The organism is Streptomyces sp. NPDC042259, from assembly GCF_055582085.1.
Map to the genome: position 1 here is coordinate 280,085 of NZ_JBVJDW010000006.1, position 57,671 is coordinate 337,755.

A 57,671-nucleotide genomic window follows, 5' to 3' on the forward strand; every position below is an offset into this window, starting at 1 on the left:
GGTCTTCGACGCCACGAAGATCGACCCGTGGTTCGTCGACCAGCTCTTCCTGATCCACGAGATCGCCGAGGACCTCGCCGCGGCCGAGAAGCTGGAGCCGGGCATCCTCGCCCACGCCAAGCGGCACGGCTTCTCCGACGCCCAGATCGCCGCGATCCGGGGCCTGCGCGAGGACGTCGTCCGCGAGGTCCGGCACGCGCTCGGCGTCCGCCCGGTCTACAAGACGGTCGACACCTGCGCCGCCGAGTTCGCCGCGAAGACCCCGTACTTCTACTCCTCCTACGACGAGGAGTCCGAGGTCGCGCCGCGCGAGAAGCCCGCCGTGATCATCCTCGGCTCGGGTCCGAACCGCATCGGCCAGGGCATCGAGTTCGACTACTCCTGTGTCCACGCCTCCTTCGCGCTCAGCGACGCCGGCTACGAGACCGTGATGGTCAACTGCAACCCCGAGACCGTCTCCACCGACTACGACACCTCCGACCGGCTCTACTTCGAGCCGCTCACCCTGGAGGACGTCCTGGAGATCGTCCACGCCGAGACCCTCGCCGGTCCCGTCGCGGGCGTCATCGTCCAGCTCGGCGGCCAGACCCCGCTCGGCCTCGCCCAGGCCCTCAAGGACAACGGCGTGCCCATCGTCGGCACCTCGCCCGAGGCCATCGACCTCGCCGAGGAGCGCGGTGCCTTCGGCCGGGTGCTGACCGAGGCCGGGCTGCCCGCGCCGAAGTACGGCACCGCCTTCTCCTTCGAGGAGGCCAAGGGCATCGCCGCCGAGATCGGCTACCCCGTGATGGTCCGCCCGTCCTACGTGCTCGGCGGCCGCGGCATGGAGATCGTCTACGACGAGCCCTCGCTGGGCGAGTACCTCACCCGCCACGCCGGGCTGATCTCCGAGCACCCGGTCCTCATCGACCGCTTCCTCGACGACGCCATCGAGATCGACGTCGACGCGCTCTACGACGGCCACGAGCTCTACCTCGGCGGCGTCATGGAGCACATCGAGGAGGCCGGCATCCACTCCGGCGACTCCGCCTGCGCGCTGCCCCCGATCACCCTCGGCGGCCACGACATCAAGCGGCTGCGGGCCTCCACCGAGGCCATCGCCAAGGGCGTCGGCGTGCGCGGTCTGATCAACATCCAGTTCGCCATGGCCGGTGACATCCTCTACGTGCTGGAGGCCAACCCGCGCGCCTCCCGCACCGTGCCCTTCACCTCCAAGGCGACCGCCGTGCCGCTCGCCAAAGCCGCCGCCCGCATCTCGCTCGGCGCGACCGTCGCCGAGCTGCGCGCGGAGGGCATGCTGCCCAAGGAGGGTGACGGCGGCACCCTGCCGCTCGACGCGCCGATCTCCGTCAAGGAGGCCGTGCTGCCGTGGAGCCGCTTCCGCGACGCCTCCGGCCGCGGCGTGGACACCGTCCTCGGCCCGGAGATGCGCTCCACCGGTGAGGTCATGGGCATCGACACGGTCTTCGGCACGGCGTACGCCAAGTCGCAGGCCGGCGCCTACGGGGCGCTGCCCACCAAGGGCCGCGCGTTCGTCTCCGTCGCCAACCGCGACAAGCGCTCGATGATCTTCCCGGCCCGGGAGCTGGTCGCCCACGGCTTCGAGCTGCTCGCCACCTCCGGCACCGCCGAGGTGCTCAAGCGCAACGGCATCAACGCCACCGTCGTGCGCAAGCAGAGCGAGGGCGAGGGGCCCAACGGCGAGAAGACGATCGTCCAGCTCATCCACGACGGCCAGGTCGACCTGATCGTCAACACCCCGTACGGCACCGGCGGCCGTCTCGACGGCTACGAGATCCGCACCGCCGCGGTCGCCCGCGCGGTGCCGTGCCTGACGACGGTCCAGGCCCTCGCGGCCGCCGTCCAGGGCATCGAGGCGCTGACCCGCGGTGACGTGGGAGTGCGCTCGCTGCAGGAGCACGCGGAGACCCTGACCGCGGCCCGGCAGTAGCCCTCCCCCCGCCCACCCGCCCCGCGAAGGGGCGGGTGGGCGGCCCCGACGGATGTCCCGCTCGCCCAACGAAGGTCTGGCCCTCCATGTACTCCCTCCTGTTCCGACTGCTCTTCCAGCGCATGGACCCCGAGCGAGCCCACCACCTCGCCTTCGGCTGGATCCGCCGCGTCGCGGGCATCCCCGTGCTGCGCACCTTCGTCGCGGCGGTCCTCGCGCCCCGCCACAAGGCGCTGCGCACCGAGGCGTTCGGCCTGCGCATGCACGGTCCCTTCGGCCTCGCCGCCGGCTTCGACAAGAACGCCGCCGCCATCGACGGCATGACGATGCTCGGCTTCGACCACGTCGAGATCGGCACCGTCACCGCGCGGCCGCAGCCCGGCAACCCCAAGAAGCGGCTCTTCCGCCTCGTCGCGGACCGCGCGCTCGTCAACCGCATGGGCTTCAACAACGACGGTTCGGCCGCCGTGGCCGAACGCCTGGCGGCCCGCGCGGCGGCCCTCGGCCACAAGCCCGGCCGCACCACCGTCGGCGTCAACATCGGTAAGACCAAGGCCGTGCCCGAGGAGGAGGCCGTCGCCGACTACGTCACCTCCACCGAGCGCCTCGCCGCCCACGCCGACTACCTGGTCGTCAACGTCTCCTCCCCGAACACCCCGGGGCTGCGGAACCTCCAGGCCACCGAGGCGCTGCGGCCGCTGCTGACCGCCGTGCGCGAGGCCGCCGACCGCACGGTCACCACCCGGCGCGTGCCGCTGCTGGTGAAGATCGCCCCCGACCTCGCCGACGAGGACGTCGACGCCGTCGCCGACCTCGCCGTCGAGCTGGGCCTGGACGGCATCATCGCCACCAACACCACCATCGCCCGCGACGGGCTCGGCCTGAAGACCCCGAAGCGCACCGTCGAGGCCATCGGGGCCGGCGGACTGTCCGGCGCCCCCCTCAAGGCCCGCTCGCTGGAGGTCCTGAGCCGCCTGTACGCCCGCGTGGGGGACCGGATCACCCTCGTGGGCGTCGGGGGCATCGAGACCGCCGACGACGCCTGGGAGCGCATCCTGGCGGGCGCCACCCTCGTCCAGGGCTACAGCGCCTTCATCTACGAGGGCCCCTTCTGGTGCCGGAAGATCCACCGGGGCCTGGCCGAGAAGCTCGCCGCCAGCCCCTACGCCACCCTCGCCGAGGCCGTCGGCGCCGAGACCCGGAAGGCAGCCGCATGACCTCCCCGACCCCGCCGGTGCCCTTCGGCGCCCGGCTGCGCCAGGCCATGGACGAGCGCGGCCCGCTGTGCGTCGGCATCGACCCGCACGCCGCCCTGCTCGCCGACTGGGGGCTGTCCGACGACATCGCCGGCCTGGAGCGCTTCACCCGCACCGTCGTCGAGGCCCTGGCCGACCGCGTCGCCGTCCTCAAGCCCCAGTCCGCCTTCTTCGAGCGCTTCGGCTCGCGCGGCATCGCCGTCCTGGAGCGGGCCGTCGCCGACTCCCGGGAGGCCGGCGCGCTGGTCCTGATGGACGCCAAGCGCGGCGACATCGGCTCGACCATGGCCGCCTACGCCGCGACCTACCTCGACCCGTCCTCGCCGCTCTTCTCGGACGCCGTCACCGTCAGCCCCTACCTGGGATACGGCTCGCTGCGCCCCGCCCTGGACCTGGCCCGCGAGAGCGGCACCGGAGTCTTCGTCCTCGCGCTCACCTCGAACCCGGAGGGCGCCGAGGTCCAGCACGCGGTGCGTGCCGGGGGCGCGAGCGTCGCGGCGACGATGCTGGAGCACGTGAAGGCCGAAAACGCCGGTGCCACGCCCATGGGCTCGTACGGTGCGGTGGTCGGCGCGACGCTGGGCGACACGCTCGGCGCGGCCGGCGTGGGCCTCGCGATCAACGGCCCGCTGCTCGCCCCGGGCATCGGCGCGCAGGGCGCCACCCCCGCCGACCTGCCCCGGGTCTTCGGCTCGGCCGTCCGCGACGTCGTCCCGAACGTCAGCCGCGGGGTGCTGCGGCACGGTCCCGACGTGACGGCGCTGCGTGCGAGTGCCGCACGGTTCGCCGGGGAGGTACGGGACGCGGTGGACACGGCAGGGGCGCGTTAACGCCAAATTTGTTGGTCCGTATGTCCGGAAAAGTCCTGGTCGAGAGAGTCTGACCAGGACTTTTCGTCTGTTCTCGCTGACTGGAGGGGGATCGGCCGCTAGTCTCCGACGAGAGCGAACGAGCAAGCGCGTTGTTCGTTGCTCCGCAGGTGTGGGCCGACTAGGTTCCTCACCGGTCCTTATCCGACAGTTCGACATCCGAGGTGACGTAGGCGTGGCTCTTCCGCCCCTTACCCCTGAACAGCGCGCAGCCGCGCTCGAGAAGGCCGCCGCGGCTCGCCGGGAGCGCGCCGAGGTCAAGAATCGACTCAAGCACTCCGGCGCCTCGCTGCATGACGTGATCCAGCAGGGTCAGGTGAACGAGGTCATCGGCAAGATGAAGGTCAGCGCTCTCCTGGAGAGCCTTCCCGGTGTGGGCAAGGTCCGCGCCAAGCAGATCATGGAGCGGCTCGGCATTTCCGAGAGCCGCCGTGTGCGGGGGCTCGGCACGAATCAGATCGCCTCTCTTGAGCGTGAGTTCGGCGGCAAAGCCGCCTGACGTTCTCAGGCACTCCCGGGAACCGGGATAATCGCTGCATGAGTACTGCAGTCTCCCGGGGGACGTCCCCCGTCCCCCCGGCCGGACAACCGCGGCTGACCGTGCTCTCCGGCCCCTCCGGGGTCGGTAAGAGCACGGTCGTCGCCCATATGCGCAAGGCCCACCCCGAGGTATGGCTCTCGGTCTCCGCCACCACCCGCAAGCCGCGGCCCGGTGAGCGGGACGGCGTCCATTACTTCTTCGTCGACGACGGGGAGTTCGACAAGCTCGTCGCCAACGGCGAACTGCTGGAGTGGGCCGAGTTCGCGGGCAACCGCTACGGCACGCCCCGGCAGGCGGTGCTCGACCGCCTGGAGGCGGGCGAGCCCGTCCTGCTGGAGATCGACCTCCAGGGCGCGCGGCTGGTCCGCACGTCGATGCCGGAGGCTCAGCTGGTCTTCCTCGCCCCGCCGAGCTGGGACGAGCTGGTCCGCCGGCTCACCGGCCGCGGCACCGAGTCGCCCGAGGTCATCGAGCGTCGGCTGGGCGCCGCGAAGGTCGAGCTGGCGGCCGAGGCCGAGTTCGATGTGACGCTGGTCAACACCTCCGTCGAGGACGTCGCGCGTGAGCTGCTAGCCTTGCTGCGTTGAGCTGGGGTTGGCTCAAGAGAATTGTGCCGACCCGAGCCCGCACGGCTTTACCTCCTTCTCCACCCCCCTTCGGAAGGCAGAGAGTGTCCTCTTCCATCACCGCGCCCGAGGGCATCATCAACCCGCCGATTGATGAGCTGCTCGAGGCAACCGACTCGAAGTACAGCCTGGTGATCTACGCCGCCAAGCGTGCGCGCCAGATCAACGCGTACTACTCGCAGCTCGGCGAGGGCCTGCTGGAGTACGTCGGCCCGCTGGTGGACACCCACGTCCACGAGAAGCCGCTCTCCATCGCGCTCCGCGAGATCAACGCGGGCCTGCTGACCTCCGAGGCCATCGAGGCCCCGGCTCAGTAAGCGTTCGGTTTTCACCACCACAGGCCCGGCAGCGCAGCTGCCGGGCCTGTGGTGTGTCATAGACCGTAACGACCACACGTACGACTGCGCGGGGAGAAGCGAAGCGATGGACAAGCCCAAGGTCGTCCTGGGGGTCAGCGGCGGGATCGCCGCCTACAAGGCGTGCGAGCTGCTGCGCCGGCTCACCGAGTCGGGCCACGACGTCCGGGTCGTACCGACCGCGTCGGCGCTGCACTTCGTGGGGGAGGCCACCTGGTCCGCCCTGTCCGGCCACCCGGCGGGCACCGAGGTGTGGGAGAGCGTCCACGAGGTGCCGCACGTGCGGATCGGGCAGGAGGCCCAGCTCGTCGTCGTGGCGCCCGCCACCGCCGACATGCTCGCCAAGGCCGCCCACGGCCTCGCCGACGACCTGCTGACCAACACCCTGCTCACCGCGCGCTGCCCGGTCGTCTTCGCCCCGGCGATGCACACCGAGATGTGGGAGAACCCGGCCACCCAGGAGAACGTCGCCACCCTGCGCCGCCGGGGCGCGGTCGTCATCGAGCCGGCCGTCGGCCGGCTGACCGGCGTCGACACCGGCAAGGGCCGGCTGCCGGAGCCGGGCGAGATCTTCGAGGTGTGCCGCCGGGTGCTGGCGCGTGGTGCCGGGCGGCCCGTGGCGGACCTGGTCGGCCGCCACGTGGTGATCAGCGCGGGCGGCACCCGCGAGCCGCTCGACCCGGTCCGCTTCCTCGGCAACCGCTCCTCGGGCAAGCAGGGGTACGCCCTGGCCCGCACGGCCGTCGCCCGGGGGGCCCGGGTGACGCTCGTCGCCGCCAACAGCGAGCTGCCGGACCCGGCCGGCGCGGACGTCGTCCGGGTCGGCACGGCGGTGCAGATGCGCGAGGCCGTCCTGGCGGCCGCGGCGGACGCCGACGCCGTGGTGATGGCGGCCGCGGTGGCCGATTTCCGGCCCGCGCGGTACGCCGAGGGCAAAATCAAGAAGCGTGACGGCCTGGAACCGGAGCCGGTCGCGCTCGTCCGCAACCCCGACATCCTCGCCGAGGTCTCGGCGGACCGGGCCCGCCCGGGACAGGTCGTCGTCGGCTTCGCGGCCGAGACCGACGAAGTGTTGGCCAACGGTCGGGCCAAGCTCGCCCGAAAGGGCTGTGACCTGCTGGTTGTCAATGAGGTGGGGGAGCGCAAGACGTTCGGTTCCGAGGAGAACGAGGCCGTGGTGCTCGGGGCGGACGGCAGCGAGACCGTGGTCCCCCACGGGCCCAAGGACGACCTCGCCGAGACGGTCTGGGACCTGGTGGCACCGCGGCTCTCCTGAGTTCCCCGGGGCCGGGTGTCGCAGGTCACGCCGGTCGTGATGCGCGACGGGATGCCCCAACCACGAGAACGCCGGATAAACTGACCTCCGGATCCGCGTCGAGCGCAGCTCTCGGCCGGGTCCATAAATGATCAGCCAGCAGCCGCTGCAACCCCAGGGAGCGATGTGTCCCGCCGCCTGTTCACCTCGGAGTCCGTGACCGAGGGTCACCCCGACAAGATCGCTGACCAGATCAGTGACACCATTCTCGACGCGCTCCTGAAGGAGGACCCGACGTCCCGGGTCGCCGTCGAGACCTTGATCACCACGGGCCTCGTGCACGTGGCCGGCGAGGTGACGACGAAGGCCTACGCGCCGATCGCCACGCTGGTGCGCAACAAGATCCTCGAGATCGGTTACGACTCGTCCAAGAAGGGCTTCGACGGCGCCTCCTGCGGCGTCTCGGTCTCCATCGGCGCGCAGTCGCCGGACATCGCACAGGGTGTCGACACCGCGTACGAGCAGCGCGTCGAGGGCGACGAGGACGAGCTCGACAAGCAGGGCGCCGGCGACCAGGGCCTGATGTTCGGCTACGCCTGCGACGAGACCCCCGAGCTGATGCCGCTGCCGATCCACCTGGCGCACCGGCTCTCCCGCCGGCTGTCGGAGGTCCGCAAGAACGGGACCATCCCCTACCTGCGCCCCGACGGCAAGACCCAGGTCACCATCGAGTACGACGGCAACAAGGCCGTGCGTCTGGACACCGTGGTCGTCTCCTCGCAGCACGCGTCCGACATCGACCTGGACTCGCTGCTCGCTCCCGACATCCGCGAGTTCGTCGTCGAGCACGTCCTCAAGGAGCTGATCGAGGACGGCATCAAGCTCGACACCGAGGGCTACCGCCTCCTGGTCAACCCGACCGGCCGCTTCGAGATCGGCGGCCCGATGGGCGACGCCGGCCTGACCGGCCGCAAGATCATCATCGACACCTACGGCGGCATGGCCCGCCACGGTGGCGGTGCCTTCTCCGGCAAGGACCCGTCCAAGGTCGACCGCTCGGCCGCCTACGCGATGCGCTGGGTCGCGAAGAACGTGGTCGCCGCCGGTCTCGCCACGCGCTGCGAGGTGCAGGTCGCGTACGCGATCGGCAAGGCCGAGCCGGTGGGTCTGTTCGTCGAGACCTTCGGGACCGCCACGGTCGAGGTCGAGAAGATCGAGACCGCGATCGCCGAGGTCTTCGATCTGCGTCCGGCCGCGATCATCCGCGACCTGGACCTGCTGCGTCCGATCTACGCGCAGACCGCCGCGTACGGTCACTTCGGCCGTGAGCTGCCCGACTTCACGTGGGAGCGCACGGACCGGGTGGACGCCCTGAAGAAGGCCGCCGGCCTGTAGTACCCCCTGGCACGGCACGGCCCCGGACCGACGCGTCGGTCCGGGGCCGTCGTGCTGCCCGGGGGCCGCACCGCCGGCGCGCCGATGCGCCGGGCGGGTACCTCGGCGGCAGGCCGCCCCTGTCAGTGGCGTCTGCTAAGACTGAGGCTGTGAGCAGCGAGAACGGGCGCCCCGGGGAGAGCGCGGGGGAGCAGGCGGAGCAGCTCGCGTTCATGCGCGAGACCGTACGCAAGGCCAAGGTGCCGCGAGCCAAGCCGCGCACCTGGCGGGGGGCCGAGCTGGCCAAGGAGCTGCCCGTCGCACGGGTGCTGGTCGACAAGGGCCCGGTCCATCTCGACCGGCTCTGGGACTACGCCGTGCCCGCCGAGCTGGACGCCGACGCCCGGCCCGGCACCCGGGTGCGGGTGCGGTTCGGGGCCGGTACGTCGAACGTACGGGAGGGGCGTCGCGAGGGCGGGGGCCTGCTCGACGGCTACATCGTCGAGCGGATAGCCGAGTCCGACTACCGCGGGCCCCTGGCGGCCATCGCCCAGGTCCTGTCACCCGAGCCGGTGCTCACCCCCGCGCTCTTCGAACTCTGCCGGTCGGTAGCCGACCGCTACGCCGGGTCCCTCGCGGACGTCCTGCAGCTGGCGGTGCCGCCGCGGCACGCCCGGATCGAGGCGGAGCCGTCGCCCGAGCCCGTCCCCCCGCCGTCGGCGCCGGAGCCCGGCTCCTGGGACCGGTATCCGACCGGACCCGCCTATCTCGACGCCGTCGCCCGTGGTGACGCCCCGCGCGCGGTGTGGACCGCGCTGCCCGGCCCGCACTGGGCACAGGAGCTGGCGCGGGCGGCGACGGCGGCGCTGTCGGCGGGCCGCGGTGCGTTGATCGTCGTGCCGGACGGCCGTGCGGCCGGCCGGGTCGACGCCGAGCTGACCGCTCTGCTCGGCGCGGGGCGCCATGTTCTGCTGACCGCCGAGGTCGGGCCGGAGGAGCGGTACCGCCGCTGGCTGGCGGTCAGCCGGGGGTCCGTACGGGCCGTGGTGGGGACCCGGGCCGCGATGTTCGCCCCGGTGCGCGACCTCGGACTCGTGGCCATCTGGGACGACGGGGACTCCAGCCACAGCGAGCAGCACGCCCCGCACCCGCACGCCCGCGAGGTGCTGGTCTCGAGAGCGGTCAACGAGAAGGCGGCGTTCCTCCTCGGCGGCTTCGGCTGCACGGTGGAGGCGGCCCAGCTGGCCGCCACCGGCTGGGCGTTGCCGCTGGCCGCGAACCGGGAGCGGGTACGGGCCACGGCCCCCCGGGTCCGTACGGTGAGCGACGGGGACATCGCGCGGGACGAGGCCGCGCGCGCGGCCCGGCTGCCTTCGCTCGCCTGGCAGGCCGCGCGCGAGGGGCTCAAGCACGGCCCGGTGCTCGTCCAGGTGCCGCGACGCGGGTACGTACCGAGGCTGGCCTGCGAGCGGTGCCGGGAGCCCGCGCGCTGCGCGCACTGCTCCGGGCCCTTGGAGGCCCGGGGTGACGACGGGCGGCTGCACTGCGGCTGGTGCGGGGAGGAGACACTCGGCTGGCACTGCGCGGAGTGCGGCGGCACGAGAATGCGTGCGCAGGTCGTGGGGGCGCGGCGGACGGCGGAGGAGCTGGGGCGGGCGTTTCCCTCCGTGCCCGTGCGCACCTCGGGGCGGGACCATGTGCTGGACGTGGTACCGGGCGAGCCTGCCCTGATCATCTCCACTCCGGGTGCCGAGCCCGTGGCCGAGGGCGGCTATGCCGCCGCGCTCCTGCTCGACGGCTGGGCCTTGCTGGGCTTTCCCGATCTGCGGGCCGGTGAGGAGGCGCTGCGGCGCTGGCTCGGCGCGGCGGCGCTGGTGCGGGGCCAGGAAGCGGGAGGCACCGTCGTCATCGTGGCGGAGCCGACGCTCCGGCCGGTCCAGGCACTGGTCCGGTGGGATCCCGCCGGGCACGCCGTGCGGGAGCTGGCCGACCGCAAGGAACTGGGCTTTCCGCCGGTGTCCCGGATGGCCGCGGTGTCCGGCCCTCCGGGGGACGTGGCGGAGCTGATCGCCGCCGCGGAACTGCCGGACGGCGCGGAGGTGCTCGGCCCCGTCCCGCTGCCGATGACCGTCCCGGGCCGCCCGCGCCGCACGGGTGCCCCGCCGCCCGGGGAGCACTGGGAGCGGGCGCTGGTGCGGGTGTCCCCGGGCCGGGGGGCGGCGCTCGCCGCCGCGCTCAAGACGGCTCAGGCCACCCGGCTGGCGCGAGCGCGCCGGAAGGACGAGCCGGTGTGGCTGCGCATCGACCCGCCGGACATCGGTTAGCCGGGCCCCGGCAAGCTCGCCAAGCTCGGCACGCTCGCCGCGCTCGGCAAGGCGGCCTCCCCGACAGGGGCGAGGGCGGCAGCGAAGGCGCGTGCCGCCCTCGGACGCGGTGCCGCGTCGGGGTGAGCCGGGGTGGTGGGCCGGCCGTCAGCCGTTGCGCGGGCCCGGGAAGGCCGGCGGGCGGGGCTCGTCGCGGTGCGGCACGGGCGGCTGGCCCGGCATGGAGCGGGCGGCGGGGACGATCGGCACGGACTGCGGCTCGGCGGTGCGCACCGCCTCGGCACCTTCGGCGGAGACCTGGCCGCTGCTGCGGCGGGCGCCGTAACGGCGGTGCACCGCCTGCTTGGTGACGCCGAGCGCCGAACCCACCGCGTCCCACGAGAAGCCCAGCGAGCGGTCGAAGTCCACCGCCGCCGTCACCAGCGTCTCGACGCTGTCGCGCAGTTCCTGCGCCAGCCGGACGGTCGGGGCGGGTGCGCGGCCGTAGACGACGAAGCCCGCGGAGGGGCCGGTGCGGCGGGGGCGGTAGACATTGCCCAGCTGGGCGGTGAGGGTACGCAGCGCGTCCACCTGTCGGCGGACCCGCTCGATGTCCCGCACCAGAAGATGCAGGCTGGCCCGTGCCTGGGCGTCGTGGGTTGCGTGGTCGGCCATGAACAAGCCTCTCGGACCGGCGGTGGAAAGGACGGAGAAAGCGGAACAAACGGAAAAGGCGTGAGCGGACCGAGAACGGGAGCGGGCCGCGACAGCGGCCCGTTTTCGGTCAATCTCTCTTGACCACAACGCGCCACAGCCCGCCGGGTCACGGTATGGGGGCGCACGTCCGATGAAATGGGGCGCGCGACGGCCCCATACGCCCCTCGGTTCCGGCCCGCCGGGAGGCACCGGACCCCGCCTCGCGCCCCCGTCCGCCGTGCCGTGGTCCGCCTGTGATCACCGCACTAGACTGGGGCGCCGTTCCGCTCGGCGCTTGAGAGGTAGTTCGCCACCCATGAGGCTCGTCTTCGCCGGTACCCCCGAGGTCGCCGTACCCGCCCTCGACGCCCTGCTCGCCTCGGACCGGCACGAGGTCGTCGCCGTGGTCACCCGGCCCGACGCCCCCGCCGGGCGCGGCCGCCGGCTCGTCGCGAGCCCCGTCGCCCAGCGCGCGGAAGAGGCCGGGATCGAGGTGCTCAAGCCCGCCAAGCCGCGCGAGCCGGAATTCCTCGCCCGGCTGCGCGAGATCGCCCCCGACTGCTGCCCGGTCGTCGCCTACGGCGCGCTGCTGCCCAAGGCCGCCCTGGAGATCCCCGCCCACGGCTGGGTCAACCTGCACTTCTCCCTGCTGCCCGCGTGGCGGGGCGCGGCCCCCGTGCAGCACGCGGTCCTCGCGGGCGACGAGGTCACCGGAGCCTCCACCTTCCTGATCGAGGAGGGGCTCGACTCCGGGCCCGTCTACGGCGTGCTCACCGAGCGGGTCCGGCCCACCGACACCAGCGGCGACCTGCTCACCCGGCTCGCGTTCGCCGGCTCCGGGCTGCTGCTCGCGACCATGGACGGCATCGAGGACGGCACGCTCAAGGCCGTCCCGCAGCCCGCCGACGGCATCTCCCTCGCCCCGAAGATCAACGTCGAGGACGCCCAGCTGGACTGGTCCGCGCCCGCCCTGCGCGTGGACCGCGTGGTGCGCGGCTGCGCCCCCGCGCCCGGTGCCTGGACGCTCTTCCGAGGCGAGCGGCTGAAGGTCATGTCGGTGGCCCCGGCCACCGACCGCACTGATCTGACGCCCGGCGAGATGGCCGCCGCGAAGAACTCCGTGCACGTCGGCACCGGTTCGCACGCCGTGGAGCTGCTGTGGGTCCAGCCGCAGGGCAAGAAGCCGATGAAGGCGCCCGACTGGGCCCGCGGCGTCCGTATCGCCGCAGGCGAGCGGCTCGGCGGGGAGTAGGCGCAGCGCGTACGCTGTACCCCTTCACCACCCCAGCTCCGGAGCACCTTTCGTGAACGATCGCGCGCCGCGTCGCCCCTCCAGCCGCACTGCGAAGCCCTACCGCCGTCCCCAGCGGGACCCGGTGCGGATCCTGGCCTTCGAGGCCCTGCGGGCCGTGGACGAGCGGGACGCGTACGCCAACCTCGTGCTGCCGCCCCTGCTGCGCAAGGCCCGGGAGGGCGGCGACTTCGACGCGCGGGACGCCGCGCTCGCCACGGAGCTGGTCTACGGCACACTCCGCCGCCAGGGCACCTACGACGCGATCATCGCGTCCTGCGTCGACCGGCCGCTGCGCGAGGTGGACCCGCCGGTGCTGGACGTGCTCAGCCTCGGCGCGCACCAATTGCTCGGTACGCGCATCCCCGCCCACGCCGCGGTGTCGGCCAGCGTCGAGCTGGCACGGGTCGTCCTCGGCGACGGGCGGGCCAAGTTCGTCAACGCGGTGCTTCGGAAGATCACCGCTCATGACCTCGACGGGTGGCTTGAACGAGTCGCTCCGCCGTACGAGGACGACCCCGAGGCGCATCTCGCCGTCGTCCACTCGCACCCCCGCTGGATCGTCTCCGCCCTCTGGGACGCCCTCGGCGGCGGCCGGGCCGGCATCGAGGACCTGCTGGAGGCCGACAACGAACGGCCCGAGGTCACCCTCGTCGCCCGCCCCGGGCGCTCGACGCCCGAGGAACTGCTCGCCGCGGTGGGCGAGGACTCCGGCCTGCCCGGCCGCTGGTCGCCCTACGCCGTGCGACTCGCCGAGGGCGGTGAGCCCGGTGCGCTGCAAGCCGTCGCGGAGGGCCGCGCGGGCGTCCAGGACGAGGGCAGCCAGCTCGTCGCGCTCGCCCTGGCGGCCGCCCCGGTGGAGGGCCCCGACGCCCGCTGGCTCGACGGCTGCGCGGGCCCCGGCGGCAAGGCCGCGATGCTCGGCGCGCTCGCCGCGCGGCGCGGCGCGAGCCTGCTGGCCTCCGAGAAGCAGCCGCACCGCGCCCGGCTCGTCGAGCGGGCCCTGGCCGGCAACCCCGGCCCGTACCAGGTCATCGCCGCGGACGGCACCCGCCCGCCGTGGCGCCCGGGATCCTTCGACCGGGTCCTCGTCGACGTGCCCTGCACCGGCCTGGGCGCGCTGCGCCGCCGCCCCGAGGCCCGCTGGCGCCGCCGCCCCGAGGACCTGGACGGCTTCGCGCCCCTCCAGCGCGGGCTGCTGCGCGAGGCGCTGGCCGCCGTCCGGGTCGGTGGCGTCGTCGGCTACGCGACCTGTTCCCCGCACCCCGCCGAGACCCGCGCGGTCGTCGAGGACGTCCTCAAGGGCCGCGGCGGCCCGGCGGCGAGCGCCGAGTGGATCGACGCCCGTCCCCTGATGCCCGGCGTCCCCGCGCTGGGCGACGGCCCCGACGTCCAGCTGTGGCCGCACATGCACGGCACGGACGCGATGTACCTGGCCCTGCTGCGCCGGACGGCCTGACGGCCGGTGGCGGTCCCCTGCGGGTGCCATGGTGTGCGCACCTCCGCTGCGCGGCGGTGTCCTCAATCGCCGGACGGGCTGAAATGCAGCCCGTCCGGCGATTGAGGACACCGCACAGCAGCCCGTCCGGCGATCGAGGACGCGCCCGCAGGGCGCCCGAACCGTTCGTTCCGCCAAGCCGGCGGAGCCGATTGCTGACTCCGGCGTCAAGACCGCGGCAAAGGCATGGCAGGCTTGGGGCATGGCCGTGCAGATCAACCCCAGCATCCTGTCCGCGGACTTCGCCCGCCTCGCCGACGAGGCGGAGGCCGTGAAGGGCGCCGACTGGCTCCATGTCGACGTGATGGACAATCACTTCGTGCCCAACCTCACGCTCGGCGTGCCGATCGTCGAGTCGCTGAGCCGGGCCACCGAGACACCGCTGGACTGCCATCTGATGATCGCGGACCCGGACCGCTGGGCGCCGCAGTACGTCGAGGCCGGGGCGGGGTCCGTCACCTTCCACGCCGAGGCCGCCGCCGCGCCGGTGCGCCTCGCGCGGGAGATCCGGGCCAAGGGGGCGCGGGCGTCGATGGCGCTCAAGCCCGCGACGCCGATCGAGCCGTACGAGGATCTGCTGCCCGAGCTGGACATGCTGCTGATCATGACGGTGGAGCCCGGTTTCGGCGGGCAGGCGTTCCTCGACATCATGCTTCCCAAGATCCGCCGGACCCGTGAGCTGATCTCGCGACACGGTCTGGAGCTGTGGCTCCAGGTCGACGGCGGGGTCTCGGCCGACACCATCGAGCGGTGCGCGGAGGCCGGTGCGGACGTCTTCGTCGCCGGATCCGCCGTCTACGGCAAGGACGACCCGGCCGCGGCCGTGCGCGCGCTGCGCGCGCAGGCGGAGGGCGCCACCGCCGCGGCGGCCTGGGCCTGCGCGCACTGAGCCCTTGGCCCCGCTCGCCCGAAATGCTGAGGGCGAAGGTCAAGGGCTGATCAAGGACCGCCGTTTCTGACAGGATGACGGTGATACGTCCACAGCTTCAACGTAGTGAGGAGACCGCGGTGTCGACGGGCCGTTCAGCCACGCCGATGGGGCCCGCCGAGCTGGTGCAGGCGGCGGCCATGGCCCGCCGCTTCTACCTCGAGGGCAAGTCGAAGATCCAGATCGCCGAGGAGTTCGGCGTGAGCCGCTTCAAGGTGGCCCGGGTGCTGGAGACCGCCCTCGAGCGCGATCTCGTGCGGATCGAGATCCGGGTGCCCGCCGAGCTGGACGCGGAGCGTTCCGACGCGCTGCGGGCCCGCTACGGCCTGCGGCACGCGGTCGTCGTCGAGTCCCCGGCCGACGCGAGCGACGACGCTCCCGATCCGGAGAACCTCGGCGAGGTGGCCGCCGACCTGCTCGGCGAACTGGTGAACGAGGGCGATGTGCTCGGCCTCGCCTGGGGCCGCTCGACCATCCACATGGCCGCGGCCCTGCACCGGCTGCCGCCGTGCACGGTCGTCCAGCTCACCGGCGTCTACGACGCGGGCACCGCCGAGCGCGGCTCGGTGGAGGCCGTGCGCCGGGCGGCGCAGGTGTCCGGCGGCGAGGCGCACCCGATCTACGCCCCGATGCTGCTGCCCGACTCCGCCACCGCCGCGGCGCTGCGCGGCCAGACGGGCATCGCCCGCGCCTTCGACTACTTCGACAAGGTCACCGTCGCGGCCGTCTCCATCGGCTCCTGGGCGCCGGGCATCTCCACCGTCTACGACATGCTCGGCGAGGAGGAGCGCGCGCACTACGCCTCGCTGGGCGCGGCCGCCGAGATGTCCGCGCACCTCTTCGACGCCGAGGGCCGTCGCATCGGCCGTGACCTGGGCGAGCGCTGCATCACCGTCGAGGCGGACCGGCTGCGTCGCATACCGGAGGTCGTCGCGATCGCCGGCGGGCTCCGCAAGGCGGCGGCGATCGGCGCGGTGCTGCGCTCCGGGCTGGTCACCAGCCTGGTCACGGACACCGCCGCCGCGGACTATCTGCTGCTGGAGACCGGCCCGGGCCCCCGCCCGGCCCTGGACCGGGCGGACCCGGACGGCGCGTAGCGCCTGGCCGGCGGCTCTTCGCGGGCCCCCGGGCGCCCGCCCCCGGCGTTTGGAGCATCGGATAACGCCGTCCCGTGGAGCCTGGACGTTCATCCCGGGCAGGGCATTCGCACCGGCGTGGGAGAATGAAGTACGTGCTCTTTCCTCGGCATGAGCTTGTCGAGGGTCACCTCCGAACGACTTGGATGTTCAGCACGTGCGTTTCCTCAATGACCAGAAGCCGCCGTACGACCTGACGTACGACGATGTGTTCATGGTGCCGAGCCGCTCCGCGGTCGGTTCCCGGCAGGGCGTCGACCTGTCGGCGCCGGACGGGACCGGCACCACCATCCCGCTCGTGGTCGCCAACATGACCGCGATCGCAGGCCGGCGGATGGCCGAGACGGTCGCCCGCCGCGGTGGCCTCGTCGTCATCCCGCAGGACATTCCGATCGAGGTCGTCACCGACGTCATCTCCTGGGTCAAGAGCCGGCACCTGGTGCTGGACACCCCCATCGTCCTCGCGCCCACCCAGACCGTCGCCGACGCGCTGTCGCTGCTGCACAAGCGGGCGCACGGCGCGGGCGTCGTCGTCGACGGCGAGCACCGCCCGGTCGGCGTCGTCACCGAGTCGGACCTGACCGGTGTGGACCGCTTCACCCAGCTGACCGAGGTCATGTCGACGGAGCTGGTGCTCCTCGACGCCGACATCGACCCGCGCGAGGCGTTCAACCGGCTCGACGCGGCGCACCGCAAGCTGGCCCCCGCGGTCGACAAGGACGGCCGCCTCGCCGGCATCCTGACCCGCAAGGGCGCCCTGCGCGCGACGCTCTACACCCCCGCCACCGACGCGGACGGCAAGCTGCGCATCGCGGCGGCCGTCGGCATCAACGGCGATGTGGCCGGCAAGGCCAAGCAGCTGCTGGAGGCGGGCGCGGACACGATCGTCGTGGACACCGCGCACGGCCACCAGGAGTCGATGATCAGCGCGATCAAGGCCGTCCGCGCGCTCGACCCGCGGGTCCCGATCGTGGCGGGCAACATCGTCGCCGCCGAGGGCGTGCGCGACCTCATCGAGGCCGGCGCGGACATCATCAAGGTCGGTGTGGGCCCCGGCGCCATGTGCACCACCCGCATGATGACCGGTGTCGGCCGACCGCAGTTCTCCGCCGTCCTGGAGTGCGCCGCCGAGGCCAAGAAGTTCGGCAAGCACGTCTGGGCCGACGGTGGTGTCCGTCACCCGCGTGACGTCGCCATGGCGCTCGCCGCCGGCGCGTCCAACGTGATGGTCGGCTCCTGGTTCGCCGGTACCTACGAGTCCCCGGGCGACCTCCAGCAGACCGCCGAGGGCCGGCTGTACAAGGAGAGCTTCGGCATGGCCTCGGCCCGCGCCGTGCGCAACCGCACCAGCGAGGAGTCGGCCTACGACCGGGCGCGCAAGAGCCTGTTCGAGGAGGGCATCTCCACCTCCCGGATGTTCCTCGACCCGGCCCGCCCGGGCGTCGAGGACCTGATCGACTCGATCATCGCGGGCGTCCGCTCCTCCTGCACCTACGCGGGCGCGGGCTCCCTGGAGGAGTTCGCCGAGCGCGCCGTCGTCGGTGTGCAGAGCGCCGCCGGTTACGCGGAGGGCAAGCCGCTGCACGCCAGCTGGCAGTAACGATCAGCCAACATTCACGCGGGCGGCCCGGCGGCCGACCGCGTGAGCGTTCCGAACGGGGCGCGGCCTTCCGGCCGCGCCCCGTTCGCTTTTCCCGGCCTTCACCGTCGCTTTTCCACCGTGTTCTTACACCGCCCACATGTCCGCCCATGCCCGTGAATTTCTTGCGAACCCGCGCCGAACAACTCGGACCGGGAGGTTCCCGCAGGTTCCTCCCGCGCGGCCGCCGGACGGCGACATGTACCGATTCATGATGAGGCGTGCAACGATCACCCATTCCGGGCCCCCGCGCGCAACGTTCGTACGCGCATACGCAAGGATGGTGCATTACGAGCGCAGGCACCCACCTCATAGGGTCTGCGCTGTACGTGGAGTGGCGGGTACCGCTTGCTCGGCGGTTCCCCTCGTTTTCCGGACATCGGCTTCGCCCTGCCCGCACCCCCCGAGTGGCCCGCCGTCGGCCCCAGCCCTCGACCGGCAGCGACGAACGGAGCCACCCAGTGTTGGACCAGGGCACAGCGCCACCCGCCAGCGGCGACGAGAAGTCGCCCAAGCGGCCCACCGCCCCCTTCGGCGCCCGTCTGATGCGGCGCAAGCCCGTCGAGCGGCTGGTGGACGAGGGTGGCCAGGGCGAGGGCGGCTCGCTGCGGCGCTCGCTCGGCATGTGGCAGCTGACGATGATCAGCATCGGTGCCACGCTCGGTACCGGCATCTTCGTGGTGCTGGGCGAGGCCGTGCCGAAGGCCGGCCCCGCCGTGATCATCTCGTTCGTCCTCGCCGGTCTCACGGCGCTCTTCTCGGCCCTGTCCTACGCGGAGCTGGCCGGCACCATCCCGGTCTCCGGCTCCTCGTACTCCTACGCCTACGCCACCCTCGGCGAGATCGTCGCCTGGGTCTGCGGCTGGTGCCTGATCCTGGAGTACGGCGTCTCGGTCGCGGCGGTCGCGGTCGGCTGGGGCGAGTACCTGAACGAGCTGCTGGACGGCACGATCGGCGTGACGATCCCCGCCGCGCTGGCCAATCCGCCCGGTGAGGGCGGCGGCTGGTTCAACCTGCCCGCGCTGCTCGTCGTGCTGCTGTGCATGGCCTTCCTGCTCGGCGGGGCCAAGGAGAGCGCCCGCGCCAACACCATCATGGTCGGCGTGAAGATCGTGGCCCTGCTGCTCTTCTGCGCCGTCGCCTTCATGGGCATCCGCGCCGGCAACTACAAGCCGTTCATGCCGCTCGGCCTCGGTGGCGTCTCCGCCGCCGGAGCCAGCCTGTTCTTCTCCTACATCGGCTTCGACGCCGCCTCCACGGCGGGCGAGGAGGCCAAGGACCCGAAGAAGGACCTGCCCAAGGCGATCATGCTGTCGCTGCTCATCGTGACCGCGATCTACGTCCTGGTCGCCGCGGTCGCCGTCGGCGCCATGCCGTGGGGCGACTTCGAGGGCTCCGAGGCCGCGCTCGCCGGGATCATGAAGGACGTCACCGGCCAGAGCTTCTGGGCCGTGCTCCTCGCGGCCGGTGCCGTCATCGCCATCGCGAGCGTCGTGCTGACCGTGCTCTACGGCCAGACCCGCATCCTCTTCGCGATGTCCCGCGACGGTCTCGTGCCCAAGACCTTCTCCAAGGTCCACGAGAAGACCGGTGTGCCCCGCGCGAACACCATCATCGTCTCGCTGTTCTGCGGCCTCCTCGCCGCCGCGGTGCCGCTGGGCGAGCTGGCCAACGCCACCAGCATCGGCACGCTCTTCGCCTTCGGGCTCGTCAACATCGCCGTCATCGTGCTGTTCTTCACCCGCCCGGACATGAAGCGCAGCTTCAAGGTGCCGCTGTTCGGCGTCAGCATCCCGATCGGCCCGCGGCGGATTCCGCTCGCCCCGGTCTTCCCGGCCATCGGCTTCGGCTTCTGCGTGTACATGATGCTGAACCTGCCCGGCATCACCTGGCAGTGGTTCGGAGGCTGGATGGCCGTCGGACTCGTGATCTACTTCCTGTACGGGAAGAACCGCTCGCGGCTCGCCCTGGAAGAGACGCAGGTAACCCTAGAGAAGTGATCCACCCGCAGTGCGACTGAACGATCTCGACGAACGCATCGTCCACGCCCTCGCCGAGGACGCCCGCCGCTCCTACGCCGACATCGGCACCGAGGTCGGCCTGTCCGCGCCCGCCGTCAAGCGGCGCGTGGACAGGCTGCGCGCCGAGGGCGCCATCACCGGGTTCACCGTCCGCGTGGACCCGGCGGCGCTCGGCTGGGAGACCGAGGGCTTCATCGAGATCTACTGCCGCCGGAACACCTCGCCCGAGGCGATCCACCGCGGCCTGTCGCGCTACCCGGAGGTGGCGTCCGCCTCGACCGTCACCGGTGAGGCGGACGCCATCGTCCAGGTCTTCGCCTCCGACATGCGCCACTTCGAGCGGGTGCTGGAGCGCATCGCGGGGGAGCCGTTCGTCGAACGCACCAAGTCCGTGCTGGTGCTCTCCCCGCTGCTGCGCCGCTTCACCTCCGGCGCGCCCTCCTGAGCGCAGCCATACCAAGCCCTGGGGGTACCTCCCAGCGGTAGCCGGGGGACCCTGAGGACGCGCCCACAGGGCGCCCGTCGCCGCAGGCGGCAGCGACGGCCCACAGCCGAAGGACCACCGGCCCGGCGAACGGCCGGATGACACCGCGCAACGAATCGGCGCGAAGGGCCGTCAACGCGCAACGAATCGTCCATCGGTGCGCAACGGTCGTGCCTTGTCCGGTCGCGAGAGCGACCCGTACCGTCAGAACGTCTTGATGAATGTCTGACGAATACCTGTTTGACATGGCTGTTCGCCACATCCGCCCCGCCCCATCGGCTGAAGAGGACGCATGACGCCGCTGCGTATCGCGCTGTACCAAGGCCCCAGCGGCGTTCCCACCTCCACCGCCGACAGCCTCGCCGCCCTGGCCGGTGCCGCCCGCCGGGCCGCCGCCGCCGGCGCCCGGCTGCTGCTGACCAACGAGCTGTACCTGACCGGGTACGCCCTCGGGGAGGCCGTCCGCGAACTCGCCGAGACCGCCGACGGCCCCGGAGCCCGGGCCGTCGCGCGCCTCGCCGCCGAGCACGGTCTGGCCATCGGCTACGGCTACCCCGAGCGCGACGCCGCCGACGCCTCGGTGATCTACAACTCCCTCCAGCTCATCGGGCCGGACGGCGAGCGCCTCGCCAACTACCGCAAGACCCACCTCTTCGGTGACTTCGAGACCACCTACTTCCGGCCCGGCGACGAGCCCGTCGTCCAGGCCGACTTCGAGGGCCTCCGACTCGGCCTGCTGATCTGCTACGACGTCGAGTTCCCCGAGCCCGTACGGGCCCACGCGCTGGCCGGCACCGAGCTGCTGCTCACCCCGACCGCGCTGATGCGCCCCTACGAGATCGTCCCCCAGACGATCGTTCCGGCCCGTGCCTGGGAGAGCCAGCTCTACATCGCCTACGCCAACCGCTGCGGCACCGAGGGCGACTTCTCCTTCGCCGGCCTGAGCTGTCTCGCCGCCCCCGACGGGACGGTACGGGCCCGGGCGGGCGCCGACGAGGACCTGATCACGGCCGATGTCGACCCCGCACTGCTCAAGGCCTCCCGCGCGGAGAACACCTATCTGAGCGACCGCCGCCCCGAGCTGTACGGACGGCTCACCTGACCGAGGCCCGGCCCGCGCCCCTCGGAACCCCCCCAGCCCTTCCCCCAGTCCTCCCACACCCCCTGCCCAGTAGGAGTCCCGCCGATGACGTCCACGGTGCCCAACGCCGTCCACGACGAGCAGCACGCCGAGGCACAGGCCGCGCCGCCGATCACCATGTTCGGCCCGGACTTCCCGTACGCCTACGACGACTACCTCGCCCACCCGGCGGGCCTCGGCCAGATACCGGCGACCGAGCACGGCAGCGAGGTCGCCGTCATCGGCGGCGGGCTGTCCGGCATCATCACCGCGTACGAGCTGATGAAGATGGGCCTCAAGCCCGTCGTCTACGAGGCGGACCAGATCGGCGGGCGGCTGCGGACGGTCGGCTTCGAGGGCTGTGACGCCGAGGGCGACAGCGGACCGCTGACCGCGGAGATGGGCGCCATGCGCTTCCCGCCGTCCTCCACCGCCTTCCAGCACTACATCGACCTCGTCGGGCTGGAGACCAAGCCGTTCCCCAACCCGCTCGCGCCGGAGACCCCCTCCACCGTCGTCGACCTCAAGGGCGAGTCCCACTACGCCGTCACCGTCGACGACCTGCCGCAGGTCTACCGCGACGTGATGAACGCCTGGAACGCCTGCCTGGAGGAGGGCGCCGACTTCTCCGACATGAACCAGGCCATGCGCGAGCGCGACGTGCCGCGCATCCGTGAGATCTGGGCCAAGCTCGTCGAGAAGCTCGACAACCAGACCTTCTACGGCTTCCTCTGCGAGTCCGAGGCCTTCAAGTCCTTCAAGCACCGCGAGATCTTCGGCCAGGTCGGCTTCGGCACCGGCGGCTGGGACACCGACTTCCCGAACTCCATCCTGGAGATCCTGCGCGTCGTCTACACCGAGGCCGACGACCACCACCGCGGCATCGTCGGCGGCTCGCAGCAGCTGCCGCTGCGCCTGTGGGAGCGCGAGCCCGAGAAGATCGTCCACTGGGCGCCGGGCACCTCGCTCTCCTCCCTGCACAACGGCGAGCCCCGGCCCGCCGTGACCCGTCTGCACCGCACGGCCGGCAACCGCATCACGGTCACCGACGCGACGGGCGACATCCGCACCTACCGCGCCGCCGTCTTCACCGCGCAGTCCTGGATGCTGCTGTCGAAGATCGAGTGCGACGACTCGCTCTTCCCCATCGACCACTGGACGGCGATGGAGCGCACCCACTACATGGAGTCGTCCAAGCTGTTCGTCCCCGTCGACCGGCCGTTCTGGCTGGACAAGGACGAGGAGACCGGCCGGGACGTCATGTCGATGACGCTCACCGACCGGATGACCCGCGGTACGTACCTCCTGGACGACGGCCCGGACAAGCCGGCCGTCATCTGCCTGTCGTACACCTGGTGCGACGACAGCCTCAAGTGGCTGCCGCTGTCGGCGAACGAGCGGATGGAGGTCATGCTCAAGTCGCTGGGCGAGATCTACCCCAAGGTCGACATCCGCCGTCACATCATCGGCAACCCGGTCACCGTTTCCTGGGAGAACGAGCCCTACTTCATGGGCGCGTTCAAGGCCAACCTGCCGGGTCACTACCGCTACCAGCGGCGGCTGTTCACCCACTTCATGCAGGACCGCCTCCCGGAGGACAAGCGCGGCCTGTTCCTCGCGGGCGACGACATCTCCTGGACGGCCGGCTGGGCCGAGGGCGCCGTGCAGACCGCGCTCAACGCGGTGTGGGGCGTGATGAACCTCTTCGGCGGTGGCACGGACGCCACGAACCCCGGTCCCGGTGACGTCTACGACGAGATCGCGCCGGTGGAACTGCCGGAGGACTGAGAACACCCGAAGGGCCCTGGAACCACCACGGTTCCAGGGCCCTCGGCCGTTGCCTCACCGCAGCGGGGTGAGCAGACAGCGCCCCACCAGACCGACGCTCGCATCGACGCGGTCGGTGAACTCCGCCGCGAGATCGGGCAGTCCGCGCACCGCCCACAGGGCGCGGAACGAGGCCCACGCCGCGTCCCGCGCGGCCTCCAGGCTCCACGAGCCCACCAGATGCGTCAGCGGATCGGCGACGTCCAGCAGATCCGGGCCGGGCATCAGCTCCTCGCGGATCCGCTCTTCCAGCGCGACGAGCAGCCCGCCGATCCGGTCGAAGTCGCCCTCCAGCGCCCGGGGTTCGACCCCCAGGATCCGGCAGGTGTCGGCCAGGGCGAGGGCCAGATCGTGCCCGATGTGGGCGTTGATGCCCGCCAGCGCGAACTGCAGGGGCCGTACGGCCGGGTGCCCGCGCATCTGGAACAGCGGCCGCCAGCAGGCGGGCGGCCGCCGGCCCGACGCACAGCGGTCCACCGCGGCGAGATACCGCCCGGCGAAGCGGACGTCCAGCTCCGCCGCCGCGACCCCGTTCTCGAACGCTCCCGTCGTCACGCGCCGGCCGATCTCCTCGGTGACCGACAGGTACACCCGGTTGAAGACGGCCACCCCGTCCCCGGGCGGCAGCGCCGCCCGCAGCTCCCGCATCCGCGCCAGCACCCCGTCGATCCCGGTGGGCACCCTCGGCTCCGCCCGCGTCGTCGTCATGCGCACAGAGTGACAGCAGCGGTGCGGAACGTAAGGGGGCGCGGGCGGTGGTGCACCGGAACGGATGAACGGCCCGGCCGCGTGGTGGTCGGCGGCTCAGCCCGCGCGGCCCGCCGGTCCCTCGCCGGTGGCGTCGTCATAGCCGCTCGTGCCGGCATCCAGCAGCGGTTCCTGCTGCTTGAGATGGGCCGGTGCCAGGGCGCGCAGCACGTGGTAGCCCGTGATGACCACGATCGTGCCGAGCGCGATGCCGCTCAGCTCGAAGTTGTCGCTGATCTTCAGGCCCACCCCGCCGACGCCGATGATGACGCCCGCCGCGACCGGCACGAGGTTCAGCGGATTGCGCAGGTCCACCTTGTTGTGCACCCAGATCTGCGCGCCGAGCAGGCCGATCATGCCGTACAGAATGACGGTGATGCCGCCCAGCACACCGCCCGGCACGGCGGCGACGACCGCCCCGAACTTCGGGCACAGGCCGAACAGCAGCGCGAAACCGGCCGCGGCCCAGTAGGCGGCGGTGGAGTAGACACGGGTGGCCGCCATGACACCGATGTTCTCGGAGTAGGTGGTGTTGGCCGGGCCGCCGACCGCCGTGGAGAGCATCGTCGCCGCGCCGTCCGCGGCGATCGCGGTGCCCAGCTGGTCGTCCAGCGGGTCACCGGTCATCTCGCCGACCGCCTTGACGTGACCGGCGTTCTCCGCGATCAGGGCGATGACGACGGGCAGGGCCACCAGGATCGCGGACCAGCCGAAGCTCGGGGCGTGCAAGGAGGGCAGACCCACCCAGTCCGCCCGGGAGACGCCCGACAGGTCCAGCCGCCAGTGGTCGACGGCCGTCGGGCCGCCGTGCACCGAGTGGATCTTGCCGAAGATCCGGTCGAGGGCCCAGGAGAGGGCATAGCCGAAGAGCAGCCCGAGGAAGATCGCCACGCGTGACCAGAAGCCCCGCAGGCACACCACGGCCAGACCGGTGAAGAGCATGGTGAGCAGCGCCGTCCACTGGTCCTGCGGCCAGTACGTGCTCGCCGTGACCGGCGCGAGGTTGAACCCGATCAGCATCACCACGGCGCCGGTGACCACCGGCGGCATCGCCGCGTGGATGATCCGCGCGCCGAACCTCCGCACCGCGAGACCGCTCAGGAACAGTGCCGCGCCGACCACGAGGATCGCGCCGGTGACCGCCGCGCTGCCGCCGCCCTGCGCCCGGATGATGGCCGCGACACCGACGAAGGAGAGGCTGCAGCCCAGGTAGCTGGGCACCCGGCCGCGGGTCGCCAGCAGGAAGAGGATCGTGGCGACGCCCGACATCATGATCGCGAGATTCGGGTCGAGACCCATCAGGACGGGTGCGACGAATGTGGCTCCGACAGTACATCATGAGCCTGGAGGGGCATCCACTCCCCGGAGGAGACATCGCCCAAGCGCTCTTCCTCGGGGTTGCCGAGTGAGCTGAGCAGGTGCATCGCGGTCGGGCTGGCATCTTCGGCGAGGAGGCGGACCACCAACTCGAACTCCCTCGGCGTGAACCGGGTGGCTATCTCTTCGGCACCTTCATCGGCGGGCTTGGCTGCCCCCTCCGCCGCACGCCAAGCCGCGATGTTGGCCAGAGTGTTGGCAAGGAACTTCGTAGCCGTGTCGGGCTCCGGGGTGGGGCGCACGCGCTCACGGTCGCCAGCAGTCTTGTACTCACCGAGTTCCATGATCGAGATGCTAACGATCACACTCGGGAGTGTGAACCCACCTTCTGGCCGACTCTTCGGCCACTCAGTTCATTCGTTCGCGGCGGGCTGCTGGCGGTCGGAAGGGGCAGACACGCGGGACGCTGGCACCGTTCGAGTTGGTTCCCGCTGGGGCCATCGACTATGAATCCCCTTGACCCCCGCGTTGTGCGGAGCGTTGCGAAATGGAGAGTGATCATGGCGGGCTTCAGGTGGCAAGTGCACGGAGATGGCAAGCACCTGAGACCCGGTGAGGTGGTTAAGCCCAACGAACGACTGTCGTGGGGGCGCACCGTTGGGCTCGGCGCCCAGCACGTGGTCTCGATGATCGGAGCCTGTTTTGTTGCCCCGGTCCTTATGGGGCTGGATCCGAACCTGGCGTTGATGGCGTCGGGTGTGGCGACGATTCTGTTCCTGCTTATGACGCGGGGGCGCATTCCCAGTTACCTGGGGTCGTCCCTCTCCTTTGTCGGTGTAGCGGCAGTCATTGCGAGCCAGGGCGGTGATGCTGGCACCCTGACCGGGGCCATGCTCGTCGTTGGTGCTGCTCTGGTAGCTAGTGGTGTTGTCATCCAGGTGCTCGGAGCCCGGGTAATCCATGCTGTTCTGCCGCCTGCGGTAACCGGCGCCGTGGTCATGCTGATCGGCTTCAACCTGGCTCCCGTGACTGCGAAGACGTACTGGCCTCAGGATCAGTGGACAGCACTTGCCACGATGCTCTTTACGGGGCTCGCGCTTGTCGTGCTGAGAGGTTTCTGGTCGCGCATCGCGATCTTCCTCGGGCTGCTCTTTGGATACGTGCTGTCCTGGGTCTTCGACCGGACCGCGGGCAAGATTCACTCGGTCGACGGCTCCGGCAAGGTGACAGACCATTGGCGTATGGACTTCTCCGGCGTCGCCAATGCCGACTGGATTGGTGCACCAACCTTCCACGCACCGAACTTCTCAGCCTCGGCGATCCTGGTCGCGCTTCCCGTGTTGGTGGCCCTTATCGCTGAGAACGCTGGTCATGTCAAAGCGGTGGGCGAGATGACCGGCGATCCCCTCGATGACAAGATGGGCATGGCCATTATCGCGGACGGTAGCGCGACGATGCTCTCGACGGCGGTAGGCGGCCCTGCCACGACGACGTACGCCGAGAACATCGGTGTCATGGCGGCCACTCGTGTGTACTCCACTGCCGCCTACTGGGCTGCGGCCGGCTTCGCCTTGCTGTTCGGCCTCTGCCCGAAGTTCGGGGCGGTCGTGGCGGCCATTCCCGGTGGAGTCCTCGGCGGTATCACCGTCATTCTGTACGGCATGATCGGCCTGCTCGGCGCGCAAATCTGGGTGCGGAACAAGGTCGATTTTGCTCAGCCCCTCAACCTCGTGCCGACAGCGGCAGGTGTCATTGTCGGGATCGGCGGCGTCAGCCTGAAGATTAGCGACAACTTCGAGCTGAGCGGCATCGCGCTGGGCACCCTCATCGTGCTTACCGGCTACCACGCGCTGCGGTGGCTCTCCCAGGCCGCCAGCCGTCGGGAGCCTCCGCTTCTGGACGGTGGCATCACGGAGTACGACCAGAGGAAGGGCAACTCGGGCTGACGGTATGGACCCGGATTCTGAAGTCCTGAAAGAGGACTCCGGGAGCCTTGGTACGCCCCACTAGCAGACCGGCGGCATCCGGAAGATCGAGTGCCGCCGTGCCGGCCATCTGCGAGGCGCCATGACCCCCCAACGAGTACCACCGGGCGGGGGCCGCTCCGATGCGTGGTTATTGGCCTGGGTCAGGCAGGGTAGCCATCTCGAAGACGTATTGGTGTGTGACGACCGGCGCCGCTTCGGGCCAGCCCCAGGCGCGCCGCGCCTCCTGCACGAGGTGCTCGTACGCCTCCTGCTGTGTACAAGGCGACTCGGCTTCGTAGGTGCCGGACCGTGTCCGCTTCTGCCAGAAGCCGTGAACGTCGGTGTAGGAGAGCGTGATGGTGTAGAAGTACGTGCCTGTGCCGGGGAGCGCCTGCGGCCTCATCCAGAACAGGTCGACTGGGGAGTCCGCCGGATAACCGCCCACGCGTAACGTGTCATCCCGAATGGAATCGAATGCCTGTTCGAGCGATGTGCCGGGCACCCTCAAATAGAACTCACCGAAGCGCGGTAGCCAGGTGGTGTGACCGAAACCGTTCGTGTGGGACACCGTCAGCAGGTAGAAGTATGTGGTCTCACGTTTGGGCGGGCTGGCTGAAGGGTTGCCGTCGTCGTTCGCTGTCATGATCGACACGGTACGGGCGGGCATGTCAACGAGGAAGCCCCGCCCGGACACCTCGGGGAAAGTGTGCGGGCGGGGCTATCGGCGGTTAGTTTGTTGGGTCGACCTCTGACGGTATCGAGTGGGCGCCCAGCCGGTCAGGCGAGATTGCCTCGGTGATCCACCCACGCCTGAGCAGCATCCGCCATGGCCTTGAGCCACGCCTCATCGGAACGTCGATCAGCGCTGGCACGGAGCATCCGCAGATACGCCCCGGCGAACACATCGATCGCCTTCGGGTCTGCGTTCGTCCATGCCGTGCACCCGGCACCCCACGACTCGGCGGACTCGGGACTGTGGCCGGCGGAGATCAGTTGCACGACGAAGCAGCCCGGGTCAATGAAGGCGGGCCCGCACGTAGGCCACGCCCAGTCGATGATCCACGAGCCCGCGTCCCCTACCGTCAGGTTGTCCGGGTTGATGTCGGTGTGAAGCAGGGCGTCACCGCGGAGAAGCGCAAGCTCATCTTCGCTGCCTACGTAGGCGTCCCACCGATCTTCCCGCCAGTCCCGAGCGACGTCAGGCAGCTCTAGAGCCGCCGCCCGGTTGAGGAGATCAACGGCGAGGGGGATATCTGGCGATCCCGGACCGAACTCCAAGCCACGTTCTTCGATCACTTCGAACGCAAGGATGACCCATCCGGCGTCGTCTTCGTCAACGTTCCACAGCAGCGAAGGGGAGAGAGGCGCCACGTAGGGATTGATCAGCTTTTCTCGGATGATCGAGTCCCGCCGGCCCCCCGGCTCGTTGAACATAGCCTTGACGAAGAACCGCCCCTTCTCACTATCGATGATCGCAGCGAAGTCCGAGCTGTACCCGTGGTCCGGGGTTTCCACCGTGGTGACTTCGCCGGTGTGCGGGTGGATCAGTGCTCGGAAGTGGGCGTCAGGCAGGTCAGCCACGCTGGTCCCCCTCAGTTACGTCAGTTCTTCGGTCGGCACGTGCTGGGCGGGGTACCCGGCCGACACGATGAGTTCGGTTCGCACCGCGGATCACACGGGGTCTTCGGGACGCAGTCAGGGTTACACGGATTGTCCTTGTCTTTGTCCTTGCCCCACCCCCAGACCTCTCGGAGGGAGTCCGTGGCCTCGGACAGGGCGGGGCCGCTCAGGATAGAGGCCAACGGGGTGTCGTGGACGTTTCCGACACCCATCCAGGTGGAGAACACGCACGGCGCGACCGTGCCGCTCGGGTCGATCACGGCCCTGCCGTCACCGCACCCGCCGCACAGGCCGGACGCGTCCGGTTTCTGGCCGCCGGAGGCCCGGCCGAATTCCCGCACGTGGTCCGTTCCGATACGGGTGACGCCCATCGACTGAAGGTCGCCCTTCGCCGCCTCGATGACCTCCTCGTTGTCCCCGACGATGCCGACTCGGATCGGGATGTTCAGATCGAGCGCCTTGGCGATGTTGGCGCGAGTCCGGGCGTGACTCCGACGGCGGGTGACCTGGTCGTGTTCCGATGCCTTGTTCGAGTAGTACGACGTGGCGAGGGATGCCCCCTTACGCCGGAACAAGGCCCAATGGCGCGGCGAGACATGGACGAGGTTGCTGTACACCTCGACGGCCAGTCCGATGGTGAGCGCGTGGTCCATCAGTTCCGCGAAGTCGGGGTGCATGGTCGGCTCGCCGCCGATGAACTGCACGCGCGCGACGCCGGCGGCCACGGCCTGATTCAGGACACTGATCCAGTCCTCCCGCGTCATGGTGCCGTGCGCTCCGTGCGGCCCCGACTCGTTGTAGCAGTGCGCGCATGAAAGCTGGCACTGTCGTGTCAGGTCCAGCCAGAGAAACTGCGTAGTGGTCTGCTCGACGGGTAACGCTGTCGCCATGCTCTTGCCCTTCACTCGTCGACCTTGATCAACGCGCGGCTTTCCCGGCGTCGTCGTGCACTTCCCTATCCGCCCGGCCGTACTCAGACGTCCGCTTGCCAAGCGGCTTCGGCGTCTCCGGCGTGTCCCACCCCCTGGGGCGGCTCTCCTCAAACAGTCGTCGGCAGGTGTCGAACTTCCGGTACAAATCCCGGTGGGTCACGTGGCGACGCCAGAATTCTGCGACCACCCATGCACCTCGCCTCATTCGCTCGCCGAGCGTGGGAACCGGCTCGCAATAAAAGCTGAGGACGTTGCGTTCCTGCTGAGTGAGCGACTCCAAAGGACGGCGCAACCAGAACTTGGGCCGCCTCACTGCACCATCACCTCGCGGATGTCCACGAGCGTGACGCCACACAGCTCCATGATCAGCTTGGAGGCGAGCATCCCGTCCAGGCGGCCATCGCCGTACCGCAACCACGGCTCCGAGGGGTGCGGCCGCCACCCGCCGAGAATGCGCGTGTACAGAGCGCCGGCCACACCCCACGGGCGCGGCTCGCGCACGCGGAGTACAGCGAACTCGCCTTTGCCCAGTTCCGGACACTCCTCGATGGACCTCCGCGCGTGCGGAAGGCAAAGAGGAGGCTGGGCCGTCAGCGCCCCGTGAGGCCAGGTACGCGGATCTCGGGGCCCTCGCCAGCTCAGGAACAGATAGCCACGGTCGTCCCGGCTGGCGGGCCCGGCGCAGATCTGACACTTCAGCTCGATCATGCATTCGAGCTGGCGTTGGGGGTGCATCTCACCGAAGATCGGCTTCCCCACGCCGGGGGACGAGTCGATCCGTGCCCAGAGGACGCCCTGGTCATCACGGTCGCCGGGCTGTGGGCGCCCCTTCCAGGCGAGTCGTAGCCGCGGATACCGTTCCAGCGTCAAGTCCCGTTGGAAGGAGGTCAACTCGCTGTCCCAGCGGACGATATACGGGTGCAGCGTAGGACGGGTAAGCGGTCGGCTAGGCACGAGCGGCCTCCCGAATCGCCGCAGCGGGCCCGTTCCAAGACATCACGGCGCCCCCAGCCTCGTCGGTGGCGGGGTCACTCATCTCTACCGGCGTACACCCCCGCAAAGTTGCATAGAGCTGCCCGGCCAGCACCCACCGGCAAGCTGGATCGCCGTACCGCACGAACTTCTTCTCCCCAGCCACAGGCCGGGGATAGCCGGGTCTGTACAACGTGCCGTGGACCCCATCGATGGCTGGCGCCTTCACCCGCACGATCCTGTGACCGTCACGGAGCGCGGGACAGAAACGGACGGCCTGGCGAGCGCACGGCAGGCACACGGGGGGATGCACGGTGACTTCCCCCTCTGGGTGGCCTGTGGGCCCGTCCAGGAGCCAAAGCACCCCTTGGTCATTCACATCGGCGGGACCAGCACAGACCTGGCACAACAAGCCGCCCATGGCCCGGCGCTGCCGCTGCGGGTGAACCCGACCGAGCTGGGGGCGTCCTTTGCCCTGGGCCAGCCCGCAGGCCGCCCACAGAATGCCGTGCACATCGCGATCCTGCACGACTTCGTTGAGGTAGGCGATACCGTCCTGCACGACTTCGTTGAGGTAGGCGATACCGTGCCGACGTGGGTTGGCGATCACCGCCGCGATGACGGGCACCTCTGTGGTCCAGGTCGCGATGTACGGGACGGGGCCGTGACGGTTCCCCACAGTGGCCATCAGTCGGCATCCTTGATCTGCTCGACCGTACCAAGAGCCGTGAAAGGGGGGCGGGACTCGATGCTGTGGTCTCGGTTCCCACAGGCAGCGCTGGTGCGACTACTCCGGTTCCCCACCGCCGCCCTGGCGCTCAGTTGGGCGGCTGCTGAGGCGGGCTCCATGTCGGCCGGTTCTGCCTCCCATTCCCGCCCGCCGACGGGGGCTCGGAGCTGGTAGCGCGGTCCGACATGGTCCATCACGATGCCGACACGATCCGCGCGGGTGTCCCGCACGACGTCATGCCGCTCGAAGGCATCACTCATTTGTGCCGCCACTGGTGAGCTGAGCGGCGCCGAGCCGCGTTGGTGGTGTGCTCGGAGGCGAGGTATAGAGCGCGAAGGCGCAGTGGCTCAGCAACCACTCGCGAAACGTCGCCTTGCCGAGAGGGTAGAAGGCGATCTCATCCTCGGAAGGTGCAACGATCCCCTGGACAGTTTGGCACTGTACGAGCCGCTCGATTTTCGACCAAGCCACCCGGTCAGTGCGTGTAGAGGTGATGCGTGCGACGTCGAACAGCGAGACGTGCACGAGCCAATCGCGTGCTTCGGCCTCCTCGCGTAGGGCCGACATCGTCGATTCGGAGTCGCGGCCGTCATAAATACAGGCGTATAGCGCCACGGGCACACGACCGCCGTAGCCGCTGGAGACTGCGGCGAGGTTCCGGCGGCGTTGACTCTCGCTCGGTGTACGGGTCATGGGCGTAACCGTCTCGCCACACTGCGCCCACGTACAGAAGCTAGGCGGACGACCTACCTAAGTCGCTCGTCGCCAACTCGTACGAAGCATACGGCTGTTGAAGTCCGTACATGACAGAGTCGTCCGCTACATACCAGCCGCCCGGCTGCTGGTCTTGATCAGCCGGGTTCAGAGAGCAGATTTGGCAGTGGCCGGGGGGAAACCGTGAGGAACACCGGACCGCACGCCGATAAGTTCCGTCACCCGTCGCAACCGTGCCGGCGCGGTTCCTTGGCCGACCTTCGCGACGATGACACCCGGGAGCGCCTGATGGCGCGCCCACTGCGGTGCCTTGATCAGCGTTTCTTCCAACGTGCCGAGGCAGGCGTCCCACTGACTTGCATCAGCCTGCGCCATCGCCTTGTCCATGGCATACCGGTTCTGTGCCGCTTCCGTGAGTTCCGAGACATCCTCGATGCCCTCAATCAGCGTCAGAGCCTTGCCCGTCTGTCCTAGCGCGACGTTGATCCCCACTGCTTGCGTGGATGCCGTCACCGGACCGAACAGAGTGCCGTACGCCTTGTGCTCAACACCCATGCGCACACCCGTAGCGTGAGACTGGGACAGGTAGTCCGCAGCTCGTTCCTTGTCCTTCAACCGGGACGCAACGACGGCCGCGAAGTTGATGTGGCTGCCGAACACCGTGAGTTCCTCAGGGGTAGCACTAGAGAATCGAGGCTCAATGTCGACAGCGGCCTTCTCCGCCAACTGGAGCGCTTCACGTAGACGGGCATCCCGGAGGTAGATCCACGAGCGGCCCGATGCCACAAGCGAAGGTTGAAGCTCATCGGCTGAGCGCTCCGCCGCGAACTGTGCGTGCCCGATCGCTGCGTAGGCTAGGTCACGAGCCCCCATCAGGTTCGCTACGTAGGCTGACAGCCTGTAGGCGTCAGCAAGCAGCCCCCATGCTTCATCCGCCTCACCGACGGGTTGTTCGTGCCGGTGAATTGCCGCCTGCTGAAGGAGCGGAGCTGCGAGGGCTCCAGCTTCGACGTAGTGGCCCTTCCAATACGACTCCCAACACCGGTCGATGGCCGATCGAAGCCCTGTGGCCCCGTCGTCCTCTCCAAGGTGCTCGGGTAGCAGGCCAGCGGCGGTGTCATGCACAGTCTGAGACAGCGCGCGCATCATGGCTCGGTCAGCCTGCGCCATGGCTCGCCGCGGCGCCTGTTGCCCGAGAATTACTGATGTGTCGACGCCGAGAGCATCGGCAACCTTCATGAGAGTGTGCAGCGTTAGGGCCTTGTCCTGCTCGGCCTTCTGGATGGTGACGACGGATAGGCCCGTCATCTCGGCTAGATCGGACTGGCGCACGTCCCTGCCCCGGAGAACCTTGATGCGCTCGCCGTTCGTGTAGTCGCTCCATCGCATGATCGCAACTCCGTTCTGGAAGAGGCCATATTGAACGGTACCCGCAGACGTCAGGGCAGTGCGGCACGAGCGCGGAACCCACACAGAGCGGCAGCACGGTGCAACGGATCACTAGGCCGAACGCCCCATCGGCTCTGGCCGGGATGCCTGGGCGTTCGCGGCGGAGTTAGTCCGACAACCTAGCGCAACAGAGCGAGCCCCCAACCCGGTTACCCGGGTGGGGGCTCGTCTCACCTCCGCCTGCGCGGAGCGTTTGGCCTGTCAGGCTGGGATATCCCCGCCCCACTCGGCTCACCTCCGCCTGCACGGAGAATTCCCACAAACCCCGCATGCGCGGGGAAACAACAACTTTCGTTGCGAGACTGCCCCAGAGTCCTGGGGGCCACCCCCGCATACGCGGGGAACACACATCTTGTTGCAGCAATCCCCCAGGGTCCTGGGGGCCACCCCCGCAAGTGCGGGGAGCACCGCCTCCCGCCCGTCGAGACGGGCCAGCGACGCGAGAACTACTCTAGGACCACCGCCGACGAAGCCGCAACCGATTTCTAATTTCCCCAATGCCCTTGGCGCCGCGCACGAGTCGGGGCCTCCTTGATGTCAGGGTCCGGTGCCGCTCACCAAGCCGGGCACGTGGGAGAAGGGCCTAGCGGGCCCTGCGGCCCCGTCAGCGCCACCCCGGTGGCGCGGCGTTACTCCCCGAGCCTGCCGAAGCGCCGGTTGCTCACGGCCGCAGTCGCGAGCGGAGGCAAGCCGATCACGGTAGGGCTACCGTCCACGTCCCGGACCAGGAGCCAGCCCTTCGCGCGCAGCGATTCCACGGCGCCGGCGGCGTCACGGCCCATCTCCCGGGACAGTTCCTCGGGCGTCGGGGCGCTGCCCGCGTTCAGATGGTCTACCACTGCGAGGAGTACCTCCTCCTCCTCGCTGGTGATCCGGAAGTCCACACACCGACCATAAACCTGTTCGTATCAACGCGCCTCCGGACAGTTACGTGATCGGCTTAGCTGAGAATTTTTTCCCTTGGCCCGTATACTCCCCTTCATGGCACAGGTAATCGTAACTTTCTACACGGATGACCTCACGGGCGAAGAGTCTTCCGAAGCGGCAACTCATACTTTTTCGCTCGACGGCGTCAGCTATGAGATTGACCTTGGGCCCGACAGCTATGACCAGCTTCTCGAAGCCCTGGCCCCTTTCACCAGGGCCGGCCGTAAGACAGGCAAGGCCCGGAAGCCGGTCGGTCGCAAGGCCAGCAGCTCCGGCGGCCAGGACACCGCGAAGATCCGTGCCTGGGCCAAGGAGAACGGCTACAACGTCAACGACCGTGGCCGCGTCGCCGCCGAGATTCGAGAGGCATACGAGAAGGCCGTTCGGTAATTAAAATCTTGCCAGCCCCCTCCCCTTCGGAGGGGGTTTTGCTTTTTCAGGTTAGTTAGCAAGGCCACCCCCTAGTTATCAGGGGAGCCCATGCATGCCCCTGAGGTTCGAGACCTCAGGGGTTTCTTCATGTATGGACACCTTAGGCACGGCCCTGGGGGGCCTCTCACGGGTATATAACCCCCGGCATTAATTATGTAGGTGTTATTTGGCGCCGATCCGGCCTCCCCGCGGTGAAATGTGACCGAGGACACCGCAGAAGCGGCACACCGTGCGCCCGCAGGCGGAGCGAAGGGGCCGCGAGCCACGAAACAAGCTCTCGAAGGGCCCTCCAGATGCCGCCGGAGGCATTTTTCCCGGGCTGCCCGGTCATCAGCGGCCGGCTGGGAGCCTCCGTGACCGCTTTTTGTATCCGTGACGGGCCTCCGCGGTGAAAGTTTGATACCCGTACACGGTCGAAAGGAGGCACCCCCGGTGGGTCCTATCCGCGAATTTACTAAGGGTTACCCCCACCCATCACACTCCCTCTGACCTGCGAGGATGTGTGTTTCATTTCTCTTCGTAAACGTCTGACATCGAAGAGTGAATGGCTGATTGTGATGCGGATCACTCACGAAGTACGGCCGATAGGGCTTGCGGGGAATTGGAATGGCGGTAGAAATGGAGCACGACGGCAAGCGTCTCGTCTTCGAGTGGAGCGGGGTGTCCTGTGGACAGTCCCACGGCTTCCGTTCTGTGGGTCGACTGGCTAACTAAGGTTCAACAGCTCGCCCATTTCCTGAGGTGGCTCACAAGGGCCTGTAGGGGCGTTTCCGAAGCCTGTTAAGAGTCGGGCGTGAATCTGTGGGGGTGGCTGTGTCTCGGCTGCGTGGGGTGTCTCTGGTGTTGGTCCTGGTCCTGCTTGCTTCGGGCGGTTGACTGACTCGCTTTGGCCGCATCGCGGCGGGTGGCGGCCTAGTGGATGAGCAATTCGAGTGGAGGGGCGGAGTCATGGAAGCAGTGCAGGGACGGATCTTGATCACCACACCGGCGCAGGCCGCTATGGAGGGGCATGGCCTCACTGACGCGCTGCTGATCATTGGCTCGGACGCTGAGCTGTATCCGCGTCCAGGGGGCGCGGGGGACATGGTGCCTCGCGCGGTTGCCTACTCGGTGTACTGCCCGGCGGCGGAGCGGTACAGCGTGGTCACGCTGGACGGGCGCTGGGTGATCCCTGGTTCGGAGGGTTACAAGTCGAGGGGCGCCGTCACCACCTACGTGCGGAAGAACGTGGGCACGCTCCGCCCTGAGGGTCTGGTGATTTTGGAGCCCGTGCGGCACAACGGGCCCTACGGGGCGACTCAGTTCGGGCGGCGCAAGGGGACGTGTCGTCAGGTGCTTGGGGACAGTACGCAGGGTGGCTACGGCTACGACTGCGCGTGTGGTGCGCGGGTGCAGCCGGACACGGTGCGGCGCATTGGATGGGTGATCGTCCGGGACGGGCGAGGTACGCACACCGTGAGCTATGCCCTTTCCCGGTCGCATGCGCGTGAGTTCGGCACCGTGCCGACGGAGGTTCCGGAGACTGCCGATGTTGTGATCTCCGGTGCGCCCGAGGAGGCGAAGCCCGCCCCGGAGCCGGAGTTGGGGCCGACGGAGCGTGCACAGCAGGTACAGGCCGGTCCGGTGTGGGTCGCGGTTCCGGACGTGCAGAGGGACGCTAGTGGGCGCCCCGACATGGGTATCTACGGGGCGACCCTCGAAGAGTCGGGCGTGAGTGTCGGGATCGTCGGCAAGCATGGCAGGACTGCCCATTTCATCGTTGAAAACGGGGTGGCGTTCTGCGGCAAGGCTGTCCGGCTGGTCAACATGGTCTCCCGTGACAAGGCGATCACGTCAGGTGTGGCGGTGTGTGGGGTGTGCCGTACCGCTCAGCGGGTCCAATGGGAGACCTACCACGCCGCGCAGGTGGCCGCGCTCGAAGCGTGGGACGCCCAGCATGTTGCCCCGTTGCCGGTGCCTGCCCCGGAGCCGGATGAGCCGGAGACCACGTCGGGGCGCGTCACGGTGACGATGCCCGACACGGCTGACCACGCGGACCCGGTCACTCTCAAGTGGGGTGACGGGCACAAGCGTTGGACAGTCGTGTCGTCTTGGCGCGGCATGGCGTTCTGGGTTGCTCTGCGTGGCCACCAATGGTTCATCATCCGTACGTCCCAGGCCAAGTACCCCACGAACTATGGCGATTCCCGGAGATGGCCCAAGCATGAGCAGATCCGGCACACGGACCGGCGCCCGATCCGGACCCGTGCGGAGGTGGAAGCGCTCATGATTGCGCACGTTCGTGCGCGTCAAGCCGTGGAGGTTGAGGCACTGCGGCAGATCGCGGAGGCTGAGACGGGGAATGTCCCCGTGTGGGGGTCGACGCTGGACAAGGGCCCGCACAAGGCGCCCCGGCGCATGTCGCCGGAGAAGGTGTTGGCCGAGTGGGGTGACGCGGTGACGTTCGAGGTGATTGACGAGAGCGATGCTCCGCGCATGAGCGAGCGGAAGTCCACGCCCGAGCCTGCCCCGGCCGAATCAACAGTTGCGCTGTGGCGTGACGCTGTGCCGGGTGAGCCGGTCGACGTCGAAACCCCCAAGGGCACGGTGCAGGTGCGCTACGCGGGGTACTACTCGGATTCGTCCTGGGCGCACTGCAAGTGCGGTAGCGACGACGTGTGTACCTGCCCCCCGTACCCGGTGATGCTGTGTGACGGCGAGGGAGAGCCGTACACGTGGGAGGACTGCCCCGAATGCATGGCAAAAAAGTTGGGCGTGTCACCGGAGGCGGTGCGGGCGGCCTTGCCCAGTGCTGACCCTGCGGAGAGACACCCGCCGCTGATCGGCCCTCTGCGCATGTCGCTGGAGTGGGAGATCGAGGAGTTGGAGCCCGGGTATGAACGGGTGATCTTCCTAGGGCAGGAATTCCGACTCATGCGCCATGAGGGAGGCGGCGACCGCTACCAGTTCTTCTACGCGTCCGGACAGCGGATGTGCGGGCGGCTCGCGTGGCCGACCCGTGAGACGGCGCTGTCCAACATCGAGTCATTCGCCTTTGCGGGTGTACCGCGCGCAGCGATGCGGTTGGTTCGACTCCACGACGAAACGCGGGTGCACTGCGTGATGTGTGAACCCGGGTTCACATGGGGGCGTGGCAAGTCGAAGAAGGCAGTGGTGGAGATCGCGGGCGCAGGTGAGGTGTTCGTGTGCGACGGCCGGTTCCACCTGGGCCTGTTGGATCTCGTGCCGGAGCAGTACACGGAGGGGCTTTCCGTGGAGCAGGAACGGAGCGCTTTGGCGCAGTACGCGGCATGGGTCGGGGGGCAGGGTGAGCGCCCGCTGACGCTCGCGGAGCGGACAGCCCAGCAGAAGCAGAAGAAGTCAGGGAGCAAGACCGGGAAGACGGCGAAGCAGGGGGAGACGGGCATGCCTGCGCCCAAGATCAAGGACATCAACATCACCGGTGAGAAGGGCCGGGAGATCGCGAAACTCCTGGGGCACGCCTACCGGATATCGATGCTCGCCGGTACGTACACGGTGGTTCACATCGGCTCGGGTGACCGGCTGTGCATGAACGAGAAGTCCCGCCCGGCCATGAAGCGGGCGATCCTTGCGGACGCCGTGGCGCGGGGCGAACAGCAGCCGCAGCAAGAGGACAAGCCCTCAGTTGACGTGGTGGACGCGGAACTGAATGAAGAGGTTTCGGTAGAGCACCACATGCTGGCCGATACCGCGATCGTGAACGCTACAGGGGCCGGGATCTGTGCGTCCTGCTGGGACAAGGGACAACGGAAGTCAGCGCGCTACCGCTTCCGGATCGTCGTGGACCATGGAGGAGAGCGGCGGGAACTGTGCGCCTGGTGCACAGCCCGACTGCTGGGGCGCGGTGTGCCGGATGTCCGGGCGGAGGCGTGCGCACGTGCCGATGTGGAGTGGGACGTTTTCATCGCCATTGCCGAACTCCAGGAACACCGCGAGAAGCTGTGGGAAGAGCAGCGTGACCAGGTCGTTGCCGAGGTCATCGAGGCGGAGAAGGCCGAGTTCGCGCGCACGGGGCGAGTACCTGCGGCGTACAGCAGCGCGGAAGAGTGGTGGGGCGAGGACAGCCCCGTGCGCACGTGCGGCCAGCCGCAACCGGAGCTGATCGTGACCGAGCGGCCATCCACCTCTGGTGGCTTCTCTTACCAGTGGGACGCACAGATCGGCGGCGATGGCGATTACTCGATCACGGGTGACTGCCAGGGCAAGGTGAAGAACGGCGTACCGGCGCACACCTTCTACCGCGTGCACTGGGCCCACGGGCAGGGCGACGAGCTGAACGTCTGGGCACTCGGCAACGTGGAGACGATGGGCGCAGCCCAGGACGTCATCCGGGACCACTGGCGGCGCTCACAGTCCGAGGATGCGTGCACGGTGGCGCAGCTGATGTATTACGCGTCCGGGCTGTGGATCCTGCCGGAGGTCGGCGACGGCGAGAGCATCACCTACCACGTCGAGAACTTCTGGACGATCACCAGCGCAGAGGGCCACCGTTACGAGGTGACGACGGGCGGCCAGAAGTGGCTGACCTACCCGGGCGCTGACCTTCACATCCACTACATCGACGGTGACGCCCTCGTGTACGTCGGGCAGACCACCGAGCACTACGAGAAGCGGTGGCCGCAGATGCTGAGCATCCTGCGCGAGCACTCCGCCGCCCTGGCGGCCCGTGCCGACACGGAAGAAATTTCGGCCGGGGTTCCGGCCGGCTCCGAGGGGGAGGAAAGCCCGCTCGCCGACACGGGCGGAAACGGTGAGCTGTCAGAGCCCGAGGCCCCCCTCACGGCAGAGCCCGCCGACGAGACCGATTCCCGCGCGGAGATGGGCCTACAGCACGGCGAAGAACTCATGGGGTACCGGGGCGGCTGGCATGGAGAGCACGAGGTGAGGGTTCAGGGCGGGGTCTACACCTACGCTCTGCGGGACCTGGGCAAGACCAAACGCCACACGGACACCAACGGCTGGCGCTACTCCTTGCGCTGCTACACGGAAGGCGGCCGGATCGGCACGGATGATGTGAAGCCCTTCAAGGCTGTGCCGTTCCCGGCGGACATCATGCCCGCGATACGCAAGCATGCAGCTGCCGCGCCCACCGACACGGAAGACAACTCCGGCCAGGGCCCGGCCAGCTGCGACGAGGCCCCGGATTCTTCCCCTGCCGACACGGCGCCTGAGGCGCGGTCGACGTTCGCCGAGATGCTGGAGCGCCACCACGGTAAGGACTGGCGTCCGCTGTGCACCGGCTATGCCGGTTCGGAAGGCCGGGAGTTCGAAGACGCCGACCAGGACGAGCCCGAGCCGCAGAAGCCCCCGCAGGGCATCGCGCCAATCTCCCGGAAACAGCGCTCGGCGGCCTGGCGAATCGCGGCAGGCGAATCACAGCCCCGGCCAAAGCCCGAGCCCGAAGCCGGCTCGGCCCCACAGAATTTGCAGGTTGCCGACACGGAGGAAATCCCGGCTGAGGTGGCGGCCGGCTCGGGGGTGGGGCAGAACATCCCGACCGCCGAGGCCCTGGAGGATGAGCGTCACCCCGACTGGTGCGGCGGGAAACGCTGCAACCACGCCTACCCCTGCGGCCGGGACGGGATAGCCGCCCACGAGACACCCGAAGAAGCCGATCTCCGGTACCTGTTGGAGTTCAGAGCCCAAGACGTACTGCCCAAGCTGCGGTGGTGGGCTGCACTGGCCGACGTCGTGGAGTGGGCGGCGGCAGGGCAGTTGCATGCCGATGACTGCGGGGCGTTCCGGCGGAATATCAGAGGGCAGGGGCGCAAGGTCAAGGCCGAGACGGTACGGCTGCTGGCCGGTGCTGGATTTTTGAGTCTGCCCCCGCAGGCCGGGCAGGTTGCGGCGACCAAGGACGGCCAGGAAGCCCTAGAGATGGCCCGTACGTGGCCCGATGGGCTGCTGAGCGAAGACAAGGGCATGGCTGCCGTGCGGAAGGCGCAGCGGCAGCGGGCCCACGTTAGGGGCGGCTACGTACTGCCGGTGCTGCCTGGTGGGGAAACCGAGCGCAGATCACGCGAGGCGTGGTGGGTAGCCCAAGGCCGCAACCCAGACGGGAGCCGAAAGGTACCGGCGGTTGCGGAAACAGAGACAGAGTGCGGACAGCCGTCCGCGTGGCGGGTCATCTGCGGAGCCGCTGAGGTGTTTGCACCGAAGGTTCCGCAGGCCCCGGCCACGGTGGAACAGCCGGAGAAAAACCTGAGCGAGGCAGCCGGCACGGCCCCGCGGAATTTTGAGAGTGCCGACACGACACGGAAACAGGAGAAGGCAGTGCGGAACATGGTTGGTCGGCTTCGTCAGGCACGCCCGGCCCGGGAGAAGCTCGCGGGCGCTGGTAAGAGGGCCGCCCGGTATGTGCGGGAGACGCTGCCGCCCGCCGCTGCACGGGCGCGTGTCACGGGGCAACGGGTCACCAGTGCCGTCCGGGCCCGGTTCGACAAGCCCGCCGTGACCACGCCTTCCCACCGTCCGCCGGTCGATCTGAACGAACAGCGGTCTCCCGCTCCGGCCCCCGCACCCGCACTGGTGGAGACGGTGTTGTGCGCCGCGCACCTGGCACGGGACGGGTCTCACGTGGAGGCGTCGGAGGTCCTGACCCTCGGCGGCCGTGCGTGGGACCTGTGCACCGAGCACGCAGACCGTTTCGGGTGGTGGCTGGCGGATGCGCTCGACGAGCCTGCCACGGCCGCAGCGCCGGATGCCGGGGACGCGGCGAAGCCGGTGGTTGAGCAGCACCAGGAAAATCCGGCACCCGCAGCCGGCCGGGCCGTACAGGATTCAGAGTCTGTCGGCACGGGTGAAAACCACGACGAGCGTCCGTCCGTGATGCTCACCGGCGAAGTGCCCGGCTACTCGTGGGACGACGCCCGGGAAGCGCTGCGCAACCTCGGCTTCCGGGTAGCGGGCCGCGCCGACGAGTCCACTGTGCTCATCATCTGTGGTGAAGGTGCGGAGAAGAACGCCACCAAACTGAGGGACGCCCGGGAACGCGGCATTCCCTGCATGGACGCGACCGTACCCGGCCGGTTCAAGGACGCCGTCTGCGCCGGTGAGTTCATCGGTGGTGACCCGCTGCCCAATCCGGTCGTGGTTGCCCGCACGGGAATGAGCGACCGCGAGAAGAACCGTGCCATTCGGACCTGGGCCCGCCAACAGGGGTACGACGTGCCCGACCGGGGCCGCATCTCTGAGCAGCTCCGGCGAACCTACGAGCTGGCCCACCAGGTTCAGGCGGTCGCCGCATGAACACCCCGGACTATCGCACCCTGTGCACCGGCCGTCTCCGGGACGCCATCAACTCCCTGGCCCCTCACGTGGAATGGTCACCGGTCGGTTTGCTCGGCGGCCTGCTGTGCGCCTTCTCCGCCATGCTCCCGGACACCCGCGTACAGCGCGGTTCCGGCTCCATGCCCCTCATGCTCCACGTGCTTCTGTGCGGCGACACCGGTGAAGGTAAGGGCCAGTCCTGGGGCCTGGCGACGGCGGTAGCCAGGGACGCCAACCGAACGTTCATGGCCGGTCACGTCATCAACGGCGTGGTCGGCGGGGCGGGGCTCATCCAGGCGATTTCCGACCGTGGCGGGCACGCCCTGATCGTGGACACCGAATACGCCCGCGTCCTGCGGGCCGGCCGTCGGCAGGCGAACCTTTCTCAGGTACTCCGGGACCTGTGGGACGGAGCCACGGTCGCCACCTCCAGGGCCAAGGAACCAGTGGAGATCGAGGCCCCTCGGGTTTCGATCATGGGGCACATCACCCCGGCGGAATTCCGGTCCAGCATGAGCACGACCGACCGCGACGGCGGCAGCTACAACCGGCTGATCATCCTGCCCGTGGAACAGATTCGCTGGCTCAGCGAACGACACCAGATGCCCGCGAACATCATTCCCGACATCGGCGAAGCCATGGCCCGTGCCATCCGTCACGGGCAACGGGCGAAGTTGGTCACCCTCACCGACGACGCTTACGACGCCGCCGACATCATCAGAAAGGATCTCCTCACTATGGCCCGAGAGTCCGAGGGACTCAAAGCATTCGCCGCCCGCTGCAACGAGCAAGTACGGCGCATCGCCGCTCTCTTCGCGCTCTTCGACCTCCGCACTCAGATCACGGTGACCGACCTCAAGGCCGCCGCAGCACTGGTCAGGTACGCGATGGAGTCCGTAGAAGCCATCATCGGAGAGAGCGACGCACCGAAGGCGAAGCGTCAGCCGCTCAGCCTCATGGAGAAGGTCCGGGCCCGCATCGACCTGCACGGCGGTAAGGCCACTTCCTCAGAGCTACTGCCCTTCGTGGGCGCAACTGCCGCAGAGGTAAGGGCACTTCCCGGTATCGTGGTCCGCTCGGAAAAGCTGGGCAACGGGGGGCGCCCGGCCGTTGTCTTCTCTCTCGCCGACTCCACCGACGACCAGTCACCGGTGGCGGAACCCCAGCCGCCGACCGCAGCACCGGCGCCCAGGGCGCCGGAGCCCACGCCGTCACCCCAGCTCCGGGTTTATAGGGCCCCCGTTAAAATTTCTGCACCAGTCCAGCCGGCCAGACCCCAGCCTGCCGACATGGAAAACCCAGTCCGCGCCATGCTTTGAGTGCCGACATAGCGAAAAAGCCCCCGCCATCCGATCCGGATGGCGGGGGCTTTCGTTAGCTGCGGGGCGCACCGAGCATGCATGTAAGCTGCTGGTCTAGAACTACGGGAGGGGACACCCATGAGCAACGGCTACAAAGACATCAGATCAGCAGTGAACGACACCCACAAAATAATTTGGGGAACCTGGTTCTTCACCGGCGTTCTAATGATCGTGCTCGGAATAGCAACGGATGACATTCCCATTCTGGGCGTCATTGTTGGTTTCATAGCTGAGTGGGGATGGATACCCGCGACAGCCGCAGCATTGTTCTTCTCCGGCCTTGCGGAGATCCGCAAGGATGATGCGCGCAAGAAAGCGTTGCGGGATCGCATCTGAAGCAAAGGCAGAAGAGGCCCTGGTGAACCGGAAAGTCCCAGGGCGCTCAGGGGCAGGGACAACGGAGCGAGCCCCCAACCCGGTTACCCGGGTGGGGGCTCGTCTCACCTCCGCTTGCGCGGAGCGTTTGGCCTTCTGGTCGGGTTATACCCGCACCGTTCGGCTCACCTCCGCTTGCGCGGAGCGTTTGGCCTTCTGGTCGGGTTATACCCGCACCGTTCGGCTCACCTCCGCTAGCGCGGAGCGTTTGGCCTTCTGGTCGGGTTATACCCGCACCGTTCGGCTCACCTCCGCTAGCGCGGAGAGGTCCTACAATCCCCGCTAACGCGGGGAGCAACGCCTTCAACCTTGGTTGCCCTCTCGGGCGGCGCAGTCATGACTGTAGGACTGGGCGTCAGGTGAACGCAAGCGGATCGCTGTGATTCGGGGAGCAGTTCACCCACCTGTGGGGATGGTGCGACCCCCTTGGCCAGCAACGCGAACGCCTCGGCAGTCTTGCCGTTCTCCACCCGCTGAGTCACTTCACCAGCGCCCAGGAGCGCGGCCACCAGCGCCAGAACGGTTTCCTGGGGGATGCTGACGTACTCCGCGACCAGGGCGACGGTTGCCGCAGCGATGCTGTACAACCGTGCCGGGTGCTGCCGGGCGAACTCCGTGAGGGAGAGCGTGGATGCCGGGCCCCGGTGCACGCCGCGCCGCCCCATTAGGCCGCCTTCCCGAAGTCACGCTTCAGCCGCGCGAGCTGGAGCTTCCCCGGGATGCCGTCAGCCTCCGCTCCCGTGTCACCGATCTTGATCTGGTACTTCCGCATCGACTTGGTGTCAGCGGACGTCCACACCGGCCCCGGCCCCTCCTCGTAAGCGGAGCAGCCAGCCGCGACGAGCATCTTCCCGAGGCGGGTGATGTGGGCCCCCTTGGCGCCCGGCCCGTACGGAAGGCCGTCGATCACTACCCGGCCAGACGGGGCCGGCTTGTCCGGTCGGGAAGTTCCGCCGCTCGGGAGGTCATCCTCGCTCGCCTCCTGGCCGAAGAAGGTGACGCCGGAACGGCCCTTCCATGCCGGATCGGCTACGACAATCCCCTCGGGGTAGGCCGGGTAGCCGTATCCGAAGACATAACTCGACTTGCGGGGACGGGCCTTACGGTAAACGCCATCACCCTCGGCCGAACCGGAATCGTTAGTGTTGCCCTCAACCGTGTAAATGGTGTCGGCAGTGTACGAGGTGACGATGCCGACGTGACTGCCGCCACTGGCGCCGAAGTACACAACGGCGCCAACTGCGGGGTACTCAGAGAAACGGCCCCGGTCCTCAAACCACGACACTCCTTCGAGGCAGGACGCGGTCACGGGCGCGAGGTCGCTCGCACCGGCCTCCTGGAAGACCCAGCTCACGAACGTGGAGCACCAGGGCTGCTCGTCCGACCACTCCAGGCCCGGCACGGCGCCGCTGAACTTCTGGCTGTTGTCCCAGTGGCCGCCGGAAAAACCCTCCTGATAGCCCACCTCACTGCGGGCGATGTTCATGACCTTCTGCGCAACTGACAAAGCTGTCTCCTTCGTTTTGGGCATAGAAAAACCCCGGTCGCTGCCGGGGTGATGATTCGGTGTTCCGTTAGTTAGCGGGTGTCCGGTCCTGGCTTCACGGCGCTCGTCATAGGCGTGATACCGCTCTGCCGAAGCTGCCAGGCATAGTCAGCAGACACCGACCGGTAATACTCGACCAGAGCCTGAAGCTCGTGGACTGTGTCCTGAAGCTCGGCGCGCCACTTGGCAAGGTCTTCGATGTGCTCGCGCCGGGCGCGGGCGAACGTGTCCTTACGCTCCCGCCACAGCTTCACGAAAGCTACGAGCGAAGCCGCGCCACCTGTGCCGAGCACGATGTTGAGGATTTCCGGTATTCCCATAGGGGTCCTTTCCTAGATTGCGCCGACCCATCTGATTTCAGCGAATGATCCGTACTTGTACTGCTGGGACACCTCGTCATTCGCCCACCCGAACGCGGGCGCGGACAGGCACTTCGCAGCGAACTGGACTTTTGAGCCCTTGCTGAGCCGCTGCACAGTCGAATGACCTCCGCCAAGCGTGTAGTTGGTGACCTGCGCGGGCGTGACGGTGTCGACCGACGCCCCCGCAATCGCGTCCCCCGTACCGGCACTCATGTTGACTCCGATCTCCACCGTCAGCTGATGGCGGAGGTCGTCCAAGCCGGTGCCCGTGTCCAACAGACCGCTGACGGTGATGCGGTACCGGCCGTCCACTGGCGTAATGAACTGCCAGGCCGTGTCCTGTCCCATGGTCCTGTCGCCCTTCGATACGGGCACCATGCCGGGCCACGTCTCGTAGGAGGTGACCGGCCCACCCTCCCGGCCGACGGGGTAGAACGGCAGCACCGAGTACGCCCCCTGTGGCATTTTCACGCGCTTCATGCCGATCACGCGGGCTGCGGGCGGGTTCATCAGGAACCGGTGCACGTCGGCGAGTCGGCGGTTCATGGCGGGTGCGTCTTCAAGCTCGCGGACAGTCCACGACTCGATAGCAGGAATGGTCACGGCAGTCTCCCCACCCAGCGCAGTTCGAGGAACGAGCGCCCCGGGGCATCGGAGCGCCCCAGGACGAAATCCTTGTCGGCGATGCCGGCCGCCGAGACGGTGTCACCCTTCTTGAGGTTGATGGTCGTGGACATGGATCCGATGTAGCGGGCGGTGCCGTCCGAGGCTGCCATTGCCCGGCCGGGGCAGTGCGCGGCGAAGACTGCGGAGCTGTTCCACTGGTCCTCGGCCAACACGTTTTTGCCCAGGCGGACGTGGACGTTGGCCGCGTCCCCGTTGGTCTCGATGACCCCGCCGAAGGCCACCGCGTACAGGCCATCTTCGGGAGCGGTGAGCCGCCAGACGACACCGCCATCACCGGGCCTCACCATCCCGCTCGGGTCGTACTCCTCGCCCGGCGTCGGTCCCTTGCCCGGCAGGTACAGAGGAAAAGTCGTCCAGGTGTTGAAGGGCACCCACCCGCGGCCGTACGCGTCCGAAGGGGCGGCCCCCGGATGGGTGCCGCGCTGCCGCGCAGTCACCCGGCACGCTGGCGTCCGGTACAGGAAACGGTGCACGTCCCTGATGTACCGGTTCAGCGTGTCAGCGGTGACGATCTCCCGCTGCTGCCAGATGTGAACCATGGGCGTGGCCATCAGGGCGTCACCCCCACCCATCGCATTTCCATGTGGGAAATCTGCTGGGCGGCCTCACCATCGCCCAGGCAGAAGGCCGCGCTGCCGTTGACGGCCAGGGACACGAAATCACCGGCCGCAAGCGGCACGGTGGCCGACCCTGCGCCCGCCTTCTCGCGGTAACTGGCCCGGCCGCAGCCGAACCGCAGAAAGGCCAGAGAACTGATGGCATCGCCGCCTTCTTGGTTCCGGTTCACCGCGCACACCGTGAACGGCAAGGTGCCGGACACCGCACGGACCACGACACCGCACGTGACCTCATACAACCCCGGTATCGGGGCGTGGATCTTCGTGGGTTCCCGGGACATGGCGCCCCCGGTGGTGTCGTAGGAGTGAGCGGCCCCGGCGCCCATGCCGGGCTTGTCCCACCGCATGACCTGCCAGGTATCGGCCGGCCGCTGCTCGCTCCCCTGATTCGTCGCGGTGCGGCGGCACGCGGGAGGTTCCAGCAGGCCCCGCAGAACATCGCTGACGTGTGCCTTCATCACCGCCGGGGAAATCTTCTCGCCGGAGGTCCAGGTCTTCACCGTTGCCATGTGATCACCCCAATACCGTGGTGGTGCCGAGTACGGACGCTGAGGTGTCGCCGAGAATCCAGGTCGGCCGCCCGTCGTTGATCCCCCGCACCTGGATGCTCGCGCAGGCGGCGGAGGCGGCGGTGGTGTCGAGAACGAGTTCCCCCGGGGAGCTGCCCGAGCCGGGGGTGTCGGCCGCGAGGAGACTGACGTCGAGGGTGCCGAACTGCCCGAGCTGCTCCGCCCGGGGCAGGACCCCGGCAGGCCACGCGTAGCCGGTGAGATCCACGGACTCCGCCAGGACGAGAAACACAGTGGTGAAGTCGCCGGCCGACGTCAGCGGCAGGCGGTTCACGCCGTCATACTGCCGCACTTCCTGAACGGGGGCCGACGGTGTGCTGGAAGTGTCCCCGCCGCGGTAGATCAAATTCATCGTCGTCGCGCTCATGCTGCCCGAAACCTGCCACACGACATCACCACCACGCCCGTCGTACGGCCACACGGCGACCGCGATCCAGTGGCCCGAGCTGAGCTGGTGGGCCTGGGCGACGAAGCCGCCCGGTGAGACGAGCTGCGGCGTGGCGGTAGCGGCGCAGACCGACACCACGACATCGCTCACCCGTACCGGCGGCAGAGGGCCGCCGACGTAGTCCGCACGGCCGAAGAGGCCCGAATTTGACGCGGCGTACGCGGGAAACGGTACGGCCGCCGGGGGCTTCGCCTGCCACGCCTCACCGTCGAAGAACCGCACGGCCGGCTCCACCCAAGATTTTCCGTCCCACACCCGCCTGACGCCCTCCACCCATGCCGTGCCCGCCCACACCATGACCGGGGTGTCACTACGAGCCATAGGCCACCCACACATCTCCGACGCGGGGGTTAGCGGGAGCGGCCGGGCCGGAGAACAGACGGGCACCGCCGATGTTCGGCGCCGATATGGTGCCGCTGGCCTCGACGCGCCCATCGCCCCGGACGCGGAACACCGTGGGGTCCGTGCCAGCCCGGCCCCGGGAGACGCTCAGGGCCGTGCTGTTCTCGGCCGCCCCCTCGTACTGCCCGATAGCCACCGGAACATGAGGCCCGATCGGATCGACCAGGACGGCGCCGTTGCTCTGGACGCGGGTGAACTCCGTGTAACCGGACGGGGTCCGACTCTCGGTCTCCAGCCGGATCACGTTGCCGAGCGCGTCACCGCCCGCGCTGTCGACGTCCGGCACCGTGAAAGAGGACCAAGTGGCCCCCTTCTCCACCGTGAGGCGCGCTCCGCGCCGGGGAACGTACGCGTTGAGCTGGCTGTCCGTGTACGCCATCGAGCCGTGCGGGTCGAGAGCCTCAGTGTGGCCCTTGTACCGCTCACCCAGATTCGAGGAGGTGAGTTTGACCCGCCCTACACCGAAGTCCGCCCACAGGGCCTCGCGGCCGTCCGCAGGCCCCCAGATCGGCGGGACAACGCCCCGTTCGTCAGCGACGAGTTGGACGATGGGTGAGCCGTTGATGTCGACCAGATCGGTGACCTGGGCGGCGCCCTCGTCCGGCCCGTCCCAGACAAGGCCCACGCCGCCGGGGACGCGCACCCCGGCTTCGTTCTCGGCGACATCAGCAGGTGTGCCACCGAACAAATTGCGTTCCATGACGCCCCCTAGTTCGCGGTTTCGTAGGTGCCGGAGAAAACGACTGAGCTTCGGCGGGGAATGATCAGAAGATGGTCCAGGCCCTCGCGCACATTCTCATTCGGGTAGAGAATCTTCACAACATTGGTGCGGTTCCCGATATAGGACATGCCCTTGAGGTCCACATAATTAGGCAGACCGCCCGCGTAACTGGCGTTGAGCATGGATCCGCTGAACGCCTGCCCGATGTCAGGCGTCGGGTTGACCGGCAGGGTAAACCCGAGCGGCCCGTTGCCCGACTGCTTGATATCCGTATTGGTCGTGTTATCGATGTCGACCGAGAAAAATACCGTGCTCGGAGCAATCCACCGCCAGATTCCCCGGTAGAGGATGCCGGACGGCAACTTGCCAGAATTGGCGATCTGCGGGACATAAGACTTCGGCTCTCCGAGATGTCGCGTGATGACGTAGCCATCCCGCCCCTTGAATGCCTCGTACTGCCCGTCATTGGAATTGCTGTCAAGGTCGTACACGAACGTACCCACGGGGACGTGCTGGGCTGTCGGGGTGGCATTCCACGGCGCCGCAACAGGTGCGGGCATGTCGTACGGGGCGCACGCGGTGACGGTGATCGCCCCGTCCTTCGCGGGCACCAGGACCTCGTGCAGCACGAGTTCCCACCGCTGACCGGGGGTGCGCTGCGGCCGTGGGGCAATGGGAGCCTTCGACGGCTGGCCCTTGACCACCACCATGTTCGCCGAGCCCCGCATCAGGTCGACGCGGACGACGATGGTGTCCCGGCGCGGATTCTCCGTGGGGTTGGCCTCCACATCCACGGTGAGGGCAGCATCATTCCTGTAGTAGAAGCCGCCCACCCAGGCCGCGCCCGGCTTCAGTTCCACCATGCGCCCATTGATGACCCGGGTCGAGAACGGCAGCGCCCCAGACTGGTAGGAATTGTTCGTCAGTTGGAAGTCAACTCGGTCACCGCCCCAAAGCTTCGCCATGTCTTGCCAGTCGAGCTGTGACACGGTTTCCCGGCCGCCGCTGCCACTCCTTTGAGTAAAAGGAAAGCTGATCTCTGCCATTACATCCTCGATTCCAGCCGCCGGAGTTTTTCCTTCATTTCCCAGACAGTCCTGTACAGGTTGAGCGGTTCACCCGTCCCCTGATCACCGATCTTCGGCGTGACGGACTGGACCCGGCCCCCGTCCTCGACGGAGATGTTCACTTCCTTGACAACTTCCTGGTACTCCTGGCCGTCAGCAGTGACAGTGACGACATCCCCGACGAAATAATCCCGCCCGAATTTGCACTGCTCAGTGTCGATCGGGTAAATCTGAAAATGCCCCGACTTCTCGCCCTGCTTGAGGGCTTGGGCGGCGGCGTCCTCCACGGCCTTGACGTAGTGGGCAAGGGCCGCGTCCTTGGCAGCGGGAAGGGCCGCTGCCACACCTGCCTGCGCGGCTGCCTCCAGGGCCTTCGCCTGGGACAGGGTGGATGCCGCGGCGGCCTTCTCCTGGTCCGTGGTGGCGGTCCGCACTTTCTGCTCCGCGTCGGCAACGGCCTTCGCTGCTGTGGCTACGGCCGCCTTCGCTTCGGCGAGCTGAGGCGTCCACTCCTTGCCATCCGGGCCGGCCCCCAAATCCTCCGTACCGTCAGCGCCCTTCTTGACGATCAGCTCCGGCTTCCCATCGCGCCCCGTCCTCAAGGGGATGTCCCGGCGGTCTACGAGCTGCTCGCGCAGGATCGCCCATTGCTGCTCGCCTTCGGCGTCAACCTGCTGGTAGAGGTACCGGTCGCTGCCCTCGCCCTGGCAGGCGACGATGGCGCGGGTAACCGTAGGGGCCTTGAGCTGCCATTCGAATTGCTTGAGGTTGCCGAGATCCTGGGAGAAGCGGACGGAGGCGGACAGGTCGCGGCACTCGAAGATGCGCAATTCCACTTTCTTGGAGGCAGGGCTCCACACGAAGCGGTAGCCGATGCGCTTGTCCTTCAACCACGTCTCATATTTCGACCCGAGGTTGTCAAACCGGAGGGTGTCCGGCGTCGCTGGTCCCACCGGGGCGTTCGCCCCCACCACCAGGGCCTCCACCTTGCGGTCGGGCAGGGCGCGCGAGCCGAACGCCATGTCCGCCTCATTCCACAGGAGTTGTCCGAGGGGCCCGCCAGTTGGACGGGTGCCCTGGCCCGCGTACTGCTGGGCGAGGGGCAGAACCACCTGGCCCGTGCCCGTTCCGGTTGTCGCGGGGAAGGCGAGGAAACCGTAAGGCAGGTCGCTGTCACATTTTCCGCCGACGAACACGGAGCCGGCCGCGGTGTGCTGGTCCACGGTCCAGTAACGCTCGAAGGCATCGATCTGCCCGGAGAACACAGGCTCTGGGATGCCGTCCTGATAGATGACGATGCCCCGGCCCTGCGCCAGCAGACCTTCCTGGTAGGTGCCGCTCTTGACGAGGAGTTGCCAGGTGCCCGCCGCGTTGAACCGGAGCGTGAAATCCAATTTGATCCACGTATCGATCTCGCCCAGGATCCACCGCTCGCCCCCCTGGGGTGCGCTCCGGACAAAGACTCGGTAGCCCATGCGCCTCCTCCTAGTAGGACTTGTAGCGGGGCCGGAAAGACAGCCGCAGCGCCGCGGCCCCGCTCCCGGGGGCCATCTCTACGGACACCCGCGAGTTTCCCGGGGGCACGGCCCACAGCTGAGGATTCGCCGCCAGGCGCGGCCAGTAGTTGGCCCCCCGGTCGTCCTGCAGGGTCTTATAGCCGGGTCGCGTATCGATGGTCAGCGTGCGCCCTGCGGGCACCGCCTCCTCAGCGGAAGGCGCGATGGCGAACGACTTCTCCCTCATGGAGAAGGTGAACGCCCGCACGGGCCCCTTCAACTCCCACACGGGCCACGCTTCGACGCTTCCAGGGTTGTGGACGGTGAGGTCGGGAGTCGAAACAAGGCCCTGTTCCAGGCGGAGCGGGAAGAATGCTTTGCCGGTCGACAGGAAGGCTTCTCCTTGCCCGAACGTCCACTCGGCGACCTGCATGGAATCCGAGTAGTAGAACGGGTCAAAGGCGGTGAGCTGGAGCCCGTACCGGGCCCAGCGGAACCCCGCCGAGTCCTCCCCTTCATCCCCTTCGACTCCGCCCTTGTAATAGCAGGTCAGGTAACGGGGCCGGGAATCGGATTCCTCGAACTTCAGGACGCAGTAGCCGTTGGCGGGGTCGAGGGCCTCAAGCAACCGGTCCCTGAGATGCCGGAGGCTGCGGCGGTCGATGCCGTGCAGGTAGACCGGAAGCATCACCTCACGCTGTGCGTACCGCGAGGAACGGAAGATGGACCCGTCCAGGTTCGGGCTGGCGTCCGCGCGCAGTTCCACCGGGGGCATGGTCAGCCCCTGGGCTCCGGGCAGCATCATCAGTGCCGGCCAGTCCTTGCCCTGCGAACCGGTGAGGGGGATCTCCTCCCCCTCACCGTTCGCGCCACGGATCGAGACGTAGGTGTATCCCCACTCCGCAGGGACCGGCGGCTGAGGCCGGTCAGGTCTCGGCTGCTCGGTCACCTGGTTCTCTGTTGCCGGAATGGGCATACGCGCCCCCCTTTCTTCTAGTAGCCGGCCATGACCTCTGCTGTGCGCATCGCGCGCAGGACGGCCTGCGTGGTGTCCTCGCTCTTGGCCTCGTGGATGTGGATCTCGTAGCGACGCCCGGACAGCATTCGTTCGGTGTCCCGGTCGTTGTAGACCCGCTCGCCGCCGCCGAAATTCACCAACTCCGGGCCGCGCTCGCCGACCATCGCCAGGCCGGCTGTCGCCGACTTGGTGCCGGTCCAGTAGCCGCGCGTCCCGCCGAGAGCAGCACGCCACCCGGACCCGTACCGGTCGATTGCGTAGGAGAGACCGGCGTACAGGGAAGCGAGCGGGTTGAGCTGGCCAAGGCCCTTGTAGGGCCCGGCATAGGCGTTGAACGTGGACCCGATCACCTGGAGGAGACCCTTCGACGGGTCGCCCGCCTTGGCATTGCTGTCCCAGTTGTTGACCGCGTTCGGGTCACCGCCCGATTCCACGCCGATCCGGTGCAGCACCAGAGGGATATCCGCGAGGGAAATCCCACCCCGGCCGCCGAGTTCACCAATGACCCGCTCGACCAGGGGCCGCCACCGGTTCACCGCGTCCCCGGTCAGCCCGGCGTACTCCCCGGCACCGGACGTGAACTGCGGCAGGGAGCCCGGCCACGGGTTGAGGAAGGGGCCCTCGCCCGCACCCGGGGCGCCCCCGCGGGGACGCAAGGCTCCATCGGCGCGGTTGCCGTACCCGAGTTGGCGGCGGATCGATCGGGACTCGTTGCCGCCGACCGTTTCGAGGGCCGATCCCTGCTTGCCGGTGGCGATGTCGATGTGACCCCAGTCGCCGGGGCCGTAACCCCGGTAGACCATGAGGTCACCCGGCCGCGCTGCGGCGGTCGGGACCATCCCCATTTTTTCCACCCACGTGGCTACCGCCGGCCACCGGTTGCCCGGCGTCCCCGTCGGCGAATTCCCGTACGCGGCGTTGGCACGGGAGTGATCAACCACCCACGAGACAAAATCGGCGCACCACGACTCGTAGCCGCCACCGATGTACTTCTGGCCGGACATGTCGCCGGACTTCGCCTCTTGGAGGGCGAGCTTGACGACCTGGCCGCCACCGCCGGTGGCGTGCTCGTCAGCCCACCGACCCCACGCGGAAAGCCACGGCTCCGCCTTGCTGAACGCTCCCGCGCTGAGCTGGCCGGCCTCCCCGAACTTCGAGCCGATGGACTTCAAATGCGGCGTGATAGCCGCGTCCCAGCCCTTGTGAACGGCCTCCTCGTATCCGGCGAACGGATCGTCCTGGTGCTGGCGGACCCACGACCCGCCGTCGCCGACGATGCCGCCGTTCGCGAAGACGCTCCCGCCCCTCCGAGCCTGCTCGTTCCACCGCAGAATCGTTTCTCTACCGAGGGCGCGAACAACCTCGGGGCGGAGAATGCCCTCGCCTTCGCTGAGCATGGCGGGGACGGTGTCGATGCCCGGCCGGTAGCCGGGGACGATGCCGCCCGTCGAGTAGTGCACGGGGGCCAGCGGTGCCGACGTCCCGGCCAGCTTGGCCATCTCCGACATCATCGGAACTGCGCCCGAGTTGTAGGGGCCGGAGGTGGTCCTCCTGGTGGAGCTGTCCACAGCCGCCATGGCCGTCCCCCACGCTTCGGCGATGCGCGTGCTGGAGGTCTCGAAGAACCGCCTCGTGCTGTCCAGGCCGGACCGGAGCCGGCCGAATGAGTCGAGCACGCTCGACGTGGACGAGACCACCTGGGACTGCACCGCGCCCCAGTTGGCGCGGTTGGAATCCCGAAACGCGGACACAGCGCCCGACAGGGGGCCGGACAGGTGGCTGGCCCAGCGCTGTTGAGCGGGCCTGATCTGCCCATCCACCGCCTGACGCACCTGGGCGCCCACATCCGCCCACGAAGCGGCCGATGCCGTCTGATGCGCGCGCACCGCGGCCGTCATCGAGGACAATGCGTCCTCGATCCGCTTGGCCGCCGCCTCGAAAGCACCCGCGTCTGGGACCGGTGTCACAGCCTGGTCCGGCTGGGCCTGCGCAGTGGCCGGTGTGCCGGTCCGGGCCTGATGGTTCAGCCCCAGCACCGCCCGGTAGCCCAGCGACCGCACAGCGTCCGGACGGAGGATCGCCTCACCCGGGCTGAGCATCGCGTGAACGCGGTCGTTCCCCGGTGAATAGCCCGGCACGATCCCGCCCTGAGCGAATTCGAAAAGACCCTCGCGATTGGGCATCATCTCCTGTGCGCGGGCGTAGAAGCTGTTCCAGACCTCCGCGGCGAACTCGCTTGGGTTTGAGGTGAGTTGCTCGACCATTTCCAGCATCGAACGGACGTTGGCGAGCACACCGTTGAACAGTTCCTTGAGAGTCGAGATCGCCTCGTCTAGGACACTCGCAGGGTTTGATATCAGATCCTTAGCGAGTGATCCGAGATTCTTGACAAGACCCACGACCCCGCCAACGAGGTCCTTGATCATCTCGAACAGCTTGCTCGGACTGAGAAGGTCCTTGGTGAACTCCGCTCCTCGTTCGAGGATATTCCCGTCGCCCTTCCACACGTCATCCCAGAAAAGCTGACCGGCAGTCGGGGCCACAGCTCCGGCGGCAAGGCCGACGAGCTGACCGACACCTGTGGGAGCAACCTTCAAGAACTCCGGCAGCCGCTCGAACATGAAATCCCGCAGATTTCCGAAGCGGTTGTTGGCTGCCTGGCCCGACGTGTCACCGCCGATCCGGGCACCCCAGTGCCGCACGTTGGTACCGGTTTCACCGCCGATACGGGCTCCGGCGGCGGCCATGCCGATTCCTGACCCGAAGGTGTCAGCAGCGGGCTTGAAGTCGATAGACCCGTACAGCTCATCGAGGATGCTCATGGGCCAGCGCCCACCGCCGCTGGCCTTTCCCGCGATGCCGCCCCTGGCGAATCGGGACAGGCGGCCACGGGCCGCCGCGGCATTCCAATGGTTGATGGTGTGCTCGCCGAGCCGGGCTGCTACCTCCGGCCGGAGAATGGCCTCACCCGGCGACAGGATTGCAGGGATGGAATCGACACCCGGGGCGTATCCGGGCAGGACGCCGCCGAGTGCCTTCGCTGTCCGGCCCCGGCGACCGCCCTTCTTGTCGTCACCGCCGCCTCCACCGGTGATCTGGTTGACATTGTCGATGTTCCCGCCCAGCCGCTTGCCCTCATCGGCTGCGGATTCCAGCGCCTTTTTGAGGCTGTTGACGGACGCGGTAGTCCCTGAGACCCGCTTCTTGGCCAAGGAGTCGAAGCGTGCATTAACCGTGCTCAGCTTGCCCGCCACACCATCGGCCGCGGCGTGCAGGCTATTCCCCCCACCCGCAAGGTTGTTCCGCAGTGTTTTGACGGACTTGCCGTTGAGCGTCGTCATCCGCTCGATGGCTTCCTGAACAGCCCGGCGGAACTCGTTCGCCTTCGGGGTGGACCAACTGAATTCCTGACGGAGCGCCGCTAGCGGCTTCGCGTTCAGGTCACCCACAGCAGAAGTGACGGCCTTGATCTTTGCCTCGGCCGTTTCCGCCCTCTGTGCGAGGAAGCCGACCTCTTGGCGGACACCGCCAGTCGTGCGGGCGTTCAGCTCCCGCAGCTCGTTGGCGGCCTGCTGGATCTTCTGGCGGGCGTCCTGAGCCGACGCGGCGAGACTGCGGCCGGCGGTCCCACCGAGGGCGTTGATAGCCGGATCGATGCTGACCCCGTTGACCGAACGCAACTCCGCTTTGAGGGCCTTGATCTTCTCGTCCAGGGCCCGCAACGCCTGCTCGGCCTGCCCAGTGTTGACCCGGATGTCATCGGCCCTGCTGTCCTGCCCCCGCGCCCGATCCAGGCCCCGCTGTGCCAGGTTCCGGCTGTCACCGCCGCGCAGCTCGGTGCGCTTTTCCTTCCAGGATTCCCGGAATCCGCCGCCTGCGCGGGCACCTTGAACACCCGCTACGAGCTGCCGGGTGATGCGCGTTCCGCCCCTGGCACCCCTGACAGCGCCACGGGCGATTCCCAGGGCCGGAGTCATCAGCTTGAAGAGCTTGCCGAAAAGCTTGCTCAGCAGGCCGATACCGAGGAGGAACGGGGCCGTGACAGCAGCGATCTTGCCGACCGTGAGAACAGCGTCGCGGAAGCCGGGATGGTCCTGAAGGAAACCTACGGTGGACTTGATCCACCCGGTGAAGGTCTTCAGGACCGAGAAGAATTCTTCAAGCACCTCGCCGGCCATCGGCAGGGCCTTTTTGCCCAGGGCCTTGGCGTCATTGAGCATGCCGCCCTTGTAGTCGTACTGGACGTTGCCGTTCTCGTCCTTGACGACCTCGCCGGTCTTCTTGTCCCGGCGGGGAGTCTTCGTGCCCATGATGGTCTGGCCGAGACCGGTGTATTCAAACTGGCCGTCCTTGCCCTCGCGCATGAAGAGCCGCTGAAGGGCGACCTGACCGGACTCCTTCATCTGGCCGATACGGCCGGAGATAGTGGCACCCGACATGCGGGCCGCCGAGCCCTTGATCCCGTTGCTGCCCTTGGACCACCGCTTCAGCAGAGCGTCAACGAATTCTGTGCCCTGAAGACCGCCAGTCTCCTTCGCGTTCTGCATGAACTCATACATTTTCGCGGAGGCATCTTGCCGCTTGCCGTGCTTGTCCTGGCCGTCCTTGAAACCCATCATCAGGGCCAAGTCCTGGGCAGGCATGCCCACCGCGCGCTCAAACTGCTTCAGGTTGCGCATCGGGATGCGGCCCATGTCCATGATGACTTCCATGGCGTACATGCCCTGCCCGACA

44 protein-coding genes and 1 pseudogene (2 of these 45 running past the window's edge) are annotated in these 57,671 nt (G+C 68.6%); 23 read left to right on the top strand and 22 right to left on the bottom strand.

Annotated elements, in window-relative coordinates; all coding sequences use genetic code 11:
- The 9 genes from carB to ACZ6MA_RS19105 all read left to right on the top strand — a co-directional run.
- Window positions 1–1,951, top strand: the 3' portion of a protein-coding gene (gene carB, locus ACZ6MA_RS19065; RefSeq protein WP_469435040.1) for a carbamoyl-phosphate synthase large subunit. It extends 1,358 nt beyond the left edge of the window; 1,951 of the gene's 3,309 nt are visible here — the last part of the coding sequence; its start codon lies beyond the left edge, outside the window; the stop codon is at window positions 1,949–1,951.
- 86 nt (window positions 1,952–2,037) lie between these two features.
- Window positions 2,038–3,168 (top strand): quinone-dependent dihydroorotate dehydrogenase, encoded by a 1,131-nt coding sequence (locus tag ACZ6MA_RS19070; protein WP_469435042.1) that lies wholly within the window; start codon window positions 2,038–2,040, stop codon window positions 3,166–3,168.
- Window positions 3,165–4,037, top strand: coding sequence for an orotidine-5'-phosphate decarboxylase (gene pyrF, locus ACZ6MA_RS19075; RefSeq protein ID WP_469435044.1), 873 nt, complete (start codon window positions 3,165–3,167; stop codon window positions 4,035–4,037). The genes ACZ6MA_RS19070 and pyrF overlap by 4 nt, the downstream gene beginning before the upstream one ends.
- A gap of 214 nt (window positions 4,038–4,251) precedes the next feature.
- Window positions 4,252–4,575 (top strand): integration host factor, encoded by a 324-nt coding sequence (locus tag ACZ6MA_RS19080; RefSeq protein ID WP_469435045.1) that lies wholly within the window; start codon window positions 4,252–4,254, stop codon window positions 4,573–4,575.
- A gap of 38 nt (window positions 4,576–4,613) precedes the next feature.
- On the top strand, window positions 4,614–5,204 hold the full coding sequence (gene gmk / locus ACZ6MA_RS19085; protein ID WP_469435047.1) for a guanylate kinase: 591 nt from the start codon (window positions 4,614–4,616) through the stop codon (window positions 5,202–5,204).
- 83 nt (window positions 5,205–5,287) lie between these two features.
- A complete protein-coding gene (rpoZ, locus tag ACZ6MA_RS19090; protein WP_004948662.1) occupies window positions 5,288–5,560 on the top strand; it encodes a DNA-directed RNA polymerase subunit omega in 273 nt (90 codons plus the stop codon).
- 106 nt (window positions 5,561–5,666) lie between these two features.
- Window positions 5,667–6,875: a bifunctional phosphopantothenoylcysteine decarboxylase/phosphopantothenate--cysteine ligase CoaBC gene (gene coaBC / locus ACZ6MA_RS19095; RefSeq protein ID WP_469435049.1), complete on the top strand. Its 1,209-nt coding sequence runs from the start codon at window positions 5,667–5,669 to the stop codon at window positions 6,873–6,875.
- Window positions 6,876–7,040: 165 nt separating this feature from the next.
- On the top strand, window positions 7,041–8,249 hold the full coding sequence (gene metK / locus ACZ6MA_RS19100) for a methionine adenosyltransferase (protein ID WP_469435050.1): 1,209 nt from the start codon (window positions 7,041–7,043) through the stop codon (window positions 8,247–8,249).
- A gap of 149 nt (window positions 8,250–8,398) precedes the next feature.
- Window positions 8,399–10,552 carry a primosomal protein N' gene (locus tag ACZ6MA_RS19105; RefSeq protein WP_469435052.1) on the top strand — a complete coding sequence of 718 codons (2,154 nt, stop codon included), beginning with the start codon at window positions 8,399–8,401 and terminating at the stop codon, window positions 10,550–10,552.
- 147 nt (window positions 10,553–10,699) lie between these two features.
- Here the strand turns inward: ACZ6MA_RS19105 and ACZ6MA_RS19110 are convergent, their stop codons facing one another.
- Entirely contained in the window at window positions 10,700–11,206 is a 507-nt protein-coding gene (locus ACZ6MA_RS19110) for a hypothetical protein (RefSeq protein WP_469435054.1), read from the bottom strand.
- Between the two features lie 337 nt (window positions 11,207–11,543).
- On the opposite strand from ACZ6MA_RS19110, the gene fmt reads away from it, so the two are divergent.
- The 9 genes from fmt (at window position 11,544) to ACZ6MA_RS19155 (ending at window position 23,132) form a co-directional block, all read left to right on the top strand.
- A complete protein-coding gene (gene fmt / locus ACZ6MA_RS19115) occupies window positions 11,544–12,479 on the top strand; it encodes a methionyl-tRNA formyltransferase (protein WP_469435055.1) in 936 nt (311 codons plus the stop codon).
- Between the two features lie 52 nt (window positions 12,480–12,531).
- Complete coding sequence (locus ACZ6MA_RS19120; protein WP_469435057.1) at window positions 12,532–13,977, top strand: RsmB/NOP family class I SAM-dependent RNA methyltransferase; 1,446 nt, start codon at window positions 12,532–12,534, stop codon at window positions 13,975–13,977.
- Window positions 13,978–14,218: 241 nt separating this feature from the next.
- On the top strand, window positions 14,219–14,905 hold the full coding sequence (rpe, locus tag ACZ6MA_RS19125; protein WP_469435058.1) for a ribulose-phosphate 3-epimerase: 687 nt from the start codon (window positions 14,219–14,221) through the stop codon (window positions 14,903–14,905).
- A 146-nt stretch (window positions 14,906–15,051) separates the two neighbouring features.
- Window positions 15,052–16,041, top strand: coding sequence for a sugar-binding transcriptional regulator (locus ACZ6MA_RS19130; protein WP_207303863.1), 990 nt, complete (start codon window positions 15,052–15,054; stop codon window positions 16,039–16,041).
- 196 nt (window positions 16,042–16,237) lie between these two features.
- Complete coding sequence (locus ACZ6MA_RS19135) at window positions 16,238–17,680, top strand: GuaB1 family IMP dehydrogenase-related protein (protein ID WP_469435060.1); 1,443 nt, start codon at window positions 16,238–16,240, stop codon at window positions 17,678–17,680.
- Window positions 17,681–18,180: 500 nt separating this feature from the next.
- The gene (locus ACZ6MA_RS19140; RefSeq protein WP_469435061.1) at window positions 18,181–19,719 is read left to right on the top strand and encodes an amino acid permease; all 1,539 of its coding nucleotides are present in this window, start codon (window positions 18,181–18,183) and stop codon (window positions 19,717–19,719) included.
- A 10-nt stretch (window positions 19,720–19,729) separates the two neighbouring features.
- Window positions 19,730–20,185 (top strand): Lrp/AsnC family transcriptional regulator, encoded by a 456-nt coding sequence (locus ACZ6MA_RS19145; RefSeq protein WP_398051722.1) that lies wholly within the window; start codon window positions 19,730–19,732, stop codon window positions 20,183–20,185.
- 331 nt (window positions 20,186–20,516) lie between these two features.
- Window positions 20,517–21,326, top strand: coding sequence for a carbon-nitrogen hydrolase family protein (locus ACZ6MA_RS19150; protein WP_469435063.1), 810 nt, complete (start codon window positions 20,517–20,519; stop codon window positions 21,324–21,326).
- Between the two features lie 84 nt (window positions 21,327–21,410).
- Entirely contained in the window at window positions 21,411–23,132 is a 1,722-nt protein-coding gene (locus ACZ6MA_RS19155) for a flavin monoamine oxidase family protein (RefSeq protein ID WP_469435065.1), read from the top strand.
- A gap of 54 nt (window positions 23,133–23,186) precedes the next feature.
- Here the strand turns inward: ACZ6MA_RS19155 and ACZ6MA_RS19160 are convergent, their stop codons facing one another.
- From ACZ6MA_RS19160 to ACZ6MA_RS19170, 3 genes and pseudogenes are all read right to left on the bottom strand, one after another.
- Window positions 23,187–23,879 (bottom strand): DUF5995 family protein, encoded by a 693-nt coding sequence (locus ACZ6MA_RS19160; RefSeq protein WP_469435066.1) that lies wholly within the window; start codon window positions 23,877–23,879, stop codon window positions 23,187–23,189.
- 96 nt (window positions 23,880–23,975) lie between these two features.
- Window positions 23,976–25,244: pseudogene (locus ACZ6MA_RS19165) on the bottom strand (uracil-xanthine permease family protein); the annotation flags it as partial.
- Complete coding sequence (locus ACZ6MA_RS19170; RefSeq protein ID WP_469435067.1) at window positions 25,217–25,600, bottom strand: hypothetical protein; 384 nt, start codon at window positions 25,598–25,600, stop codon at window positions 25,217–25,219. The pseudogene ACZ6MA_RS19165 and the gene ACZ6MA_RS19170, both read right to left, overlap by 28 nt.
- A gap of 195 nt (window positions 25,601–25,795) precedes the next feature.
- On the opposite strand from ACZ6MA_RS19170, the gene ACZ6MA_RS19175 reads away from it, so the two are divergent.
- On the top strand, window positions 25,796–27,181 hold the full coding sequence (locus ACZ6MA_RS19175; RefSeq protein ID WP_469435069.1) for a uracil-xanthine permease family protein: 1,386 nt from the start codon (window positions 25,796–25,798) through the stop codon (window positions 27,179–27,181).
- Between the two features lie 169 nt (window positions 27,182–27,350).
- Here ACZ6MA_RS19175 and ACZ6MA_RS19180 read toward each other — a convergent pair whose 3' ends face one another.
- From ACZ6MA_RS19180 to ACZ6MA_RS19210, 7 genes are all read right to left on the bottom strand, one after another.
- The gene (locus tag ACZ6MA_RS19180; RefSeq protein WP_469435071.1) at window positions 27,351–27,845 is read right to left on the bottom strand and encodes a hypothetical protein; all 495 of its coding nucleotides are present in this window, start codon (window positions 27,843–27,845) and stop codon (window positions 27,351–27,353) included.
- Window positions 27,846–27,979: 134 nt separating this feature from the next.
- Window positions 27,980–28,783, bottom strand: a complete 804-nt coding sequence (locus ACZ6MA_RS19185) for a protein kinase (protein ID WP_469435072.1) — start codon at window positions 28,781–28,783, stop codon at window positions 27,980–27,982.
- A gap of 20 nt (window positions 28,784–28,803) precedes the next feature.
- Window positions 28,804–29,727 carry a radical SAM/SPASM domain-containing protein gene (locus ACZ6MA_RS19190; RefSeq protein WP_469435074.1) on the bottom strand — a complete coding sequence of 308 codons (924 nt, stop codon included), beginning with the start codon at window positions 29,725–29,727 and terminating at the stop codon, window positions 28,804–28,806.
- A gap of 973 nt (window positions 29,728–30,700) precedes the next feature.
- Window positions 30,701–31,414 carry a hypothetical protein gene (locus ACZ6MA_RS19195; protein ID WP_469435076.1) on the bottom strand — a complete coding sequence of 238 codons (714 nt, stop codon included), beginning with the start codon at window positions 31,412–31,414 and terminating at the stop codon, window positions 30,701–30,703.
- Window positions 31,415–31,708: 294 nt separating this feature from the next.
- The gene (locus tag ACZ6MA_RS19200; RefSeq protein ID WP_469435077.1) at window positions 31,709–32,149 is read right to left on the bottom strand and encodes a hypothetical protein; all 441 of its coding nucleotides are present in this window, start codon (window positions 32,147–32,149) and stop codon (window positions 31,709–31,711) included.
- Between the two features lie 168 nt (window positions 32,150–32,317).
- Window positions 32,318–33,559 (bottom strand): helix-turn-helix domain-containing protein, encoded by a 1,242-nt coding sequence (locus ACZ6MA_RS19205; RefSeq protein ID WP_469435078.1) that lies wholly within the window; start codon window positions 33,557–33,559, stop codon window positions 32,318–32,320.
- Between the two features lie 689 nt (window positions 33,560–34,248).
- Window positions 34,249–34,503 (bottom strand): hypothetical protein, encoded by a 255-nt coding sequence (locus tag ACZ6MA_RS19210; protein WP_469435080.1) that lies wholly within the window; start codon window positions 34,501–34,503, stop codon window positions 34,249–34,251.
- 97 nt (window positions 34,504–34,600) lie between these two features.
- Between ACZ6MA_RS19210 and ACZ6MA_RS19215 the strand changes: the two genes are divergently transcribed.
- The 4 genes from ACZ6MA_RS19215 (at window position 34,601) to ACZ6MA_RS19230 (ending at window position 43,965) form a co-directional block, all read left to right on the top strand.
- Window positions 34,601–34,936, top strand: coding sequence for a histone-like nucleoid-structuring protein Lsr2 (locus ACZ6MA_RS19215; protein ID WP_469435081.1), 336 nt, complete (start codon window positions 34,601–34,603; stop codon window positions 34,934–34,936).
- A 990-nt stretch (window positions 34,937–35,926) separates the two neighbouring features.
- The gene (locus ACZ6MA_RS19220; RefSeq protein ID WP_469435082.1) at window positions 35,927–42,247 is read left to right on the top strand and encodes an Lsr2 family DNA-binding protein; all 6,321 of its coding nucleotides are present in this window, start codon (window positions 35,927–35,929) and stop codon (window positions 42,245–42,247) included.
- Window positions 42,244–43,587, top strand: a complete 1,344-nt coding sequence (locus tag ACZ6MA_RS19225; protein WP_469435084.1) for a DUF3987 domain-containing protein — start codon at window positions 42,244–42,246, stop codon at window positions 43,585–43,587. The genes ACZ6MA_RS19220 and ACZ6MA_RS19225 overlap by 4 nt, the downstream gene beginning before the upstream one ends.
- Before the next feature lie 120 nt (window positions 43,588–43,707).
- Entirely contained in the window at window positions 43,708–43,965 is a 258-nt protein-coding gene (locus ACZ6MA_RS19230) for a hypothetical protein (RefSeq protein ID WP_469435085.1), read from the top strand.
- Between the two features lie 703 nt (window positions 43,966–44,668).
- Here the strand turns inward: ACZ6MA_RS19230 and ACZ6MA_RS19235 are convergent.
- The 11 genes from ACZ6MA_RS19235 to ACZ6MA_RS19285 form a co-directional block, all read right to left on the bottom strand.
- A complete protein-coding gene (locus ACZ6MA_RS19235) occupies window positions 44,669–45,511 on the bottom strand; it encodes a peptidoglycan-binding protein (RefSeq protein WP_469435087.1) in 843 nt (280 codons plus the stop codon).
- Window positions 45,512–45,582: 71 nt separating this feature from the next.
- The gene (locus ACZ6MA_RS19240) at window positions 45,583–45,870 is read right to left on the bottom strand and encodes a hypothetical protein (RefSeq protein ID WP_469435088.1); all 288 of its coding nucleotides are present in this window, start codon (window positions 45,868–45,870) and stop codon (window positions 45,583–45,585) included.
- A gap of 12 nt (window positions 45,871–45,882) precedes the next feature.
- A complete protein-coding gene (locus ACZ6MA_RS19245) occupies window positions 45,883–46,515 on the bottom strand; it encodes a hypothetical protein (protein WP_469435089.1) in 633 nt (210 codons plus the stop codon).
- The gene (locus ACZ6MA_RS19250; protein WP_469435091.1) at window positions 46,512–47,171 is read right to left on the bottom strand and encodes a hypothetical protein; all 660 of its coding nucleotides are present in this window, start codon (window positions 47,169–47,171) and stop codon (window positions 46,512–46,514) included. The genes ACZ6MA_RS19245 and ACZ6MA_RS19250 overlap by 4 nt, the downstream gene beginning before the upstream one ends.
- Window positions 47,150–47,716, bottom strand: a complete 567-nt coding sequence (locus ACZ6MA_RS19255; RefSeq protein ID WP_469435093.1) for a hypothetical protein — start codon at window positions 47,714–47,716, stop codon at window positions 47,150–47,152. Before ACZ6MA_RS19255 ends, ACZ6MA_RS19250 begins: the two co-directional genes overlap by 22 nt.
- 13 nt (window positions 47,717–47,729) lie before the next feature.
- Entirely contained in the window at window positions 47,730–48,554 is an 825-nt protein-coding gene (locus tag ACZ6MA_RS19260) for a hypothetical protein (protein WP_469435094.1), read from the bottom strand.
- Window positions 48,544–49,335, bottom strand: coding sequence for a hypothetical protein (locus tag ACZ6MA_RS19265; protein WP_469435096.1), 792 nt, complete (start codon window positions 49,333–49,335; stop codon window positions 48,544–48,546). The genes ACZ6MA_RS19260 and ACZ6MA_RS19265 overlap by 11 nt, the downstream gene beginning before the upstream one ends.
- 8 nt (window positions 49,336–49,343) lie before the next feature.
- On the bottom strand, window positions 49,344–50,402 hold the full coding sequence (locus tag ACZ6MA_RS19270; protein WP_469435098.1) for a hypothetical protein: 1,059 nt from the start codon (window positions 50,400–50,402) through the stop codon (window positions 49,344–49,346).
- A complete protein-coding gene (locus ACZ6MA_RS19275) occupies window positions 50,402–51,898 on the bottom strand; it encodes a Gp37-like protein (RefSeq protein ID WP_469435099.1) in 1,497 nt (498 codons plus the stop codon). Before ACZ6MA_RS19275 ends, ACZ6MA_RS19270 begins: the two co-directional genes overlap by 1 nt.
- 10 nt (window positions 51,899–51,908) lie before the next feature.
- On the bottom strand, window positions 51,909–52,895 hold the full coding sequence (locus tag ACZ6MA_RS19280) for a phage tail domain-containing protein (protein WP_469435100.1): 987 nt from the start codon (window positions 52,893–52,895) through the stop codon (window positions 51,909–51,911).
- A 17-nt stretch (window positions 52,896–52,912) separates the two neighbouring features.
- Window positions 52,913–57,671, bottom strand: partial view of a hypothetical protein gene (locus ACZ6MA_RS19285; RefSeq protein WP_469435101.1) — the 3' portion only. 1,241 nt of this gene lie beyond the right edge of the window; only the last 4,759 of its 6,000 coding nucleotides appear in the window; its start codon lies off the right edge, out of view; its stop codon occupies window positions 52,913–52,915.

What these genes read in the sequence shown, in the direction of transcription:
- ACZ6MA_RS19130 (WP_207303863.1), top strand. Translation starts at nt 15,052, where the DNA reads ATGGGGCCCGCCGAGCTGGTGCAGGCGGCGGCCATGGCCCGCCGCTTC.
- ACZ6MA_RS19275 (WP_469435099.1), bottom strand. Translation starts at nt 51,898, where the DNA reads ATGGGCTACCGAGTCTTTGTCCGGAGCGCACCCCAGGGGGGCGAGCGG.
- ACZ6MA_RS19110 (WP_469435054.1), bottom strand. Translation starts at nt 11,206, where the DNA reads ATGGCCGACCACGCAACCCACGACGCCCAGGCACGGGCCAGCCTGCAT.
- ACZ6MA_RS19240 (WP_469435088.1), bottom strand. Translation starts at nt 45,870, where the DNA reads ATGGGAATACCGGAAATCCTCAACATCGTGCTCGGCACAGGTGGCGCG.
- gmk (WP_469435047.1), top strand. Translation starts at nt 4,614, where the DNA reads ATGAGTACTGCAGTCTCCCGGGGGACGTCCCCCGTCCCCCCGGCCGGA.
- coaBC (WP_469435049.1), top strand. Translation starts at nt 5,667, where the DNA reads ATGGACAAGCCCAAGGTCGTCCTGGGGGTCAGCGGCGGGATCGCCGCC.
- ACZ6MA_RS19175 (WP_469435069.1), top strand. Translation starts at nt 25,796, where the DNA reads ATGGCGGGCTTCAGGTGGCAAGTGCACGGAGATGGCAAGCACCTGAGA.
- ACZ6MA_RS19260 (WP_469435094.1), bottom strand. Translation starts at nt 48,554, where the DNA reads ATGGCTCGTAGTGACACCCCGGTCATGGTGTGGGCGGGCACGGCATGG.
- ACZ6MA_RS19150 (WP_469435063.1), top strand. Translation starts at nt 20,517, where the DNA reads ATGACGCCGCTGCGTATCGCGCTGTACCAAGGCCCCAGCGGCGTTCCC.
- fmt (WP_469435055.1), top strand. Translation starts at nt 11,544, where the DNA reads ATGAGGCTCGTCTTCGCCGGTACCCCCGAGGTCGCCGTACCCGCCCTC.
- ACZ6MA_RS19215 (WP_469435081.1), top strand. Translation starts at nt 34,601, where the DNA reads ATGGCACAGGTAATCGTAACTTTCTACACGGATGACCTCACGGGCGAA.
- ACZ6MA_RS19205 (WP_469435078.1), bottom strand. Translation starts at nt 33,559, where the DNA reads ATGCGATGGAGCGACTACACGAACGGCGAGCGCATCAAGGTTCTCCGG.
- pyrF (WP_469435044.1), top strand. Translation starts at nt 3,165, where the DNA reads ATGACCTCCCCGACCCCGCCGGTGCCCTTCGGCGCCCGGCTGCGCCAG.
- ACZ6MA_RS19230 (WP_469435085.1), top strand. Translation starts at nt 43,708, where the DNA reads ATGAGCAACGGCTACAAAGACATCAGATCAGCAGTGAACGACACCCAC.
- ACZ6MA_RS19155 (WP_469435065.1), top strand. Translation starts at nt 21,411, where the DNA reads ATGACGTCCACGGTGCCCAACGCCGTCCACGACGAGCAGCACGCCGAG.
- ACZ6MA_RS19280 (WP_469435100.1), bottom strand. Translation starts at nt 52,895, where the DNA reads ATGCCCATTCCGGCAACAGAGAACCAGGTGACCGAGCAGCCGAGACCT.
- ACZ6MA_RS19250 (WP_469435091.1), bottom strand. Translation starts at nt 47,171, where the DNA reads ATGGGTGGGGGTGACGCCCTGATGGCCACGCCCATGGTTCACATCTGG.
- ACZ6MA_RS19180 (WP_469435071.1), bottom strand. Translation starts at nt 27,845, where the DNA reads ATGACAGCGAACGACGACGGCAACCCTTCAGCCAGCCCGCCCAAACGT.
- ACZ6MA_RS19200 (WP_469435077.1), bottom strand. Translation starts at nt 32,149, where the DNA reads ATGACCCGTACACCGAGCGAGAGTCAACGCCGCCGGAACCTCGCCGCA.
- ACZ6MA_RS19160 (WP_469435066.1), bottom strand. Translation starts at nt 23,879, where the DNA reads ATGACGACGACGCGGGCGGAGCCGAGGGTGCCCACCGGGATCGACGGG.
- ACZ6MA_RS19070 (WP_469435042.1), top strand. Translation starts at nt 2,038, where the DNA reads ATGTACTCCCTCCTGTTCCGACTGCTCTTCCAGCGCATGGACCCCGAG.
- ACZ6MA_RS19225 (WP_469435084.1), top strand. Translation starts at nt 42,244, where the DNA reads ATGAACACCCCGGACTATCGCACCCTGTGCACCGGCCGTCTCCGGGAC.
- ACZ6MA_RS19270 (WP_469435098.1), bottom strand. Translation starts at nt 50,402, where the DNA reads ATGGCAGAGATCAGCTTTCCTTTTACTCAAAGGAGTGGCAGCGGCGGC.
- ACZ6MA_RS19195 (WP_469435076.1), bottom strand. Translation starts at nt 31,414, where the DNA reads ATGGCCACTGTGGGGAACCGTCACGGCCCCGTCCCGTACATCGCGACC.
- ACZ6MA_RS19265 (WP_469435096.1), bottom strand. Translation starts at nt 49,335, where the DNA reads ATGGAACGCAATTTGTTCGGTGGCACACCTGCTGATGTCGCCGAGAAC.
- rpe (WP_469435058.1), top strand. Translation starts at nt 14,219, where the DNA reads ATGGCCGTGCAGATCAACCCCAGCATCCTGTCCGCGGACTTCGCCCGC.
- ACZ6MA_RS19220 (WP_469435082.1), top strand. Translation starts at nt 35,927, where the DNA reads ATGGAAGCAGTGCAGGGACGGATCTTGATCACCACACCGGCGCAGGCC.